Source organism: Saccharomonospora amisosensis (genome assembly GCF_011761185.1).
Taxonomy (GTDB): Bacteria; Actinomycetota; Actinomycetes; order Mycobacteriales; family Pseudonocardiaceae; genus Saccharomonospora_A; species Saccharomonospora_A amisosensis.
Map to the genome: position 1 here is coordinate 113,735 of NZ_JAAOYM010000002.1, position 57,671 is coordinate 171,405.

At 67.3% G+C, this 57,671-nt stretch carries 14 protein-coding genes (2 of these 14 running past the window's edge); 9 read left to right on the forward strand and 5 right to left on the reverse strand.

What is annotated here, in order from left to right; all coding sequences use genetic code 11:
* Positions 1-914, reverse strand: the 5' portion of a protein-coding gene (locus FHU38_RS23925) for a type VII secretion protein EccE (protein WP_243852756.1). 244 nt of this gene lie to the left of the window's left edge; only the first 914 of its 1,158 coding nucleotides appear in the window; the start codon lies at positions 912-914; its stop codon lies beyond the left edge, outside the window.
* A 314-nt stretch (positions 915-1,228) separates the two neighbouring features.
* Here FHU38_RS23925 and FHU38_RS23930 point away from each other — a divergent pair, with 314 nt between their 5' ends.
* Both FHU38_RS23930 and FHU38_RS23935 read left to right on the forward strand, forming a co-directional pair.
* Positions 1,229-3,169, forward strand: coding sequence for a vWA domain-containing protein (locus FHU38_RS23930; RefSeq protein WP_208416921.1), 1,941 nt, complete (start codon positions 1,229-1,231; stop codon positions 3,167-3,169).
* A gap of 127 nt (positions 3,170-3,296) precedes the next feature.
* Complete coding sequence (locus FHU38_RS23935) at positions 3,297-3,629, forward strand: hypothetical protein (RefSeq protein ID WP_167176463.1); 333 nt, start codon at positions 3,297-3,299, stop codon at positions 3,627-3,629.
* A 402-nt stretch (positions 3,630-4,031) separates the two neighbouring features.
* Here the strand turns inward: FHU38_RS23935 and FHU38_RS23940 are convergent, their stop codons facing one another.
* From FHU38_RS23940 to eccCa, 3 genes are all read right to left on the reverse strand, one after another.
* A complete protein-coding gene (locus FHU38_RS23940; RefSeq protein ID WP_167176646.1) occupies positions 4,032-6,056 on the reverse strand; it encodes a hypothetical protein in 2,025 nt (674 codons plus the stop codon).
* A 6-nt stretch (positions 6,057-6,062) separates the two neighbouring features.
* Positions 6,063-7,079, reverse strand: coding sequence for a hypothetical protein (locus FHU38_RS23945; protein WP_167176648.1), 1,017 nt, complete (start codon positions 7,077-7,079; stop codon positions 6,063-6,065).
* A gap of 148 nt (positions 7,080-7,227) precedes the next feature.
* Positions 7,228-11,196, reverse strand: coding sequence for a type VII secretion protein EccCa (gene eccCa, locus FHU38_RS23950; RefSeq protein WP_167176649.1), 3,969 nt, complete (start codon positions 11,194-11,196; stop codon positions 7,228-7,230).
* Positions 11,197-11,294: 98 nt separating this feature from the next.
* Between eccCa and eccD the strand changes: the two genes are divergently transcribed.
* From eccD to FHU38_RS23970, 4 genes are all read left to right on the forward strand, one after another.
* Positions 11,295-12,695, forward strand: a complete 1,401-nt coding sequence (gene eccD / locus FHU38_RS23955) for a type VII secretion integral membrane protein EccD (protein WP_167176651.1) — start codon at positions 11,295-11,297, stop codon at positions 12,693-12,695.
* A gap of 9 nt (positions 12,696-12,704) precedes the next feature.
* Positions 12,705-14,120 carry a type VII secretion protein EccB gene (gene eccB, locus FHU38_RS23960; protein WP_167176653.1) on the forward strand — a complete coding sequence of 472 codons (1,416 nt, stop codon included), beginning with the start codon at positions 12,705-12,707 and terminating at the stop codon, positions 14,118-14,120.
* A gap of 178 nt (positions 14,121-14,298) precedes the next feature.
* Positions 14,299-14,631, forward strand: a complete 333-nt coding sequence (locus FHU38_RS23965) for a hypothetical protein (protein WP_167176655.1) — start codon at positions 14,299-14,301, stop codon at positions 14,629-14,631.
* 42 nt (positions 14,632-14,673) lie between these two features.
* Positions 14,674-14,961 carry a hypothetical protein gene (locus tag FHU38_RS23970; RefSeq protein ID WP_167176657.1) on the forward strand — a complete coding sequence of 96 codons (288 nt, stop codon included), beginning with the start codon at positions 14,674-14,676 and terminating at the stop codon, positions 14,959-14,961.
* Between the two features lie 121 nt (positions 14,962-15,082).
* On the opposite strand, the gene FHU38_RS23975 is transcribed toward FHU38_RS23970, so the two are convergent.
* Entirely contained in the window at positions 15,083-16,369 is a 1,287-nt protein-coding gene (locus FHU38_RS23975; RefSeq protein ID WP_167176659.1) for a S8 family serine peptidase, read from the reverse strand.
* A gap of 88 nt (positions 16,370-16,457) precedes the next feature.
* On the opposite strand from FHU38_RS23975, the gene FHU38_RS23980 reads away from it, so the two are divergent.
* From FHU38_RS23980 to FHU38_RS23990, 3 genes are all read left to right on the forward strand, one after another.
* Positions 16,458-16,877 (forward strand): YbaB/EbfC family nucleoid-associated protein, encoded by a 420-nt coding sequence (locus FHU38_RS23980; RefSeq protein ID WP_167176661.1) that lies wholly within the window; start codon positions 16,458-16,460, stop codon positions 16,875-16,877.
* A complete protein-coding gene (locus FHU38_RS23985) occupies positions 16,874-17,212 on the forward strand; it encodes a hypothetical protein (RefSeq protein ID WP_167176662.1) in 339 nt (112 codons plus the stop codon). The genes FHU38_RS23980 and FHU38_RS23985 overlap by 4 nt, the downstream gene beginning before the upstream one ends.
* A 107-nt stretch (positions 17,213-17,319) precedes the next feature.
* Positions 17,320-57,671, forward strand: the 5' portion of a protein-coding gene (locus FHU38_RS23990; protein WP_167176663.1) for an EndoU domain-containing protein. It continues 4,021 nt past the right edge of the window; the window shows 40,352 of its 44,373 coding nt (coding positions 1-40,352); it begins with the start codon at positions 17,320-17,322; its stop codon lies beyond the right edge, outside the window.

A 57,671-nucleotide genomic window follows, 5' to 3' on the forward strand; every position in this document is an offset into this window, starting at 1 on the left:
AGCCGTACGTTGCGTTCCGGGTCCGGCCATGTCCGTAGCCAGTAGCAGCCGTGTGCCAGGCGTGTGGAGTGCCAGCAGTCCCAGTCCTCGCGGACCTGGGTGAGCTGGTTCGGCAGCAGGTCGCAGGAGCGGACGAGCGCATCGGTCAGTTCGTCGGCACGCAATGGCCTCGCCCGCAGGTCGTGCTTGTGCAGCAGCCGCTCGACCCGGTGCGTGAGTTCAGCGAGCACCACGGGGACGTCCACCTGGCTGCTGGGCTGGTCGATCACGGACTGGGCGACCGCGTTGGCGTCCAGCCGGACCGCGACCCACATCGCGTTGTCGCGCGCGGCGGTTCTGTGGGAAACGACCTGGATCACCACGCCTGCCTGTTCCGCTTCGTCGGCGATGGCCGCGAGCGGAGCCAGTGGCACCGGTGGCATCGGTCCGTCCTCGGTCAGGGCGATCTCCAGCACAGCGAACCAGCCCGCGCCGTCGCTTCCCATACCCAGCTCGCCGTCGCCAGAGTCGTCGATGTCCTCGATAACCAGCTCGGGCGTGAGTTCGCACAGCGCCGCGACCCGCGGGTCACCCGCCTGCGACCCCGACCTTCCCGCGCGCAGCTTGTAGCGCAGCCACAGTCCGAGGCTTTCGCTCCACCATCGACCGTTTGACCGGCCGAACATCGCGACGACGGCGAGCAGGCCGAGCGTCCCGCCAAGCAGCATGGCCCACAGTTCCTGGAGTACCACGAAGAAGACGGTGCCGAGGACTACTTCGAGTGCCAGCAGGCGTACCACACTGACCACGCCGAGCCGCCCTGGTTCCCGTCTCGGCTTGAACCACTGGCCTTGGGTGGTACGGGGACGTTGTTCTGCCGTCTGCGCGTCGGGCGGGTAGCCGTTCCCGCCGGATCGCGGCGGTCGGGTCGTCATCGAAGGCGAGGCGCTAACCACGTGCCAACGATAGCTCCGAGTGTCCGCGTGGCTGGTGTCAAAACCGCACCTCTTTGATCAAGTCCTGTTTTGCCCGTACTAGTTCGCTTCTTGCCGAATGTCGAGCCGCGCCACCAGTGCCTCACCCCTGCCACGGCATGGGGCGGTTGTCGGCGGGATCGCAGCCGCTTGCGCCAGTCTGCACGCTGTGACTTCTCCGGACCAGACTTCGCGTGTGGGAACCGTATGACCAATGTGACCATCCAAAGCCGAGTCGCCAGCGAAGGACGATCGGGGATGGAGTGGGTCGGACGGTGAAGCTGAACAGATCGGCGGGCGTACTGGTGTCGGCCCTGTTGTTGTGCTCGCTCGGGACACCGGTTGCCCTCGGGCAGCCGGCAGAGCCGGGTTCGCGGTACGCGCCCACGATGCTCGTGCTCGACGCGTCGGGCTCGATGGCCGAGGCTGACGCGGCTGGGGTTGTGAAGATGGACGCGGCCAAGCAAGCCGTGCATGCGGTGGTGGATGCGGCACCGGCCGGTTCCCGGGTTGGGCTCGCCGTATACGGCACGGCCACGGGCAACTCCGAAGCCGAGCGCACCAAGGGGTGCCAGGACGTGCTCGTCCTGCGTGAGCCGGAACCGATCGACAAGTCGGTGATGGCCGATGCGGTGGACGGGTTGACGCCACGCGGGTACACGCCGATCGGCAAGGCCCTGCGGGTGGCCGCCGAGCGATTGCCCGAGCAGGGGCCGCGCGCGATCGTGTTGGTCTCCGATGGGGAGGACACCTGCGCACCGCCGCAGCCCTGCGAAGTCGTCAAGGAACTGACCGCTGAAGGCATCGACCTGGTCGTGCACACGGTTGGGTTCGCCGTGGAACAGCAGGCTCGCTCCCAGTTGACGTGTGTGGCGCACACCACAGGTGGAACCTATACCGACGCTCCGGACGCGAGGACGTTGGAAGAGGTCCTGCCGAGGGTGACGGCGACCGCGCTTCGCAACTACGAGCCCGCGGGCGTGCCCATAGCGGGCTCGCACGCGTACGACTCCGCGCCGGTGGCAGGGCCAGGCCAGTACCTCGACACGATCGGGCAGCGGGAACGGCGGTTCTACGCGGTGGACGTGCCGGAAGGTGCCACGGCCTACTTCAGTGCCACGGTGTCGTTTCCCCGGCTGCGGGGCATCTCGGTGACCGAGGACTTCAGCTCGTTGCGGCTTCGCACCTACGGCACCGACGGCGAGGACTGTTACGAGTTCGAGACCGAGCAGGCGACCCGGTCAAGCGACGGTGTCGCCCTGACGGTGGCGACGACGTGGCGGGGTGCCGCCGAACCGGAGACCGGAAGCGAGCGGGGCGATCGCTGCAAGGGCGGTGGGCGTTATTACTTCGCCGTCGAGTGGTCCCGGGTGGCCTCGGGTGTCCCCGAGCGCCTGCCAATGGAACTGCTCGTCGGCGTGGAGCCCGCGGCGGCCGACACCGGTCCCACCGCGGTGCGACCGAAGGTGGAGTTCGTCGAGCCTTCCGGTCGCAGCGTTCCGGTGACCGGAGGTGGCTCGTTCAACGTCGCTGGTGTCCTAGCCGGGTCAGGAAGTTACACCGACACGGTGCAACGTGGCGAGTTCCTGTTCTACCGCGTCAAGCTCGACTGGGGGCAGGGCCTGGCCTACCGGGTGCGGTTCGGGCAGACACCGGGCCGGGGCTTGCCGAACCTGTCCAACATCTCCACGACGCTGTACGCACCGTCGCGCGAGCAGATCGACTGGGACGGCACCGCCTACACCGGCTCTGCCAACGCGCTGCCGACGCATGATCCTTCGATCGCCACGGTCCCTGTGCGGTACAACAACCGCACCGCCGACACGCGCAGCGCGCGCAGCCAGAGCGTCGCGGGTTGGTACTACATCGCGGTCAAGGTCAGCCCACCGCACGAGGACGACGGCACCGCGCATCCGGTGCCTGTCCACATCGAGCTGACAGTCGGCGGCGATCCGGAGCAAGGGCCCCGCTACAAATCAGACTCGCCGGACTCGGGTGGCGTCGGCCCGTTCGGCCACGGCGGCACACGGCTCGGCGGTGACGCCGGCAAGGCACGAGCTGGTGTGCTGACCAGCAGCCCGGCTCAGACTTCACCGTCGATGCTGGGTTGGGTCGTCGCAGGCGGGCTGGTGGGGGCCGCTGCCGCCGGGGCGGGGCTGTTCTTCCTACTGCGCCGCCGTGGCCGGCCGTCCGTACGCAGACAGCGGCTCCCGTAGTCGAACAGTAGCTTCCCCTCACCTCGCGGTTGTCGAGTGGATGAGCTGCGGGTTTGGGGTAAGGCAGACCACGCGCCGTGCTCTGTCTTCGTCAGCGAAGTCGGAAAGACTCAATCAAAGTGTGAACGTGGCAGGAGGGGGAGTACGGGATGAGCGAATACTCATGGTCAAGAAGCGAGACTGTTGCGACGTCTGCGGCGGAGCCGATGGCTGGGTTCTGGACACCGTTGTCGACCACGATTCCGGCCTGATCACTTCCGCCGAACGACCTTGCCAGGCGTGCGCGCAGCGCAGGTCGCAGGAGCTGGCGGTACCGCAGTTGGGCAGGCCGCGGACGCATTCCGCGAAACAGCGCGGCAGGAGCCGACGCAGGCTGTCGAAGCTCGCCGCCGGGTTGCAGCGCAGGCGTACTGACTCCGCCACGCCGGTCGCGAAGGACCACAAGCGACACGCGGCGTAACGAACGACGAGAAACCTACCCGCGGCTTGCCTTCGGATCGCTGCCGCTGCGGTGATGCCTCAGGTGCGCGCCAGTTCTAGAAGACTGCTCCTGGTAGCTGCCCGCCCGCCCCTCGGTAGGCGGGCGGGCAGCTACCACTTGGCGTGGCACGGAAGCTTTTGGACACTGCCTTTGCGTTCCTTGTGCCAATACGCTGCCCGGCCCTCGAGCCGGGCTTCTTTTGCGTAACAGTCCACTTCGCGCTGTGGTGACACCCCGTCGGTGCCCACCAACCATTCCTGGCGGCAAGTGAGCAATACCGTTTTGCCCGCACCATCGCCAACTGGCCAACGGTGCGGGCACACCCGAGCGACAGCTACCGAACGAACTCGCTGCCGATAGCCGTCGCTTGTCGACCGTCCGTCAGTGCCTGCCCTCGATGGCGGAAACCTGTTCCGGGCGGTACTTCGATTCCTTCGTGGCCGACGAGACCACCGGCCCACCGGGTGTACGCACCTCCCAGGTCGGCTTCGTCACCGCCGGACCCGTGTGCTCGCCCTGCACGACGGAGCGAGTCGTCCGGTCCGCGTACGCCTGCGGCCGAGCCTGGCGGTCGTGTTCTTCCGCCGCGGCAGCAGAGGCGCCACGCAGTTCGACGGGGACGTCGCCGGCAGGCTCCGCGGTTTCGACCCGTACAGGCCCGACCCTGCCCTCGAACACCGGCGAGGTGCCCTCGGCCACGCCCGTCTCGAACTCGGAGAGCTTTCGGTAGGACTTGCCGCGGCGTTGCGAGGTGCTGGGTGGCCGCACGCCTTCGGTTGACTGTTGCACTCGCGGATTCGCCAGCAGCGGGGGTACGGCACCAGGAGTGGTGCGGCTTGTCGCCGCCGCGGCTGCCGCATCGGTGCTGATCGCTTTGCTACGCCTGCGGTTGGCGACACGATTGTCCAGCACGGACGGTGTGGCGGGTGGCGGGGGGCGGAAGGCTTCTGGAATCTCAGGGTGCTGCACCGGCAGCGTCGGCGCGGCCGGTTCCTTGGCGCGATGCGCGGGTGTGCTGCCGGGCGGCGGGACGGGTGGAGTGGAACCAGCCAGCCCCGGTGTCGATGATCCGATGATCTTGCCTTGCTGCCGCTGCTGCGGTGGTTTGCCCGGAGGGGTGGTCGAGGGCGGTGGCGGGATCGTGCCCGGCGGGTAGCCGCCGTTACCCGGCATGGCGGGTATCCCGGGAGCTTGGCCGGGCGCGGCAGGTGGCGTCGCCGGGGCTCCCGGACCGCCAGGGGGCAGAACGGGGACTTTGGACGGTGTGCCAGGACCCAGACCCAGGCCGGGGGCGGTGCGCAGCGACCCCGGCGTTCTGGGCGCACCTGGGCCGAGTACCGGGGCCAACGGCACGCCAAACATGCCAGACCCACCCGCGCCCACTGGCGGCACCTGCGGGGGTGACGGTGGCACCGGTGCGTTCGGCACCGCTGGAGCGTTCGGTGCCGGGGGCGCCGTCGGTGCGCCCGGTGGTGAGCTCCCACCACCGGGAGTCGCGGGAGTGTCGCCGCTGAAGGCCGGTGCGTTCTGGGCGAATGTTCCTGGCGCGCCCGGAGCGCCCGGGGCGCCCGGGGCACCCGGGGCTCCGGGAGAGGCCGGAGGGAGCGGACCACCGTTCGCGCTGGGATGCAACACCGCGTTGAGCGGGTCGAGCATCTTCGCCCGACCCATCTGGAGCTTCTGGATTACCGGCGCGTAGGCGTTCGCGGTCTCGCTGGCCAGTTCGCGGGCCTTCTGGTTGTACTCGTCTTTCGTCCTGCCCACTTCGGTGAGATTGTCGAGCGTCTTGTAGTACTCGATCATCATCTTGCGCTGGTCGCCCTTCAGTCCCCTCATGGGGCCCGTGGCCAGGTGGGCTTCCGCGGATTCACCCAGCTCCCGGTGATACTCCGCCCACAGGTCGCGCATCTTGGACTGTGCGATTGTCATCTCGGCGGACAGGTTGTAAAGCGCCTCGGCGTTGGCCTCCGCCGCCTCACTCCAGACCTGCGCGTATGCCATTGTCTCACCGACCTGTCGCAGGAAGGCGTCCTTGGCCTCCGGTGACTCCCACTTGGCTTCCAGGTCGAGGGTCTGGTTGTAGAGCTCGTTCTTGACGTAGAACAGCATCGAGGCGATGTTCGACCACACACCGGCTCGTTCCAATGTGGTGCCCGGCTGCTCGCCCATGATCTGCATCTTGACCTGGTCGATCGTGATGCCGTCGGCGGCGTCGGATTTCGGATCGGGAGTCTCCGGAGGTGGGCCGGACTGGGGCTTCTTGCCGGTCTCTGCCTCTTGCTGCCGTTCCCACTCCGTCGTGTAGTACATGACCGCTGACGGCACGTACGGGACGTAGCCACCACCGTGCGACAGTTGGCGCAGGTAGGAGATGCCGTAGCCGAAGTAGAGATCGGATTCGCCCACGGTGGCTCACAGCCCCGTGCGCATGGTGGCGCGCTGCAACGCGTCGTCGGTCTGCCGCATCCAGTCGTCGGTCGTCACCGCGGGCGGTTGCCGGGGGATGTAGCGCTCGTCGGTGCGCTCCGTCGTCACCTTGCCGTCCTCGTCCTTCTTCTCCGTGAGGGTGTAGTACTCACGGCTTTCGGTGCCGTCCTCGTGTTTCGTGGTCACGATGTGGCGGGTCGTGGTGGTCTCGTTGCCGTTGGCGTCCACGGCCGTGGTCGTCACCTGCGAGTGAGTCGTGCCGCCCCTGATTACTTCCGTTGACTCCTTGGTGGTGGTGCTGACCTTCTCGCCTTCGTCGTCGTAGCTGGTGGTCACCGAGTCGCCGTTGAGATCCGTCGTGACCTCGTAGACGGTGTTGCCCTTCTTGTCGTAGCCCACCTCAGTTGTGCCACCAGGATGGTGCGTGACCTTCCGCGTTCCCCCGCTGGCCGTCCGGTACTCGTAGATCGTCACCGGGCCGTAGCTCTTCGTCGAGATGAGCACGTCGTCGTTCGGGTTGATGTCAGCCGCGCCGCTTTCCGACATCGCTTGCTCGATGGTCTTGCCTTCGGCGAGATACTGCGGAAGGTTCGCGGGTTTGTCGGCCCCCGGCACCGCGAAGGCCCAGTTCACCGCGTCCAGCGTCGCACCGCTGGCGTTGTCGGTGTTCTCGTACAGGTCGGCGAGGATGTGCGCGCACGAGGGGATGGCCGTCAGGTTCTGCCGCAGGTCCTGGATGAACGCCACTATCTCGCTCGCGTTGCGCGAGGTGAGCTGGTCGCAGTAGGAGCCTTCCGGGAAGCCGCCCGTGCTCAGTGAGACGTCCTTGCCGCCACCGTTCACGAGCATAACCGGGCCCATCATGTCGTCCTGCAGGTTGGTCCCGATCGCCGCGACATTGGTGGCATAACCCCGAAACGTGCTGGAATCCGCGTCGATCACGGCGTTGCCATCGTAGGTCCATGCCGCCGCGACAGGTCCCGAGTAGGGTGGCTCCCCCATGGCTTCCTCCGTCTGCACTGTGGACGTGTTCGACTGGACAGTTCGAGTGGACAGTTCGATGGACCAAGCCCCGGAAGGCAGCGGCGACGCTGCCCGCGTCATCCAGCTAACCACCACGGGTCAACCCCCCGGCTTGGTCGAACCTGCTTCACTCCTGTTGAGGTAGATGCGCGAACTGCACGAGCAGTTCCCCCTGGGAACGGGTAATGAGCCAGCCCCGGCCCGTCGGGAGCGGTCCCGGCCTCCGGTTGCCGATGAGCGGCCCCTCCTCACGGTTGCCGGACATCAGGATTCCCGGTGAGGCCAGATCGCGGATGCGCGAGACCACCGGATCGAACAACGCGCGGCCCGCGCCACCTGAGCGCCGGGTCACCACAAGGTGCAGGCCGATGTCGCGGCCTTGCGTCATGAACTCAAGCAGCGGTGCCAGCGGGTTGCTGTGCGAGTTCGGGGCCACCAGGTCGAGGTCGTCGACGAGGATGAACAGTTCCGGGCCACTCCACCAACTGCGGTTACGCAGTTGCTCGGGAGTGATGTCGCCTCCTGGCAGGCGTTTGGTCATCGCGTCGATCGTGACGTGGACCATCTCCTGCACGGTTTTCGTCGCCGTCGCGTATCCGATGAGGTACTCGTCGGGAATCAGCCCCAGCAGGCTGCGCCGGAAATCCACGACCGCGATCTGGGCCTGCTCCGGCGTGTAGCGCCCCATGATGCCGGTGGCGAGCGCGCGCAGGAAGTTGCTCTTGCCCGACTCCACATCGCCGAACAGCAGCAGATGAGGTTCCGCCTCGAAGTCGAGGTAGACGGGCTGCAGGTCGGTTTCGGCGATGCCGACCGGGATACCGGGGCCCTCGTCGGCGGGAGGAAGCTCGGAGTACGGCAGGTCGGTCGGCAGCAGCCGCACGCGTTGCGCGGCAGGACCGGTCCATCCGGCGTTGATCGAGTCGATCAACTGCTTGATGCCTTCCGAGAGCTCGGCATCGGTGCAGCGGCCGTCCACTCGCGGCACGCCGGCCAGGAACTGCGCGCCGTCCGGCGAAAGACCCCTGCCGGGTGCCTGCTCCGGCACGGCCGCCGCCTGCCGCCTGCCGAACACCGAGTCCACCGGATCACCGAGCCGCAGCTCCAGCTTGCTGCCGAACATGTCTCGCACGTTCATGCGCAGGTCCATCCACCGGTTCGCGGCCGCTATGACGTGCACGCCGAAGCCGAGGCCGCGGTTGACCAGTTCGGTGACGGTTGGCTCCAGTTGCTCGTACTCGGTACGCAGCGTGGCCCAACCGTCCACGACGAGGAACACGTCGCCGAAGTTGTCCTCCGGAAACTTGCCCTCCCGCAGCAGCTTGCGGTAGGTGGCCATGCTGTCGATTCCGTGCTCGGAGAACCGTTGCTCGCGTTCCAGCAGCAGGTTGTACGCCTCGGCGACGCTGCGCCGCACCTCGGTGGTGTCGCGCCGGGTCGAAACGCCACTGACATGGGCAAGTCCCCGCATCGAGGCCAGCCCGCCGCCACCGAAATCCAGGCAGAAGAACTGCACCTCGGCCGGGGTGTGGGTGAGCGCGAGGCTGCCCATGATCGTGCGGATCACCGTGCTCTTGCCGCTGTGCGGACCGCCGACGACGACCAGGTTCCCGCCCGCGCCGGACAGCTCAAGCCAGCACACGTCCCTACGCTGTTCGGCAGGCCGGTCGATGACACCCGCGGCCGCGGTCAGCGCCCCCCACAGGTTCGGGTCCTCGGTCGTCAGGCCGCGCTCGGAATCGGTCCGCAGCGCCGTCAGCAGTTGGTCCAGGGTCGGCGGCTCGGCCAGCGGGGGCAGCCACACCTGGTGTGCGGGCCTGCCGTTGCCCTCCATCCGCTCCACCAGCACGTCGAGCAGGGTCTCGCCAGCCTCGGCTTCGTCGTCGCGGCTCTGGGTCGGTTCGAGCTGTTCGGTGGTGCGGGGCCGCAGGTAGCGCGTCGAGTACTCCTGTACCGGGTCGATGTGCCTGCCCTGGTCGTCGGTGCGTACCGCGCTGGCGCCGCGCCGGTGGACGCCGGACACGTACGCCGCCCGGAACCTGACGAGATCCTCGGTTCCCGCGCGCAGAAAGCCGTTACCGGGCGCGCGGGGCAACTGGAAGGCGTCGGGGGCGCCGATCGCGGCCCTGCTCTCCATGGCGGAGAACGTCCGCAAACCGATCCGGTACGACAGGTGTGAATCCAGGCCGCGGAGCCTGCCCTCCTCCAGCCGTTGCGACGCCAGCAGCAGATGCACGCCCAGTGAGCGGCCCACCCGCCCGATCTGGACGAACATGTCGATGAAGTCGGGCCGAGCGGTGAGCAGTTCGGAGAACTCGTCAACGATCACCAGTAGCGCGGGTAGCGGTTCCAGCGGCGCGCCCGCGGTGCGGGCCTTTTCGTAGTCACGTTGGGAGCCGTAGTTGCCCGCCTTTCGCAACAGTTCCTGGCGACGCAGCAGCTCACCCTGGATGGCGTCGAGCATGCGGTCCACCAGGTGCAGCTCGTCGGCAAGGTTGGTGATCACCGCGCTGGTGTGCGGGATCCGGTCGAGCTTGGTGAAGGTGGCGCCGCCCTTGAAGTCCACCAGCACGAAGTTGAGGATCTCCGAGTCGTGCCTGATGGCGAGTGCCAGCACCAGGGTGCGCAGCAGCTCCGACTTTCCGGAACCGGTCGCGCCGACGAGCAGGCCGTGTGGCCCCATGCCGTCCTGTGCCGACTCCTTCAGGTCGAGTTCCATCGGCCTGCCGTCGGCGGTCACCCCGATCGGCACCCGCAACCGGTCCCGATTCGACCGCCTCGCCCAGCTTTCGGAGAGGTCGAACTCGTACGGGTCGCCGAGTCCGAGCAGGTCGGTCAGCTCCAGCGAAGTGGCCAGCGGTTGTTCCGCGGTGGTGGCCGAGGACAGCCGCAGCGGGGCGAGCGTGCGCGCGAGGCCGAGCATTCCGGCCGGGTCGAGCGAGTCGGCCTTGCCGACGGTGCTCTCTCCGTCCATCGTCCTGCTCCGCAGGGTCCCGTCGGCGGCGATGTCCAGCACGAGTGTCGTGGCGTCCAGCAGTCTTGGTGGTGTGCCGGACAGGTCGATCAGCGTGGTTCCCTCGACGCCGCCCTCGATCATGAGGTGTTCCGAGCCCGCCGTGTCACCCCCGTCGAGGACCACGACGACGTGTGTGGAACCGTCCGCGGGCGGGGTGGCGGGGTTGAACCTCGGCCGGTTGGCGAGCACGTCGTCGAGCATCGCCTCGATCGCGGTGATGCTGGGCGCGACGAGGCGGATGGGGCCCACCGCATCGTGCTTGTCGGGATGCAGCGCGTGCGGAATCCATTTCGCCCAGTCCCATGCCTGCCGATCCCTCGGGCCCACGCAGAACGCGGCCAGCACGTCGCCAGGAGCGTGGAAGGTGCCGAGTTGGGCGAGCATCGCCCTGGCGAGCCCGCGCCCCCGTTCGGTGTCGCCGGTGACATAGATGCGGGAGAACCCGCGAAGCGCCACCGCCACGGGCAGGTCGGGCACCGTGGAGTAGGTCGTCACGAACTTGCGCAACGCCATCGCGCAAAGCGGTTCCAGCTCGTCGACCGGTTTGGTCTCCGGCGGCACCAGCGGCGTTGCGAGTTCCTGGCTACCAAGTCCGATTCGGATGATCGTGAAGTCCCAGTCGCCCGGCCTGCGTTCCCACACTCGCGCGCTCTGCGCCGTTGACCAGAGGCGGTCGGGGTCGGGGTGGCGGTAGAACATGGCCTGACGCTGGCGCGAGATGGTGTCTCGAACCTGTGCGCGTAGCTGGCTCAGCTTGCGCATGTACTGCCGCCGGTTCTGGATCATCTCCTGCTTGCCAGGCCCCTGTCCGGCCTGGCTCATGATCTGGAACAGGATCATCCCGAGAACCGCGGCACCGTAAAGGCCGCCCGCTACGTACATGATCGGCCCCGGCGACCGCGCACCGATCAGCAGTCCCATACCGGCGGTGCCCGCCAGCATCGGCAGGATCATCAGGACCCTTGTCCAGTTCTTTCCGGTGACGGGCGGGTTCTCAGGTGGCGGGTCCAAAACCACTTCACCGGAAGGCAGTTCGGGCGCGGGCCTACGTATGGGCCGCTTGACTATGATCGTTGCCAAGGCCGAACCTCCCGAGAGCGGTTTATCGTGACCCACTGCCGTGGTGCACATTGTTACTCTGCCAGTCGAGGCGGGGTTCCCAGTTGGAGGTGTGCGGCATGACGTCGGCGATGGGCCTGAAACTGGCCAAGGTGACGATCTCCACGCCGAAACGTGGTATCGATGTCGCCTTGCCCGAAGACGTCACGCTCGCGGAACTGCTTCCCTACATTCTGCGGCACGCCGGTGACGAAACCGCGGACGCCGGCGAGCGGCACGGAGGCTGGGCGCTGAGCCGTCCGACAGGTGAACGGCTGGACCCGAGGCAGACCCTTGGCGCGCAGGGCGTCCGCGACGGCGAGGTACTGCACCTCGTTGCCGGGCAGGTCGAATGGCCGGAGATCGAGTACGACGATCTGATGGAGACGATCGCCAGCGGTGCCCGGCGTTACGGCCGCAGCTGGGGGCGCGCGGCGACGCGGCGCTGCGGACTCGCCGTGGTCGTGGGGATTCTCGCCTTGGCGACGCTGGTCACGTTCCTGTTCCGGCCACCTTGGCTGGTGCCCGGTCTGGTACTGCTCGGCGCGGCGACCGTGCTGATGGCGGCGGGCGTCGTCGTCGCGCGGACGGTTCCCGACGCGCTGGCTGGCGCCGCGCTCGCAGGTCCCGGGCTGGTCTACGCCTTTCTCGGCGGGCTGGTGCTCACCGCGCCGGATCACGCGAACCTGTTCAGCATGGGGGCACCGAGGCTGCTGCTCGGTTCGATCTCGCTGCTGGTGTTCGGGATCGTGGGTTACGTGGGCATCGCGGCTGTCGGCCGGGTGTTCATGGCCGCGATCACCATCGGACTGCTCGGCACACTCGGCGCGTTGTTCGGCAACCCGCTCAGTCCGGACGGCGCGGCGGCACTCGTACTGACCGTCGGAATCGCGTTGTTGCCTGGCTACCCGATGCTCGCGGTGCGGCTCGGTCGGGTTCCGCTGCCCGAACTTCCGCAGCGCTCCGCGGAGCTGCTCGAGGACGACAAGCCTGTGCCGACGCCCGCCGTCTTCGCCGCCGCGGCCCGCGCCGACGAGGTCCTGTCGGGGTTGCTGCTCGGGCTGTCGGTCGCGAGTGTGTTCGCCTCGCTGTACCTGCTCGGACACGGCGGCGGCGCCTGGCTGATCATGCTTGGCCTGGTGGCCGTCGCGCTGTTGCTGAGGGCGCGCATCTTCCCTGTGCCCCGCCAGCGCATACCGTTGCTTGTCGGCGGAATGCTGGTTTCGGCGCTGCTTGCCTACTGGCTGGCCACCCGCGCCGACGACAACGCGGGTGTGGGTGTGTTCCTGCTCGGCATCGGCCTGCTCGCGATGCTGGTCGCCTACGCCGGGTTGGTATACAGCAGGAAGAACCCGTCTCCGCAACTGGGCCGGATCGCCGACATCGTCGACGTCGTGGCTATTCTTGCGCTCATTCCGTTCGCCGCGTACATCACCGGATTCTTCAGTTATGTGCAGGGCCTGATGGCTTCGATCGGTTGAGGGTGACAGGTGCCAACTCGTCGAGATCAGCTCCAGGCCTACCAGTTCATGATGCGTCGGGTCACCTCGGCGCTCATCGTGCACGAAACCGACCCCGAGTTGGCCCCACTGCGCAGGGGTGTGGGCGCGGTGTTCGCCGGTGTGATGATCGCCGTGCTCATCGCAGCCGGGTTCGGGGTGTACGGAGTGTTCACCGGCATCGGGGGCACGTCGTGGCGGGCAGAAGGCTCGGTGATCGTGGAGAAGGAGACCGGCGCCACCTACGTTTACCTCGGCGACAGCCTGCAGCCGGTACTCAACATCACCTCCGGGCGGCTGCTCGGCAACATGTCCAATCCGGAACCGCACCGCGTGTCGGCCGCCGATCTGGAAGGTATTCCGCGCAACCCGATGGTCGGCATTCCTGGCGCTCCCGCCTCGCTGCCATTGGCCGAGCAGGCGGTAGGAGCACCGTGGACGATGTGCTCGGTGCTCGCCGAGAACGCCGCGGGGGTGCCGACCCCGAGCACCGCGCTGCTGGTCGGTGGCGAAATGCCGGGAGGTTCTCCGCTACGAGATCGCGGCCTGCTTGTCCGTGACATCGAGACCGGCACCAACTATCTCATCTGGAACAACCGGCACTACCGCATTGCCGGGGACCGACCGGAAACTGTGCTGCGATCGGTGTTCGGGGCCGGACTGGAGATCCTCGACGCCGGTACGGCGTGGCTGAACGGGCTCCCCGCGGGTCAGGACATCGGACCGATCGACATCGAGGGCAGGGGTCGGCCGTCCTCGATAGCGGACGGCCTCGCGGTGGGCGACGTCGTCTACCACGCGGCCGGGGCCGGTCGGCAGCATTACCTGGTTCGGACCGACGGGCTGGCCCCGCTTACCGAACTCCAGGTCCGAATCCTGCGCGGCCAGTACTCGGTGACGCCGAAGGAGATCTCTCCTTCGCTCGCCAACGAGGCACCTGCCAGCGGCACGTTGGGCCCGGCGAGTGGCGACGCGGCACCACCGGAATCGCCGCCGGAGCTGGCGACGGTTCCGGGCGAGGGGCGGGTCGCGTTGTGTTCGCGCACCGACAGCGCACGCTCGGGACCGGTGATCTCGATCGGAGGCGACGTCTCCGTACTCGATGCCGGAGTTCAGACCGGTGCCGAGACACCGGCGGGCACCAAGCTGGCCGACCAGGTACTTGTGCCGCCCGGCGGTGTGGCCGTGGTGCGTGCCCTGCCGTCCGACGGTAGCGGTCCCGGCGCGCTGAGCGTCGTCACCGATCTGGGCATCCGGTTTCCGGTGCCCTCACCCGACATACTCACCGCTTTGGGATATTCGGAGACAATGGCGGTCGATATGCCAGCAACGCTGGTGCAACGCATCCCCTCCGGGCCCGCGTTGAATCCGGCGGCCGCGCTACGACCGGCGCCGCAGTCCCCGTAGCGAAACCCGTACCTGCTCTGTGATCCGAGCCGCAGTGCGTGCTGAGCTGCGGCGTCGCGTCCTCGATGAGGTGCTGTCCTGACTGCCGGATGCCAGCGCGCGCTCTTACGTTGAACGCGAGGCCAATCCACACGCGTATGGGGTGACAGCGTTGGCGGTAAATCTTGACCCTGATCAGGTGCAACGACTGGAGGGCGCTATCGGCGACGCCGGCGAGCGGGCCGCCGAACTCCTCAACCGAATCAGGGAATCCTATCTAAGCGTGGTCGGTCCTTCCTGGAAGGGCGGTGGCGCGAATGCGGCGCTGGAAAAGCAGGAACAGTTCTACAACGTCTGGTTGAGACTGCGCCGGATTCTCGTCGACTTGCAGGAGGGGGTGACCGGCAGTAGCCGGCTCATCCTGGAAACAGACGCGGACGACGAGCTGCAACTCGGTGCCGTCAATCCCGAGGCCGCAGCCGCGGCCGAGGGTTACGGCGGCGGCATGGCCGCCAAGAGCGGCCGTCTCTGAGTTCGGCAAGGTCCACCAGCAAAACCACGGCGGAAGGTCAACATGGTTTACAGGATTACGCAGGCCGTCCATGAGACCGGCGCGGACGCGGTCAACTACGCCGACCTGCTCCGGCAGCTGTTCGATGATCTCAAGGCCAAGGCGCAGAGCATCTGCGGCAGTGAGTGGGAGGGTGCAGCGTCCGCGGAGTTCATCAAGGCGGAACACAAGTGGGACCTCGAGGCCACCGCGCTCGGCGACGCGCATACCAAGGTCGGGCAGCTCACTCAGACGGCAGTTGAGAATGGGTTCAACGCTGACCACAGAGGAGCGGCGTTGTTCTCCACGTAGCGCATCGCGCGCCAGTTCGAAACAGGGGGTTTCGGAGCCGGTTCTGGAGCAGGGGCTCCAGAACCGGCTTTCTCACGGGCAGGAGTTGATTAGGAAAGGTCGAACCGTGTGCGAACGAGGATCACCGGCCTGGCGATGGTCGCGCCGACCGGTCGCCGAAGAGTTCGACGGGTGGTTCCGGCAGTTCGTCCTCTGGCCGGTCCTGCGGGAGTTCGGCGAGGCCGCTGCGCCACCCGCGCCTGCGACCGCGTGGCCCGAACACCACCGCGATGGTCACCACGGCGGCGAGTGCGGCAGCCGCGCCCGCCAGGCCGAAGGCGAGTTGGTCGCTGTCGGCCTGCGCTTGTGCCCTCGCACGTTCCTCCTTGCTCATGGTGGTTCGCGACATCGCCGGCAGTTCGGCGGGATCGCCCGACACGAGGTTCTCGACCACCGCTTGGTAGGGGTTCACCAACCCCTCTCCGTAGTTCGTGCTTCCCGCACCCTCAGGTGCGGGCGCTGCCGTGGCACGCAATCGCCGCACTATCTCGGCGGCGGGAGAGTCCGGGTGATACGAGCGGGCGAGTGCGACGGTGCCCGCCACGTAGCCGGTGGCGAACGCGCTACCGGACATTTCGCCGAGCCCTCGCTGCGGAAACGTCGTGAGCACCTCGTAGCCAGGTGCCACCAGATCGACGTGGTCCGGTCGGGACGCGTTGGTGATCAGCCCGTCGCGGCCGATCCCGCTGACCCCGAGTACCCCGTCGTATGCGGCGGGGTACGGCGTGAGGCCGAACGGTGTGGTGCTCGTCAGTTCGCCGGTCGCGGCCACCAGCACGACGTCGCTGTCCATGGCCCGCCGCACGGCCTGCCGCAGCGCGGTGCTGTCCTCGTAGGTGATCGTGGGAACCGCGATCACCGTCGCGCCCTGATCGGTGGCCCACTCGATCGCGGAGGCGAGCAGATCCGGCGCAACCGACTCCCCCGCGCCGGTGGGAAACCGGTCACCGACCACTTTGGCCGAAAGCAACCTGGCATCCGGCGCCACTCCGTGAAACCCGACCGAATCAGTGGAGCGCGCGGCCACGATCCCTGCCACACCCGTGCCGGTTCCGAGGCAGTCAGCGGCGCCGCTGGAATCGCTTCGCTGATCGGCGGGTGCGAGGTCAATGGAGTCGGTGACCCGGCCTGCGAGCTGCGGGTGGGTCGCGATCCCGGTGCTGACAACCGCTACACGCTGGCCCGCACCCGTGGACATCGGCCACGCCCGGTCGGGCGAGAGCAGTTGCTGTGCCCAGGGCACCGGCGTGATCTCCGCCCCTGGCTGAACACATTGCTGCTGCGCCGCGACCGGATTCGGCGCGGCCAACAGAGTGATGCCGCCGATCGTCGCGGCGAGCGTCAGACGCAAGAAGTTCTTCAGCGGCACGCGGCGATGCTAGCGGAACCGGCGGCACGCCTGGAAAGTCCAAGGCGCACGGTGCGCTGCCGGTTGCGTCGAGATGAGGAGTTGGGCCATGGAGTTTCGTGAGGAATCGGTCGACCCGGTGTTCCAGGACGTGCTGGACCAGATTCAGCAGATGGCCGAGTCGGTTCCGGACACCCAGCGCCGAATGATGGAACTGACCGGGGTGGCGTGGTCGGACGACCGCATGGTGAAGGTCGTCGTCGGTCCGCGCGGGCAACTTGTTGATCTCCAAATTGACCCACGGGTGTTTCGGCGCCCGGACGCGAGCGAGTTGCAGGCCAAGATCCTCGCGACGGCGCACGCGGCGGTAGCGGACGTCACCGAGCAGCTCAAGGAGATCATGGAGAGCCAGTTCCCACCCGAGATCGCCGAGATCAGGCAGAAGTACACCCCGGAGTGGGAGGACAACTTCGTCGATCTGCTGCGCAGTGACGCGGAAATCTTCGCCGAACGGAAGGAGCAACGATGACCGGCTTCATCGACGTCAACACGAGCCTGTCGGCGATCATGGCGATGGGAAGCCAGTTCAAGGTGCGTGCCGACGAGTTCTCCGCGCTGGCGAAGCCAACGCAGGACAAAATTATCGAGCTGATCCAGGACCTCGGCACCTACGGTGACGACAAGCCGGGAGACACCATGCGAATCCAGCACCCGAAGGCGGACGACATCAAGGCGATCTACGCCAACCATGCCGGACTGTCCGAATCGGCCGCGCAGATCGGGGAGAACATCAGGCACGTTATGGCTCTCTACGAGGCCGAGGCGCGCAAGAGCAAGGAGGACATGGACGGCGTGGAGATCTGAGCGGGCTCCCGCTTACCAGGTTTTCGTTCCGGTTCATCGCGATGTGAAGGGTGGGTGCGTTGGGTTCGAATCCGTTGGATGGCCCGATCGGCGCATTCGCTCGTCAGATGGAGGAGTTCGCCGACAACATCGACGACTTCATCCGGGCCTGGAACAACTTCCTTGGCTTTCCCGTCGCCGTGCCGGTCACGCGAATGGCAATGCGGGGCGTTCTCGGTGACTACCCGAAGGCCGACGAGCTGAAGGTCGCCGAGCTTGTCCGGTTGCTGATCGACGACGCGGAAAATACCGCCGAGTTCATGCGCGACCTGGCCGCCAAAACCGAGAACGTGCAGTTGTCCTGGCAGAGCCAGGGCGCCGCGCAGAACTTCAGCCAGATCATGGCGAAGTTCACGGCTGCCGGGGGAGATCTCGCCAAGACCAAACTCAGCCTGACCACGGCCAACGCCGAGTTCTACAAGCAGACCATCCTGTCGAAGAACATGTACCAGGCGAACCTGGCGATGCTGGCTTTCGAACTGGGCAGGGCCGTGTTGTCGGCGCTTCCTTCGTTGGGAACCACGTTGGCCGGGATTCCGCTCTCGATGGCGGCGGCCGCGGCAGCGGCGAGAAGGATCGCGCAACAGACCCTCGCCGCCGTATCCCGTATCCGAACCCAGATCATGTTGCGGGAGGTCTTCGTCCCGACGGCTCTCGGTGTCGGACACGTGGTTCCTGTCATCGCACCGAAGATCGGTCGGGCAGCTCTGCAAGTCCCCAAAGGGGCGTGGAACCTGGGCTCGAAGGGTGTTCGGCGGATGGCGCCCTCGTCGATCGCCGGGCGCATCGGTGCTTCTCAGGTCCAGCGGCAGCTCCTCCGCGATGCGGTGCAGAACGGAGCCGAACGTGCGGCGGTCCGGCAGTTGGCATCTAGGGCCACACACCGGGAGATCGCCCGGCACCTGACAAGCCGGTTCCGCGGTACGCCCCGCGTGGCGGCAGGCGGTCTCGACGACGTTCTCGCGGCAGCGGCGCGGCAGGCCACCCAGGCGCAGATGGTTCGCAGAGGTCTGGTGGGACGACTTACCGCAGGCGCTTCGCGGTTGGATCGCGGCATGAGCACGTGGCGCGTGATCGGCCAGAAGCTCATGGGGTACGGCGTACGCAGCGCGTTCACCTTCGGCCTGATGTCCGACCTAGCAGGTCAGGGCATGACCATGTGGGAGACCAAGGGCCAAGGAGACCTGCTCAAGTACGAGTACAACGGGGCCTCCACCGTGGCGGCGGTGGTCGGCGCCGGGCTCGGCGGTGCCCCGCTTGGCTTCGCCACCACATTGCCCGGCTACCTGGTCACCGGCGCGGCGGGTGGTGTGGCGGCCTATTTCGGTGCCATGGGTGTGACCGCCGGTCTCGATCCGAACGTCGAGTTCCAGCTGCCTGGTAGGGCAACCGCTGGTGCTGACCCGAACGAGCTGAGCTGGTCCGAGGTGGGTCAGGCCGCGCTGGGCGGTGCGGTTGGCGGAGCCTGGGAAAAGCACATTGGTGACGCGTCCTTCAGGGAGATCCCGCACAACCTGGCCGACTCGCGGCACGCATTGCGTAACTTCAGCTTCAGTGCTCCGGAAATGGGCAGCAGCCTGGGAACCACTTTCTTCACCAGCGCTCCGCCCGCGAACGCAACTTCTGCCGCGGGGGCCGCGGCGGCACAGGCCGCTGCGGCAGCGACCCGAGACAACGCCACTACCGGTGGCACGGCGGTGAATCAGTCGAGTGGTTCCTCGACGAGAGCCGCAGGCGGGACCGGTGGCGGTTCGGCCGGTGGTGGTGGCTCGGCGGCTGGTGCGGGTGGTTCGGGCAGCGCCGGTTCCGCTGGTGGGGGTGCGAGCGCGGGTGCGGGTGGTTCGGGCAGCGCCGGTTCCGCTGGTGGGGGTGCGAGCGCGGGTGCGGGTTCGGCCAGTGGCGGTGCTTCCGGCGAAAGCGGGGGCAGTAGCAGCGGCTCGGGCGGCTCCGGCGGGACCGCCAGCGCAGGCGGCAACGCTTCTATGCCTGGTGACGGCTCAGGGACTGTGGCTCACAGCCAGCCGCCAGCCACGCAGCAGGCGGCAGCAGCGAGCACCCACACGAGCGGGACCGATACCGCGTCGTCGGAGGAGAACGTCGACGACCAGGAGAAGTCCACCAATGCCGGAGGCGAGAGCCAGGAACCGAGTTCGGAAGCCGGACAGGGTGGACACGGCGAGGTCTCGGATCGGGAAGGCGAACATTCGGGCGTCAAGATCACCGATCGGCGTTCGCATGTGGATGCCCTGGGCGAGCGGGATGTCTGGACTGAGCCCATCCGGCAGGAGGCCCCCGATGAGCAGGCCGCCGCGGGCGAGGGCGAACTCAAGATCACGGACACCAGAGCGGCGACCAGCGAGTTGCCCGCAGGCCAGGCCCCAGTCAGGGTTGGCGACATCGTGCAGGGTGAGCCTCGGCTGGTGGCCCCCAGTGAACCGCTGACCGAGACCGCCGACTGGCCTGACGCCCCGAGGATGTTCGCGGCACGAGAAATCCAGGCTCTTGAATCGAGCGGGCAGGCGTCGATCGATCACGAGACCGGCGTGGTCACCCTCACCTCACCCGATTCCGGTGTGGTGGCCAACGTGCGGATGTCGCTGGATTCGACGCTGCCACCCGGGCACGTGCAGTTCATCCCCGCCCAGTTCGCGCTGACTTCCGCGGGTTACGTGGAGAAGGTGCCGGCGGAGTTCCGGTTCTCACCGGAGGTGGACGCATCGTTCACCGCGATGAGCAAGCAGATCAGGGCCCAGACCAGGGAGCTGGTCGAACTGGCGCTGGCCGACACCAGGGTGCTGAAACCCGGCAACGTCCGGCCGGACCAGGGTTCGGCAGCGGTTCGCGACGAATCCTCCCGCGACGGTGATGTGCGCAGGGGCCTGCCCCGCCTGCTGCACGCATTGAAGGGCGGCGCCATAGCCGCCGGCGTCGAGGCTTCCGAGGAGACCCTGCGGGGAGCCATCGCCGCGTTGCAGGCGGGCACGTTCACCGACGAGGTCGCCGCCAACTCCGTCCGGGGACATGTGGTCGCTATCGTGGGCGACCCCGCCGAGGGCACGCTGGTCGCGTACTACCGCGATGGCACGGTGGTGCCGTTCGAGGTCGGTGTGAGCACGGAGGTGGAGCCGGGGCAGGTGCGCGGCACGCCGCCGGAATGGCAGCGAGTGGACGGAGTCTGGCGGACGAACAGCGTCGGCACGTTGGAGGTGTCCACCGCCGACACCGTGGAGCAGATGCGCGCGCTGCTGCGGGAGGGGCTGCGTGCCCTGCACGACAGTGTGCCCGGTAACGGAAACGTCGCGATCGGCGAGCCGACGCAGGGGTTCAACCTGCACGACTTGGAGCGGGCGCTGTCGGCGGAGGAGGTGACCGGCAAGGTCGAATCGGCCCTGCCGACCAGCGAGCGTCTCGCCGACATGACGCGCCACTACCAGCAGCAGCTGGCCGAATTGACGACCCACGACGACTCCGGGCTACCGGAATCGGTCGAGTTCGTCGCTCCGTCGGTCGCGCGTATCCAGTTCCAGGACGCGACCGTGGACACCTTCGTCGCGGTGCGGCCGGATATTCCGCCCAACACCTATCGCGTCATCCCCGCGAAACTTGACGTCGTCGACGGTGCCCTGGTGCAGATCAGCCCGGCGATGCTGGCCTTTTCCGCGCACGGCCCCGAAGCAGACGTGTCGCAGCGACTGCTGGCCAACCTGACTCTGCGGCGCGCGGCTGCCGAGCTGGGCCGGATGGTCGAAGGACTGGGGTCGATCGCCAATGGTTCGGTGCCGGTAGCGCTCAACCCGGCGACGATGCCGCTGGTGCGGGCCATTGCCTCGGTGCGGCCGGTGCTCAATCCTGAGCTGTCGACGCACCGGCCGGACGACATATCCCTCGCCGACAGTGCCACCGTGCTGCCGGACCCGCTCGCCGAGGCGCCAGGCGCCGGTTCCGCCGAGGAAAGCTACTCGGTGCGGATTCCGGATCAGGCCAGTTTCGCCGAGCACGCGACCGCGATCCTGGAAAGCGTCGCCGAGCTGGGCTACCGGTTGCGCGGTATCGAGAACGGCTGGCGCCACGGCGACCCCGGCATCGTGGCGGCCTGGCACGATCCCGCCACCGGCCGGTCGATCCGGCTGCGGCTGGAGACCCCCGACGCCAACACCGCTCGCCGCAAAGCGGCCGAACTGGACAGGTCAGCCGAAGACCAGGCGCAGCGGCATCCATTGCGACAGCACTGGATCGCCGACCAGCGCGCGCAGATCCTCACGGGTGTGGCCGAACCGGCCGACGCGGACCAACTGCTGGCCTTCGACCCCGAACCCAAGCGGCCCAACGCCTGGGACACCGCGCCGGCAACGCAGACGCCTCGGCTCGGCACTATCGCGGTCAGCGATGCCGCGATGGAGGAGATTCTGGCGAACTTCGGGCCGGACGCCACTTCTCCCGGACTTCCGAGGATCGACCCTCGGTTCTTCGCGAGTGATGAGAACGCGCGGGCTGTCGTTCGCGCCATCGTGTCCGACATCGCAAGGCGACCGGACATCGTCGTCGGAAGGGACAGTGTCGGTTCCTGGGTGGTGCGCGGAGAGCGCCACGGGCTCACCCTCGAGGTAGTCGTCAAGGTCGACGGAGAGGTCGTGGGCGCCGAACCGCTGCCTAGCCCCCACGTGCTGGAGGGTGAGCGGGCAGCGCAAGCACCGGCCGCGCGGCCCGATGAGTCCGCCGGTGAGCGGGTGAGCGCGCTGCTGGACGCGGTTCGCACGGTTGACAACGCGATGCTGTTGCCTGGACTGGTCCAATCGCCCGCGCAACTGGGTTCGGACAGCCCGGCGCGGTTCGGGGTGCGGCTGCCGGACGGCACCCGGTTCACCGACGATGTGCAGGCCGTGACCGACAAGCTCACCGAACACGGCTACGCGGTCGTCGGCACGCTCGACAACGGTGATTCGGAAACCGGCCAGGGTTTGCTCCTCGCCTTACGGGAACCAGGCACCGACCGGCTGGTGTCCGTGCAGTTCAACGCCGAAGCGGTGACCGAGCCCTCAGCCGAACCCGAGTTCGTCTCCCGATCCGCCACCTCGTTCACACTGCTCGACATCACTTCCGCGATCGACGGCGCGCGGGTGCTTGTCGATACCGGCCACGGGGTGCGGCAGGGCCCGGACACCGCACTGCGGATGGCCGTGCAGGTGCCCGCCGACAGCTACGTGCGTGACGCGGAGTCGGTGCAAGATCAGTTGGCCGAACGCGGCTACCGGCTGGTATCGGCGGACATCGCGTGGGGCGACGGCGTCGGTTGGGTCACCACATGGACGGAGCCGGGTACGGGCGCGACCGTGATCCTGCGGATCATCACCGAAGAGGCCGAGCCGTTCAGCCGTGATCTCGCCGAACTCGACCGGCGGCTGGAGCAGACACCGGCGCGCAACGTGCTGGAACGTCGTTTTATCCGGCAGCGCAGGCAGGAACTGCTGCGACGGATGCCGGTGCCTGCTGGGGCCGACCGGCTAAGACTGCCCGCTCTGCCCGCTCTGCCCGCGAGTGTTTCGGATGGCGGTGCGACTTCCGCCGCGACGGGCGGTGACTCGACGGGGGCCACCCCGGACGACGCGAGCACCACGTCGGGTGGTGAGCGGCCACCCATCTCGGTGCGACGGCAGCCCGACCGGGCATTCACCGTCGTTGTCCACCGGAACCCCTCGGTGTCGCCCCTGGAAGCGGCACAGCAGGTGGCGCAGGAGATGCGGTCGGGATTCGACGCCTGGTCCTCTGAAGAGGTTGTCGTAACGGTGCCGCCCGGCGCGAACCCGGTAGCACTCGATTTCGATCTGCGGGCTTTCGCCAAGGCACTGGCGAACGAACTGGAAATCCCCGGTGTACGGGGGCTGGCTCCGGCGGATTGGCAGACGCCGCAGTATCCGATTCACTCGATCACGCTGTCCGACGTCGCGCTCGACATCGCGGTCGCAACCATCGGTCCGGATGTCCGCGCGCCAGGTGCCGTCGTGCTCAGCCGCCAGTGGTTCGGTGCTGACGATGTGCCCGCCAGGCTGCGTGCGGCGATCGAGGCGATCGCCAGCAGACCCGGCAGGGTCTATGCCGAGGGCGACACGCTGCTGCGGGCATGGCAGGTGGAGGGAACCTACGCCGGTGTCACGTTCCGGTTCACCACCCGGCTCGACGGTTCCATCGAACAGATTGAACTGGTCGACGACGGCAGCCGGCACCTCAACCGCATCGCGCCGCTGAAGCAGCACGGCGCGAACAACTTCGAACCTCCACGCGAGGAAGTCGCGGTGGAGCAGACCGGCCACGGACAGGCCCGCCCCGAAGCGGTAGCTCCCGCGCCGGTGAGCACGGTCGCCGGCGGCGAGGTGATGCCGCCGCTGCCGGTGGGCCTTCGTGACCCCGACCAGGCCGCTGACCTGTCGCGGGACGAGGTGGAAGATGGGGTCGGTGCGGCGTTCTCCGTGCTGCGGGGCGACATCGAGGCGGTCGAGCTCGAAGCGGAGTCGGGTGGTCGGCGATGGCTGATCGGACGACCCGACGGGCTGCGGTGGGAGCTGCGTGTCGCACCCCAGTCCGGTGTGTCCCGGCTGTCGCTGCCGGAGCTTGAGTTGGTAGATGGCAGGTGGGTGCAGAACGCACCGGTCGAGTGGGTGGTGCCCGGGCTGCCTGCCGACCGCGCACAGCAGGTGGCGATGCTGCGGCAACTGCTGCCCAGCGTGTTGCGCGCCGCGGAGGGCGGTCTGCACGACCTGATCAGGAACGCGCAGGCCGAGACTTCCATGCCATTGCCGCCGCTTGGCGATATCGTGTCGCCTGCGCCCGCGAGCCCCTCGACCCCGGCGCCTCTGCCCGAAACGCCCGCGCCGCTCAACCGCGCGAGGCTTGGCGGCCGGCGATCGATCGAGGACGCCATTCACGCGCAACTTCCTGGCCACCGACTCACCGTGACGACGAGCCAGGGAGACCCGGGTGAGTTGCGGTTGCTGATCCGGTACGGGAAATCCGAATCCTTCACCGCAACCGTGCCCGAAAGCGAGCTACGGCGGTTCGGTGAGTTCGTACCCGCGTTGGTCGCGGAGCGGGTTGAGCGCATCGTGCTGTCGCGGCTGCGCGACAACGCGATGTCGCCCGATGTCGCACCGGGCGACCGCCGGATGGCCGAACCGCCGGGCTTGCGAATCGTCGAGGCCGCCGCGACGGAACTGCGCAAGCAGCTGGGAACCTCGGTCCGCGAGGTGCGGGTCGTCGAACACGGCAACCCGTACCGGCTGTGGCTTGGGGTCACCGACTCGGACGGGTACCAGTTCCGGGTGCGGATAGCCGCCCGGCACGGGCTTTCCGCGCCGCGGCTGGTGCTGTCGGTGTCGGACCCCAACACCTACCGGCTCGAAGTACCTGCAGGGTTGGGCGAAGCAGACCAGCGCCGGGCGATCGTCACCGAGTTGCCCGCCGTGGTGGCTTTCCGGGCACACGCGCAGAACCTGGGTTCGAGGCCGCCCAGTGGTTTCGAACGCACGCTGGGGCAGATACTGACCGATCCGGACCTTGTGCAGCGCTTGCTGGACCACGCCGAAGTGGACGTGCGGGAGGTGCACCAGCGGTTCGGCGACGACACACCGCTTGCGATGCGGGTCGCGGCGGTACACGGCGTCGAGTACCTGCAAAGCCTCTACGAGCTGTCGGCGCGACGCCCGTGGGAAGAACCGAGCGCCGGTCCGGCGTGGGAAGAACCGAGCGCCGGTCCGGCGGTCGATCCCGCAGTTTCCGGCGCGCTTTCCGATTCACTGAATATCGCACTGGACAACGTCTGGTCCCAGCCGCCACCCCGCGATGTAGCGCAGGCGGCGTCCTGGTTCGGGTTCGACCGCGCCGATCACGCCGAGGTCAGCCGCTTCACGGAGCTGCTGGATGCAGAAGGGCTTTCCGCCGATCCCACGGCTGACGAACTGATGACCCTGCGCCACGTCGCGGCCGAGTTGGCGTCGATGCACCGGCTGCTGACACCCGCGCAGCGGCAGGCATTCCTCGAACAGCACCCCGGCTGGCTCGGTGAGGCCGTCAGGATGCGGCCCGAGGGGCTGGAGCCGCTGGCCTTCGTCGCGCACTCGGACACCGACGTGGTGCCTGACGCGGTAGCCGCCATCCAGCGGCTCGAAACCAAGGACCAGGAGATCCTGGCGCGCGCGGCGGAGTTGGTGGTGCGGCAGTGGGGCCCCGACACGGTTAACCCCGAGACCTTGCGCCGCGTCGGTGCCGTCATCTACCTGCACGGGCTCGGCACGGGAGCCTGGGTGGCGGCACAGCTGCCGGGCGCACCCGTCACCGTGGGCATAGCCGAACGCGATGTCGCGACGGAGATCGGTATCAAATCGGTCGCCCACCACATCCCGTCGGCCACCGGCGAGCGGGTGGTGCGCCCGACCCGGTCCATGACGGAGTTGCTTGCTCGGGTTCCGGACCCGGACGCGGACTCCGGACCGCTGACCATAGACACCCTGGTTGCGGACTACGTTCGCGCACGGGAGGCCGTCGACCAGCGGCTCACCTGGGTCAAGTGGTTCGCAGAGCGGTTGACGCACCTGTCAGGGCAGACCTCGGCCGAAGCGGTCGTCGCCCAGGTCGCTCACGCACTCGAACTGCAGGAAGAACTCGTCACCAGCATCGTGCTGGAGGAGCAGCGGGTCATCGACCCGGTGCCCGCCATCGCAGCGCAGCTCGTCCGGGCCAACGCGGACGAGTTGGTGGTGCTGTTCGCCGAACACTACGCGCTGCTGCAGAGCAGGCTGGAAACCGCGTACACCGCCCTGGCGGAGGCGATCACCGACGCGCGAGACGGCGCGGACGCGGAGGTGGTCAATGATCTGCTCGCGGATCTGCTTCCCGACGCGGAGGATTTCCAGGCTGATCCGCTGTTCGCCGACCCGCCGTCGAAAGCCGAGATCGACGAGGCAAAGCAGACGCAGGATCAGGTCAGGGCGAGGTCGCTGGAGGCGGCCGCCGAGGCGAGGACATCTTCCGACATCGGACAGCGCCCCGACCCGATCAGCGAACCTCCCGCTCCAAGGCGACGCCAGTTGTCGGAGCTGCTCGGCGGCAGGCGCATCCTCTACAACCGGGTAAGGGAGCTGGAGCCCGCACGACGCGAGGCGGAGGCCGAGTACGTCGAGAAGCTTTCCGCCGTGCGCGAGGCCAGGGCGAAGCTGATCGGCACAAGGACCAGCCTGGCGCCGCTGCTCAGCTACCTGTTCAACGGTCAGGGACAGGACGCGTCCTGGCATGTCGCACTCAACCTGCATGTGCCGGTTCGGTATGTGGCGATGCGCGACTTCTCGGTGAGTGCGCCCGGCTCTGCGGTGCCGCAGCGGGCAGTGAAGCTCGCCGAGCAGGCAACGGGGCTGGACCTTTCCGGGTCAGCGACGGAGGTGTTGTCCCGGGTGGCCGAACACATCCGCGGACTGCGGGACGACCTGACCGACGCGACCCGCGAGCTGAGCGCCGCTCGGCAGGCGCGCGACAGCGCGCACCGGCAGTACCTCGGTGGCCTGCGGGATGCCATGATCGCGGCCAGCGATCGCGGTGTCACGATCAACGAGATCGCGTTGCGCACGAGGGTCAGTCACGTCGACGTCAGCGCGGTGACGCGGCGAGTGGTCAGCCCAGGCCGCAACGAGATCATTCCCGAACACCAGATCCCGTTCGTGGACACCAAGGTCGTCCCGGTGGCACAGGCTCTGGAACGCGCCTGGCAACCGGCATGGGACCGGCTGTTGCGCCGCGAGAAGCTGCCGTTCCACGAGGGCGCCGAGGCGTTCGCCAAGCTGCGGCCCGACGATCCCGAACTCGCCGACAAGCTCGTGGCGCGAAGCGTCTACCCGCCGCTGGCGGAGCTACTCGGATCACCAGGCGCCCCCTACGTGGGAAGCGACGTGCACCGCCACGTGAAGGACTACGCCAACGGCGGCTTGAACCCGGCGCTGTTTGGCTACCTGCGGGAGACGGGGCACGACGGCCGAGAGCTGATCAATGGCATCCGGGAACGCGGCTTTGGGCTCGCCACCGCGAGCGGTGCCTTCTACTACGGCCTCGCCAACGTGGTCTACCTGGGCATCACCGAGCAGATCCCGATGCTGGAGCTGCAGGGAAAGCTCCTTGACCTGCAGATCATCCAGTTCGTCGAGAACCTGCCGCCGGAACATCGCTGGCGTGCACTGGTCGGACCGGTCGGAACCAGGTGGGACCTACCGGGTGCGCTGGGCTACGACCTCGCGATGAAGATGCTCTACGGCACCCACGTGAACGCCGAGCAGACCGGGTTGAAGGAAATGGTCGCCCAAATGCTCGGGCGAGAAGAGAACAAGATCTACAACCCGGAGTGGACCGAGGCCGTCGGCAAGCTGCTCGCGGCGGCGAAGCAGATCCGCGACCACCTTGCCGAGGGCAAGCTGCCGCGGGCCAGGGTCGAGGAAGCCGCGGCCGATCTGCTGCCGGTGTTCTACCGGGACGGATCGCTGCGCTCGGGGGAGCACGTCAGCGGCACCGAGGCCGCGGACCTGCTTGACAAGTTGGTCGAGAACCGGGACGGGCTGCACACGCTGCTTCTGGACGCTGGCCACGACCGCAAGGCAACGGGCCTGCCGGACTTCTCCAACGGTGTGCCGGACATGTTCAACCCGCACTTCCTCGAGAAGATGTGGGCCGACAAGATCACCGGCAACATGTCTGTGCTGCACCAGGACTCCAGTGCGGCGCGAATCATGAACAACGGGCTGTACAAGGTCGGTCCCCCCGACCACCGTGGTCTCGTCCCGCTGCTGGCGCTGTACCAGCAGCATCCGGAGTTCCGCGACAACCTGCTCACCTGGGCACACATGGGCCTCGGCAACTGGACCTCGATCTCGGTCGAACACGTTCGGTGGATGCGCAGGTTGCTGGACCTCGCGCCTGGCCTCGCCTTCGACATCTCGTGGAACCCGGTGGCACAGCACCTGTTCGCCAACCCAGGCGCCGAGCGGGCACTGCTGGAGCTGGTGCGGGACTACCCCGACCGGTTCGTCTACGGATCGGACGCGATCCTTCCTATGCCAGGGGAACACTCCTTCCGCCACTGGTCGGAATTGCAGACCTTCCTGAACAAAGTGCGGCGGTTGCCCGACGGCGAGCGAATCTACTGGATGCTCGCCCGCCACAACCTCGACCGGCGGGTCGATCTGGCAGAGCAACGCGGAAACCAGCGCCTCCTCGACGAGTACTTCTCCGGAACATGGGACGAGGTGTACGAACTCGTCCCCGAATATGTTCGGGACCAGGTGCGCGCCAGGATCAGGCGACTCCTTGCCGCAGGCTGGGTGCCCAATCCGGACAATGCCGTGGGTCCCGAGGCGTACCGGTTGGGGCTGCGCTCGCCCGCTCCCGGCCGCGAGGCGTCGCAGGCGTGGCGGGACAACCCGCAACTCACCTCTTTGATCGTCGCGCACGATCTGCTGGAAGGCGCGCCGAACCGGCTGGCAAAGGCTGGGACGGCGGCCTTCCGGGACATCGTGCGCAAGTCGGTCGCCCGGGTCGCCGAGGTCAGGCATGACTTCCGTGACCGCAGAGCCCTCCCGCCCATCAAGACCACCGACGAGTTGGGTATGGGTACCACCGAGGCCGTGGTGGCCGCATCGTTCGCCAGGACCGGAACCGAAGGCCTCACCTCCGAGCAGGAGCGGCGCGAGGCGATCGACTCGGTGCACCGCAGGGTGAACGAGGTGGAGCTGAACCAGCTCAACTCCCGGCAGATCCTGGACCGGATGAACAGGCACCGGCGGGCCAGAAGGTGGTTCGCCTGGGCCGTGGTCGCCCCTGCGACCGTAGGGGTGGCCGCCGCTGGGGCGACGATGGGTGCGGCTGGTGCCGCTTCGGTCGCCGCTGTCGCCGGGATCAACGCCGTGGGCTTCGGGTTGCGCGGTCTGCTGACGCTCGGCAAGACCATGCACACCACCAAGATCCGCGTGTACAAGGAGTTGCTTGTCGAGCGGGTGGGCCTGAACGAGCAGGCAGCCATGGCGCTGGCCAGGTACATCTTGCTCAACAAGAACTTCGACATCGCCCGTGGTGGCCGCAAGTTCCGTGAGCTTTTCGAGAGGCAACTGCGCGAATCACACAAGGAGTTCGTCCGGGCGACGCGGGAGTTCGGTGCGTCACTGGAAGCCATTCGTTCGCTGCCGCTCGGCGATGGCGAGACCCGCCTCGACCGAGCTCAGCACGCCGCCACGGCACTGTCGCGCTACCTGGACTTCCTCAACCGCGGTGCGCTCGGCATGACTTCCGACGGGCTGAACTCGCTGAACCCGCACGCGGGCTGGCGGGGCAAGACCTTCAACGGGCTGCTCACCGGAACCTGGCTGCTGAACCTTTACGGCCACTCCTACCAGGTCAGCTCCACGACCGGGTTCGAACAGTTGATCGCCTACGGCTACCTGTCGGTTGACTCGATCTTCCTCTTCGGTACCCAGCTTTCGAACACGATCGGCGGCTGGCTCGGCTACGACAACATCATGCGACCCGGTTACCGGATGCTGCAGAACCTTGTCGCGTTCCCGTGGCTCACGGCTGTGAACGCGGGGTTGGCGGTGCAGCAGTTCAGCGAGGCCGCCATGACCGGGTCGATGACCAACCTCGTGATGGGGATCGCCGCCACCACGTTGACCGCGGCCACCGGCCTGGTGTCGAAGATCGGTATGCAGATCGAGTTCAAGACCGGTCGCACCGCGCCGTGGAAGGGGCCTGCCGCGGCTGCCACGATGGGCAGCACGCTGGTCTCCTTCGGCATTCTTGGCCTGAGCCAGTCACCACTCGCGCTCGGCGCGGCGCTGGCGATAACGCTGTCCAGCCCGGTTCTGCTGGCCCGCAGGTGGTTCGCGAACAAGCACAAACCCGAGACACCGTTCCGGTACGAGCCGGTGAAGCAATATCCGGAGGGCAGTGCCCCGCACGTCCGGCGCATCAACCCCACCAGCCCCGGCCACCATTCACCGAGGCTCGCGCAGGGTATGCGTGAACTGGCGCCGTTCATGCGGGAGGCGATCGGCCGCCAGATCCCGCGCGAGGGCGCTGCCGGGATGTCCGAGGACGGCACTACGGTCCAGTGGCTGACAGCAGGCGAGGACGGAACCAGAAAGGCGATCGCCGACTTCGCCAAACAGCATGCGGACGTCGTCGCGCGGGCGCTCAACCTCGATGAACACGTGGTGCTCCACCGGATCGACCAGTCAATGGAATCCGCCTTCGTGCTCAGCGAGGAAGGCCTTACGGAGGCCTTCCCCTACCGGGAGGGTTTTGACCTCGGCAAGACAGCCGAGGCGAGGCGGCGGCTGCGGCCGTATCTGGACTCCTACGGCGTGTTCGACTGGGACACCCGCCGGGTCGGGCTGCGGATGGGTGAACCGGTCGCGATCGTCGCCACCTCGCTGATGAAGGAAGTCATCACCTCGCTGCGGACGTCCCCGGCCGACGCGGCGGCGGCGATCGACGGGCCGGATATCGAGGCGCGCGGGCAGGCGTTGCGCGAGCTGATGGTGCGCCGGGAGATCGAGGACCACGCGGCACTACTGACCTGGCTGGAGGCGTTCGAGGAACCGCTGCCGGACCCACGGTTGGCCGAGGTGGCGCGCTGGGGTCGGCAACAACTCGCCGATGTCGTGCGGCTTCGTTACCAGGACTCCGAGCAGGGCAGCAGGCACGCCGAGAACTGGGTCAACTCGTTGCTGCGCGGTCGCTACGCGATCGAGCCGGGATTTGGACCCGACTCCGGCGACCGGCAGCTTCCAGAGCCCGACCCACCCACGGCTGCGCCGGAGGGCGCCGAGGTGGTGCGTGCCCGAGGGTCGTGGCCGACCATTTCGGACTCGACAATCGATGAGGGCGTTACCAACGCGGTGCGGGACTGGACCGCGCGTTGGCTGACCAGCCACGGAGCCGCCGCCGTGGAGTCGGATGCCGGTACCACCCTGCCCGGACTCTGGGAACTGCCCGGCGGCAACAGGGTGAGGCTCGAACTGCGCCTTGACGCCGAGCAAGCCACCCCGTTCGTCAGTGTGAGAACCGACCGTTCACCGGCCGAGGCGGAGATCGTGCTGCCCGCCGTGCCACCGGAGGGGCCACGGCGCGACCTGCTTGTCGGTGCGGCCTTGCGGGAGCTGGTGCTGACCGAACTGCCGCCGATGCTGGCGGAGGAATCAGCGCCTGCTGAGCCGAATCACCAGCCTGACCAGCCGCCCCAGGAAACCGAGGCTGGGAGTCGCGCGACCGACGGGTCACCCGAGCACGCCGTGTCTCCCCCGCGTTTCGAAACCAGCGGCGCTGCCCTTGCTGCCGGGGTGGGCGTTGACATCGACCAGGCTGGCGCGTACGCCCGTGAGTCGGACCGGCCGGTCGACAAGGTGCTCCGCGAGCTGGCCGAGCAACGCCGCCAGGAACTGGCCGTCAACGTTCCCGACTACCCACTGGTGCTGTCCCGCATCGGCGATCTACTGGAGCACGATCCCGAGCGGGATCTTCCGGTGTGGTACCAGCGCTTCGGAGTCGCCTTGCCAGACGCCATCCGGGTGGCGGCGCGCTACGGGGTCGAGTACCTGAAGGAGTTGTACGAGCGCTGGTCAGGGCGATCCTGGTGGGACAAGGCGCTGCCCGCGGAGCGCGACGCCAGGAATCTCTCCCTGATGCTGGCGACCGAACGCAACAACTTGGGGCCGGACCAGTCGGTTTGGGCGCCACCGGAGATTTCCGAGGCCGCCGCCGCGTGGGGCTTCGACGACTCAGCCGACTTCACGGCCCTACTGCGGGCAGCGGGCTACAGTGGCCAGTTCTCGCGTCCCGACCTGCAGGCGCTGTGGCGAATGGCCGCCGAGGCGGCGGCGCGCGGAGCGCTGTTCGAACCCTGGCAGTTGAACCAGTTCCTGCGCCACCGCGCGGCGCTGGTGGTGGCCGGATTGGACATGCGGCCCGTCGATCTCGACGAGTTCGGTGCCGTCCCCGGCTCGGACACCTACTTCGTGCCGGACGCGCTCGCCGAGATCCAACACCACGACGCCGCCCAGCGCGCCTGGTTGGACGAAGCCGCTGACGCCGTACTTGCGCGCTACTACGCCGCCGACCCGGCAACGGCCTCGCCAGGGGAACGACCACACAATCTGATCAAGGCGGCTGTCGAACGGTACGGACTGCGGTACGCGGCGTGGCTGGCGGCATGGGTGTCCGACGCCGAGGTTCCGGCAGGCGCCATCAGCCGGGACGTCGCGGCGGAGTTGGGGCTGGGACCACGGCCGGGTCCTGAGGTGCCGCCAATGCCTGCGCACAAGCCGGAGGTGTGGCTGCCGCCCGAACCGGACTCAGCGGAGTCGCCCGAGGCCCAGGCGCTACGTGACCTCTCCACCCTCGCCGAGGCCGCTGGTCTCGATCTGCGGGAAGGCCACCGGGTAGGGGAGCTACCGCAGCTGCTGACGGAGATCGACCAGCAGGCCGCCCAGGTGCGAGACGAACTGCTGAATGTCGTGGACGCACTCCAACGGCTCGACTCGCGCGAGTCCGAGCAGGCCGAGACGTCGACCACGGACCCCGAACTCGACCAGCTCGTCGGTGAGCTGGAACGGCTACTGGCCGTCCCGAGGCGTGCGCAGGAGATCCAGAACGCGCTGTCGTACCTGGCCGCAAGAGCCGAATCGCTTACCGAGGGATTGGGTGCGCGAGCCCAGGAGTTGGCCGGTCGACTTCGCGAGCACCGGTTCGGTTCCGACTACGACAGGGTGGTCGCCGAACTGGACCACCTCGCCAACTCGCGTGAGGCATTGCGCGACGCGCTCGGGCAGGCGCGGGACGCGATGGCCGAGGCCGCCCAGCGGCCGCTGTTGCTGCTCGCCGAGAACCTGGAGCAACTTGCCTCGGCCGAGAGCGAGACCGAGACGCAGGCCGCTCTGGCGCGGGTCAGGGATTCTCTCGGCGCGGAACGTGCCGAGGCGCTGGCTAGGGCCGTCGCCGCCTTCGAGCGGGCCGGGCAGCTGGATGCCGCCGTGGCGGCGACACAGGGTCGCCTCAAGGCCGCGGTGGATGAGGTGCTCGCAAGGCGGGTGCCGCAGGTGGGCGAGGCCGCGCTGGTCCCACCAAGTAGGGAAGGAACCGTGGAGGGGCGGGAGGTCTTCGCGCCCCGGCTGCGGCAGCCTTCCTGGGGCGGGATGCGCAGCCTTTCGGCAGGAGACCGGGAGGTGCTGGGACGGCTGGTCGGGCTGCTCAACGCGCGCCGGGGGGTGCTCGACCGGTTGCGCGCCGAGGGCCATCAGCCGCCGAAGTCCGGGCCGTGGCGCGCGAAGCACTCCCCGGATCCGGAACTGGCGCGCATCGAGGAGGCCCTTCGGCGAGTGGTGAACCTGGGCCTGAGCCTGGCCGAGCATTTGCCTGACAGCGACGCTCGATTCGCGGCGATGCTGCGGTCGGTGCGAGGGCTTTCAGTGGACGACAAGCGCCTCATCGAGCGGCTTCGACTGCTCGATGAACATCCGACTCCGGAGGTCGCTTACGCTCACAGTGCCCTACAGGACCAGGGGGAGAAGACGCCGTCGTGGCGAAGTGCCACCGGCGAGCTCGTCGTAGCGTTGCGTACCAGGTGGTCGGACCTGTATCCGATCAAGAGGCAGACCTTGCGGCCCGCGGAGTACGTGGACACGCTGCCTCGGGCAGCGGACGCCAAGGTCGAGCAATCTCGCGGCATCTACGAGCTCTGGGCGAAGCGCAAACAAGAGGGCGATCGCCGTCCGGCCACGTCATCGCCCATGTTCACGGTACAGATCGCTTTCACCGGCCGCACCGAGGGCGAACCGGTGAACCGCGAGTGGCTCGGGCCCTACCGGCTCGAACTCAACATACGTAAAGGCGCGAGCCGGGAGCAGGTGGATGAGGCGATCGAGCGGGTTCTGAAGGAGGAGACCGCTCAATGGGTGCCGCAGCACATCAACTCGAAGGTCGAGCTCGCTCTGACACGGGTGTCGGAGGGAAGTGCCCTGATCGGCACCCTCGTTGGGGCCGCATTCTCAAGTGTATTGGGTCTGCCTCCGAACTCGCTCTACTTCTTCGCGCAGACGTTGGGGAACCTGACCTCCTTCTTGACATTCCCAACGTTGATGCAGAACTCGAAGGCCCGCTTCGTCCATGCGACCAATGAAGCGAAGTCGTTCACCGCCGCCTTCGGCGGAGGGATTGGCCCGACACGTGAGTCGCTGGCTGATGACGCCCGTGCCCTGCGGCTAAAGCTGGCCCCTGTGGTGGCGCGCTTCGGCATCACGCTGCCGGAGCCGCCGGTAGTGTCGAAGCCGCTGCCGTTGACTGATCAGCAGTGGGAGCGGTTCCGGCAAGCGGGCCAAGAGGTCGCCCAGCGCATGGTCAGGTGGTTGAACGACGGAGCGCAAGGGCGCGACGGTGACACCACTGGCAGCGGGATCCAGGATCGTCACATACCCAGCGAGGAGATCCGCGAACACATTCGCGGCATTCGAGACGCGACCTTCACACCCACCAACGACGGCCTTGCCCCGAAACAGGAGCGTGCCAGGGCGGAACTTGGCGCACTGACCATGACGCTCGCCACGGGCGAGAACCTACGTGTCCTCATCACGGCGGAGGTGAGGAACAAACCGCACGTGGCGCTCGTGGGCGGCGATCCGAACAGCCTCCGGCAGACGTACCGGATCGCAGTCCCGACCAACATTCTGCGAAGCGATCAGTCACTGTCCGAGGAGCTGTCGAACCGGCTGTCGGCGGAGCTGGCTCACGTCGTTTTCGAAGCAGCCAAGCTGTGGCGGCTGCCGAGCGTGGCCCGACTCGGGAAGCAACATGTCGGCCCGCTGAGTCTGGAAAGCCCAATCGCCGTCTCGATGGCCTACGTTCTGGGCGCGTTCGACATCATCGGCGTGAAACTGGGTGGCAGTCTGGGCACCGCACTGGGGCGTATCAAGCTCGATCTCACATTGGGCCGCCATGGCGGATTCCTGGCCGAACTGGCACGACACAGCCGACGTGAAAAGACTGGGTACCAGAAGCCGGAGAGCATAGAGGAAAAGGCCGAGTTGGCCAGTCTGGCTACCGAGTCCGGTGATGCCGTGCGGGATGCCGCGAATGCGGTGGCGGATGAGGCCGCACGGCGACGCGGAGCGGACAGCCTCGGGGAATCTGCCGCGCTGATGCCCACCGACCGGCTGGAGTTGCTGGACCTGGCGGCCGAGGAAGTGCGGCAGGTCATGGAGGCACGCGGTGACGTGGACGTCACCGTAAACCGCGACGACGAGGGCAATCCCGAGTTGGTGATCTCCCCACGACGGGGCAGCCCTATCAAGGATCAGCTGCGCCTACGGGTGGACCTGAGCGAGGGCTTGCGCAGGCCAACCACCACCCAGCGTGGCTACGACCGGGTTGCCCGCAAGGTGTTGAAGCTCGAGGTCCCGTCGATTGCGAGTCGGGAGGGGAAGCGAACCTGGACGTTGCCGCTGCGTGAGCAGAAGGAACGGCGGTTCAGCATGCTCCTGCCGGAGCACTGGCTGGGCAACGAACAAACGGGACAGGCACTTGCGGCCGTGCATAGGCACGCGGACGCGCTCGGCCGCCAGATATTCGGGCCTCGCTCGGTGGGGCAGCTGGCGCTGGCCGCGTGGCTGGCAGGGCTGGGCGGCGGCGCCATCAGCGGTTTCACGGCGGTGATGAACAAGAACGCGGTCCTCGCGGCGCAACAGCTCGCCAACTGGCTGACAACGCTCGTCGGTGGTGCGTTGCGAATCCCAACCATCCGGCACAACGCCGAACTGACCGCTTCCAGGAGTCTTGGCAAGCTCGGTGAGACCGAGCCGAAGGCACATGATCTGGATGAGCAAGTTCGCGACGTCCAGTTGGCGATGACTGATGCCGCTGCCGAATCCGTGGCATGGCTGCAGGATGTCCTCGCCGACCACCCGGAACTACGTGAGAAGCTGGAGCCCTACCTGAAGGACTGGCGGCGGTTGATGGGCAGCGCGGACTCGCTGGTCTTCGACATCGACGCACTGCTTCGAAGCGGCGAGCTGCCTGGTCTCATTTCTCCGAACGTCGAGTGGATCAAGCGGATCGGTGACGGCACCTATCTGGTCAGGATCAAGATGCGGCGCGACCGGGACAACCCGTTCCCGCACCCGAAGGACAGGATCGTTGCTGTACAGCCGAGCCCGCCGGGATGGCCAGCCACGTGGATGAAGGGCGCAGGCGACGCGCATGTGATCATTTCCGGTGGTGATGTTCACGAGCTCATTGAGCTGTTGCGAAGCTGGGTTGAGACCGAACACCACGGTCCGATCGGTGTTCCCGGTGTTCCCGGTTTCCTCCGGACGAATCTTCCTGCTCAACAGCGGACGACGGTCACCCAGAAGACCCTGATCTTGGGTGACAACCCGACGCTTCTCAAGGCGTTGACCCAACTCGGGTCGCAGGTCCTGGCGGCGGCGACCACAATCCTGTCCGGGCAGTGGTTCAGTCGTGGTGAGTTCCTCACGGCCGAGCAGTTGCGCATGGTCCTTTCGTACATGGGTGCCCAACTCTCGCCGTATCGAGTGCAGTTGGCCATGGCGATGTGGGGCCATTACGCCGATGCGCTGGCGCGGCTCAGCGAGCAACAGGACGAGGTCAGCGAGATTGTCGCGGCCCACGAGGCTCGCCACGCCGACCCTGGGACATCACGTTCGGCGCAATCGCCGACATCGTCGGCCGCTACACCACCGACAACGGTGGAACCGGTCCGTCGTGACCAGTTCGACCGGCTACAGCCACAGCGGCAGCACCCGTTGGATGCTGTTGCGGGTCGAAGTGACCCAGACCCGGGAATCTCCCCGGTGTCGGAGCTCCGGGCCCGTCCCGGCGAGGCTCCGTTCGTTATCGCCAGGCATGACCCCACCGCGCCGGACGGGGAATACGGGAGCGATGGCGGTGCTGCTGCGCGGAGGTCTGCTTCATCAGGCCTGCACCAGTCCGAACCACGGCTGACCGTCAGTACCGGCACGGCACGGGACCTGTCGGCCACGGGTGCCGGGAAGATCTACTCCGAGATCGTGTTCGAGCGGCTGGAAAGGGACGAGTTCACCGGTAGCTTCGCCCCGCTTGTAGCAGCAGCACGGGACCTGCTGACCTCCGACGGCAGGTTGGTCGTGCACGTCGCGAACGAATCCGCCGAAAGCGTCAGCGAGATCGAGCGTTCGCTTCGGTCGTGGTTCGACCAGGTGAACACCTCGACGGATGCCGACGGCGGGCACGAGGTCGTCGCCAGACTGCCGAGGACTCACGCCAACGACACCGACGCCGTCGACGGGCCGGTACTGGTGGTCGGTGGCGGCCGTGCTCCAGGGTCGACGCCACTGCGGCCGGGCGAGATATCACTCAACAACGACCCCGAAGCCCAGCCGGAGGTCGTCGGTGAGCTGACCGCCGGAATGTTTGGAGAAGGGCAGTTCGCCGGGGTCCGCTTCGTTGACGTTTCCGAAGACACGATCCTCGGCGCGGGCAACGACGCCCTCGCGGGCGCGATGGCCGTGCTGCGAGACGGCGGAATCCTGACCATCAGCGCCGACGGCGAGTTCAGTGCCCGCGTTCCCGAACTGGTGCGCAGGCTCGCCGAGTTGGGCGCCATCGACATCGCGCTCGACGGTTCCCTGGGTATCACGCTCACCGCGCGCAAACCCGGCACGGCCGACGAGGCGCGGCCGCTGAAGGTGAGCCTCGGTCATTGGGACCGCCGCTGGATCACCGGCACGAGAAGCTATCTGCTCAACAAGTTGGCCGATGCCCTGCCCACCGGTTCACTGCTCGACATCAGCACCGGCGAGACCGCGCCGATAGACGAGATCGCCCACACCCTGACCGCGCAGGGTGTGACCGTCGTCGAAGCCGTTCTGGGGGAGGTGGTGACGGTTACTGGTGTGAGGGGTGGTGTTGGTGGTGGGGGTGTTTCGTTGGGTGAGGGTGGTCCGGGAGTGGGGGTGCGTGCTTTTGTGCCTGGTGATGGTTATGTTGCTGTGCCTGGTCGGTATCGCGAGGCGGCTGAGAGTGCTCGGGTGCGTGTTGAGGCTGGGCAGCCGGTGCCCTATTTGATTGAGGATGTCACGGATTCTCGCAGGATGTTTGGGGTGGAGATCGAGTTCGCCGGTCGTATGGATCGCATTGTGTTTTTGCGGACTCGGGTGGCTGAGGAGTTGCATCGTGAGGGTTTGGTTCGTTCGGCGGAACCGGAGCAGCCGGGTGCGTTGAAGGAACTGGGTTATTCGATGGAACGTGATGGGGGGCTTGTTGAGGTTGAGACCGCTGCTGATACCACGTTTGGTGAGGTTATTACTCGGATACTTGATCCGCGGGCAGCGCTGAGTTGGCAGGATTTGCGGACCTATGTGCAGGTCATCCCGGAGATGGGTGGGCAGGCGACGAAGAATACTGGTCTGCATATTCATGTGGATGCGGGCGATGTTGATGAGGTGGCGGCGGGGGTGCTGAAAGGGATTGTTCGCAGGTTTGAGAATGTGCTTGCTCGGCTTGGTGCTAATCCTGATTTGGAGGTGCCTCGGCCGCTTGAGGCTCGTGTGCCGCTCAGCATGCCTGTTGGTGAGGTTGAACGGTTCCGTTTTGTTGCGGGTAGGCATCTGAGTTCGTCGACGGCTGGCACTATCGAGTTCCGGTTCCCTGATGCGATTTATGATCCCGGCTCGGTTCAGGTGTTGGTCAAGTTGGCGTTGGGCATGGTGGATGCGGCCAAACGTATCGCCGCATCCGGGCAGCCGTTGCCTTCGGATTTCGCTGATGGTGAGTCGTTTGGTTCTAGTGTGTGGGGTCAGGGGTTGCCGGGGCATCCGGACAGCGACGATCGGGCGGACAGTTTCCGTGAACTCGTTGATCTGGTTTTCACCAGGGATAGTGATAAGGAGCAGGCCACCGATCTTTATGTGCGCAAGGTGTGGTTGGACCGGCTCGCGCGTCCGATTCCTCCTGAGGCGTTGGTTCAGCGATCGTTGGGTTCTCCGACAGATGTTGCGCTGAACGCGGCCGAGCCCAGCGGGCCGCTTCTGCCTACTGCGGTTGAGAAGAGTGCTGAGCAGGCGGTGGCTGCGCTGTCTGGTCTTCGTTTCAAACTCGCGGATGAACGCGCTGGTTGGGATGACAGGAGGCTGGTCGACGAGCTGAAGCTTGCTGTTGGGGAGTTGAGCCGTGATGCGGTCTACGTTGACTATCTGTTCCGCGGGTTCGGTGCCAGCTTTGTTGAAAAGCGGTTGACCGATGTTAGCGAAGCGATCCGGGCGATCACGCGGCGAGCCCGTGAGTTGCCGTCCTGGTTCTTGAATTCCAAGGACGCGGAGCCGTTGCATGCGTTGGAGCGGTTGGATCCGTTCGGTCCTGAGGTGGTCACTAACCATTCGGTCGTCACCGACCGAGACGGCAGGTTGGACGTGTTTAGCCAGGTCCAGTTGCATGGGTGGTTGGGTCGGATGGTGGCCGCTGGGGCGTTGCCGGAGCGTGTACTGGGCTGGACGGACCGGTTGAACAACGTGTCGGTTACGGGTCTGCGGGAGGTTGAGGACGACCCGGTTGCTGAGGCGTTCCGGTTCCTCACGCGGGTAGTTGAGGATCCGTCGGCGACGGGCCGGGACAGGCCTGGTTTTCTCGTGGTCGAGGGAATCTCGTTGTTGGACGCGCTCGGTATCGTCGTTCACCAACTTTCCTGGCTGGTTGATCGGACGGCTGCCGAGAGGTTCCTGGGATCAGCGGGTCAACCAACCGACTTTGACCGTGCCTACCGGGCGTTGCGTATGGAGCAGGCGGCCGTCCGGTTTGTCGCGTCGGAGTTGGAGGTGGTGGCGCGGCAGCGGGTGGTCGGGCCGGAGCCGGGGCTGCCGATCCGGCTGCGGTATGCCCTGACCGGCGCGCACTGGTTGCTGGACGCGACGCCCGCGGACCTCGCCGAATACCTGCACCGCGTGCACGGGCTGGGCGACGGCGTGGCCCCCGCCGGGCAGGACGACGCCGATGCGTCGGTGGCGACCGGTGAGGCTGGTCGGGTTGTGTCGCGGTTGGATGGGACGGCGAAACGCGAGATCGGTAGGTTCGCCAAGCGCGGTGTGCGGGGGCTTGCCGATCATTTGAGGGGTGTGGGGCTGGCGTCGGTGACTCCGGAGTCGCTGGAGGCGCTGATAGACGAGGTGCTTGCCGGTGCCTTCGAGTTGAGTCCGCGTGGGATCGCTGAGGCGTTCCCGTTCGGTAGTGGTGAGCAGGCGCAGGCGGCCAGGTTGCGGTTGCGGCCGTATCTGGGTGTGTCGGGTCTTGTTGACTGGGGTTCCGGGCGGGTGGGGTTGCGGGTGGGTGATGAGGCCGGTGTCGTGGCGGCGACGCTGGTCAAGGAACTGGCGACGTTGTTGTCCGGGTCGTTCGCCGATGCTGTGGAGGCGTTGGATTGGTCGTCGGAGGATTCGTGGCCGGACGCGGTACGCCGCGTGATGTTGGAGCGGGAGAAGGCACATCACCATGCGGTGTTGGCCTGGGCGGCTGGACTGGATGGGCCGCTTCCGGCCGTGCTGGCTGACCTGGTTCGCGAGTTTCGGTCGCAGCCGTCGGAGTTGGACGCGCTGGTTGAGTGGCGCTACCCGTTGACTGGGGAAACGGCGTGGCATTCGAAGACCGTTGTCGAGGAGTTGTTCGAGAACCGCCCGGTCGTCGAGCCGAGCATGGGCCCGGACCGACACCAGCTGAACCGGTCGACGGCCAGGTCCGGCCACATCAGAAAGGTTCCAGCCGACATCAGCATGCCGCTGGACACCGACGAGCTCGCCACCGCCACAGACCTCGTCCACAACGCGGCACGAACCGCGGTCGCTCTCGCGCACGGTGTGTCTTCGGCCGAGGCAACCGACCTGCCTGGCGACGTTGTCGCGGAGATGTCGCTGGCGGGCGAGCTCGCCGTACTGGAGTACGTCCGGCGGCTGGATCAGGCCACTCTTGCGAACCTGACGAAGCTCGACGTCGCCTACGCCCGCGATCGCGAGGGCGCTGAGCGGGCCGCCGCCTCGTCGATCGCCGAACTGCGGGCGAGCGTGCCGGACCGGATCACGTCGAGCGTCGACGTCATCCTGGTCCTGGCGCGGCAGGCCGCCAACGTCGAACTCGCCGAGGCGAACCTGCGCGACGCATTGCGGCAGGAGTCGCGGACGGATCCGCTCGGCGATACGGCCGTCACCGAGCAGACCAAGCTACGGGTAGCCGAAGCGAGGCGGACGGCCGGCAAGGCGTATCTGGACTACGAATGGGCCAAACGGACGGCCGAAGCGAACATCCGTTGGATCGAGACCGACCAACGCGTCAACGACGCGATTACCAGGGCACGTAGGGCAGCCCAGCTCAGCGATCCGCTACCGAGCACCGCTCATGAATGGGCGGGGCCGCGCCCGCGGCAGCAGCACCGCGCGGCTTGGCACGCGTGGCACGCGGTGGACTCGCTCGAAGTGATGTGGCGCAGGGTCGAGCAGGCGTCCGCCACGGACGAAAGGTGGACCGACGCCGGACAGCTCGCGCGGCGAATGCGCGAAGCGGTGGTGAGTACCGGCAGACAGGTGGGGGAATACGCACAGGCCGCGGCCGCTTTGGGATCAGCGGCCGATGTGGTCGATGCCGCGGCGAAGCTCACCGAGTTGAGTGCCGCTTTTCGACGATACAACTCGCAACTGCGCGGTGAACTCGACGGCAATGATCGGCTCGAGGGCATGTTGGCGGAGCTGCGGCCGGATCAGCCACTCGCCTGGCCCGAAGGTTCACCGGAAGCCACACGCGAGCTGGCGGATGGGTTCACCTGGAAGCCGGATTGGTCTAACGAACGCGCATTACGCAGTCCGTCGGCGCCGGTCTTGTTTGATCCGCTGGGCCCCAACTACGCAGCCTTGTTCGAGATCGGGGTGTGGTGGGACCGCGGCCGGGCGTTCTTCGACGATCAGTCGCAGTTGTTGCTGGCGGCGGCATATCGAGCACTCCACGAGACAACCGGTCTTGCCGGGGAGGAGTTGACCGGGGAGACAGCGGGATATGTCGACTTCCTGCGAGCGAACGTCCTGGAGCAACCTCCGAGGACGCTGCTCGACGCTGTCGGGCTGAACCTGTTCATCGGCCTCGACCTGGCCAGGGAAGAGGCAGAAGCAGCGCGGGCCGGTGGGCAACTGGTCGAGCCAGCGGACTTCCGGGAGAATCTGGCTTTCCTGCGCGGGTTCTACGGTGACGCTCTTGTTGTCGGGTCCAACCCCGGCCCCTTGACCTACCTGCACGTGCGTGTGCTCGCTGGGCTGCCCGAATGGGTGCATCGGCGAAACGCACCACGGCTGAATGGCGTCGGTGGGCGCATCCACATCGGAAATGGGTCCGTCCAGTATATTGGCTCGGGCAGGCGAGCGAGCTTCGCCTCGCTGCACAAGGGATACGAGCAAACCTGGACTCCGGAGGCGACGGGCGTCGCGGATTCTGCCCGTAGGGAAATCGCCATCGGGTTTACCGGGCGTGCCCCATTTTCTTCGGAAGGTGATTTCGCGGCACTCAGCTACTCCTGGGATGTGAGTGACGCACATTACCAGCGCGGCTATCTGCAAAATCCGCGGACATCCATACTGCTCAGCAATACAGCCTACGATTTCCTGACTCCCGCGCACGAACTCGCGCACGGATTGAGCTGGCTGAGGGTGCCTACGACAGAGCTGGCGAAATTGAGCGATACCCCGGCCTGGGTTCGGTTGCACGAGAAGATCGGAGGCTTGCCCTATCACAATCTCAGGCCGTATGTGCTGAACAGCCGGGAGGAACTGCTCGCCGACCTCGCAGCGATGTACGCGATCGAGCACGGCAGCGGTGCCGAAGCGGAGCGTCCAACCGGTGTCAATCTTGCTTCGGCCTTGGGGGTGGACAAGCCGGTCGACCCGCCTCAGGTGGTGGTCGACAGGGAGAAGTCGCTGATCGTGACGGCCGCCGGCGGATCCGCGCGGGGTTCTCGCGTGCACATCGGCCGGGATGGTTCCGTTTCGATAACCGAACCGGACGGCACTCAGCGATACTCGCAAACTAGCCCGCAATCCTTCACCCTGGCCGATTTCGGTGAGGGGCTGCGTACCGGCGAGGGCGCCACCGGTACGCGGATCACGGTAGACGCGGAGACGATGAGCGTTCGGCTGGCCGACGGCTTGACCGAGGTTGTGGTCGATCGCGCGACGGGCCAGGTCACAGTACGAGCGGACGGCGACGACCGCGCGAAGATCACTCCCGAAGGTGCCCTGGCGCCGATCCTTGGCCGGCCCGGTGGTTATCCGGTCGCGGAGCCACGAGTCGAGTTCGACAATTCAACCGGTACCGCACGGTTGCGTGACACCGGGTTTGCCGTAGAAGTGGGTCCGGACGGCGCGACGACTATTACGTTCGTTCCCAACCGCACGCAGAACGCGGACTCGGCATTCGAGCTGCTGGCAGAAGTCAACGCGTTCTTCGAGCAGTACCTGGTTCACCCGATGGCTAAGGGCACGTCCGTTGACTTCTGGCTCAAGTCGCTGTCGGCGGTGCGACGCGGTCTGCTTCTTCTTCCTTACAGGGCGAGAAACGAGCTTGCAGAGAGCTCGCAAGACTGGCTGAAGCGTCTTCGCGAGGATCGACCCCTTGCCGAGCTTGTTGAGGTGGCACACGACCTCATCCAGCGCATCGATGCAAACATGGATAGCTGGCGGCAGAGGATCTCGGAGCTGCCACCGCAGAGTCGATTCGCCGAGGAGGTCGAGTTCCTCCAAGCGGCGGATCAGCGGCGTAGGTGGATATACCTGGGCGAGCCGGGTGGTCCGCTCACCGAGCATTTCCTGGCCGAGGTACAGCATGATCAGCGAGCCGGCCAGGCGCTACTGGAGGCGGCACTGTCGTACCGGGGCCTTCCCAGCTCGGTCGGGGCTGCGCTGGCGGAGACCTTCGTCGAGGCGGATGGGGTCGCCGTCGGCCAAATCGTCGACCTCATCGCGCGGGCTCACGGAGAGCCCGGTTCGGAGTACGCGGCTCTGCCGCAGCGAGTAACCGCACGGCTGGGGCTGCTCGCGACGTACGTGCGAGGGCAGGCCGGGATGCCCGACGCGGACCGTCAGATCCGACTGGATTACCTCGAACAGGCGGGCGTGGCAGCGGGGCACCTGGAACAAGCGGTTGAGCGGCACGACCTCGCCACGGTCGTAGGTGAGCTCGGCCGGTTGCGGCACAACCTCTCCGCGCTGCGTGGCCTTGGCCTCGACGTGCTACCCGTGAGCCACCAGCAGCACCCGGCGGATACTCCACCATCGCGCAGCCGACCCGGCACGTCCGAGACGACTTCCTCGGCAACCCCGGACGGCCCACCAGCTGTTGGCGGCGAGCGACTGGCTGCCTTCGAGGAAGCTGTACGCAACAGGCTTGCCGCCCACCCGGTGTCCGTTGAGGCCAGACCGGTCGGGTTCGGGCGAGTGCGGGTCGACATCAGCTACGGAACCGGGTCGCAGGCCGATCAGTTCTCGGTGCTTGTCCGTGCCGACGGCCAGCCATGGCAGTACTTCGATGACCTTCGTGCGCGCCGCTCGGTCACCAGCGAGGAGGCATTCCAGCCATACGAAGGCGGCTACGAGCTGTCGGTGCCCGCTCCGTCGCACGGCTTCATGACCAACCCGATGCTGGCGCCAATCATCGCCGACCAGGTCCACGCGATCACCCTCGCGCGCTTGCGCTCCGGCCTGACAACCTCGCACGGGCGCGAGATCCCGGACCTGCGCATCGACGCGGACCCGGTGATGCGGAGTCACCTTGAGCGCGCGGTTTCGCAACGGCTGGGCGCTTCGATACGGCAGGTCCGAACAGCGGTGGGACCGGACGGCCTCGAACTGCGGATCGTCGATTCCTCCGGCCGGCCGTTCCGGCTACTGATAAGTCGGCAGGATGAGCTCGGCGGTCCCAGTCTCGCACTACTCAACTCGCGCGATCCCGATCTGCACCGGCTGCGACTGCCATCCCTCGCGTGGACCCCGGAGTCCGGCGTGGTCGAGTTGGTCGCCGAGCAGGCCGCCAGAACGGTTCTGTACCGGCACATCGTGCTGAACACGGGATCGATGCCCCCTGTCGCCGTCGCGAGTGGGAATGCGGCAGCAACGGCCAGTGCGCAGCCGGGGCACGGCCCCAGCGGTGGCGAGTCGGTGTCCACGTCATCAGGTCTCACCGGCCAACCCTCTCCTGCCGTCGAAATGGATTCCCTGCTCGCCTCGGCGAGGCATGCTCTCACCGGCCCCTCGGGTACGCGTCCGGACTTCGAGCAGGCCAATCTCGCCGCATTCGCTGCCGCGCTTCCGGAAGTCTCCGGTGACTTGGCTCAATTCGTCGCCAAGCGCACGGGCATTCCAGCCACAGGTCTCTCGTTGCGGCCACTCGACACCGACGGTACTTACATGCTGTCCAGGCACGACGCCGAAGACCTGGCCGTGGTGAGCGTTCTGCCGACTGCCGAGAACCTCGCCCAGCGCATGTGGGCTTTCGAGTGGCTGGCACGCCAGGACTTCGAGGAGTTCTTCGACGTGCCACGCCCGTATGCTGCGGCAGTCCTGAACGGGGAGGGCGAGCCCCGGTATGTCCTGGTCGAGTCCGTTGTACAGGGTCAGACCACCAGAGAACTTGCCAATGAGGTTCTCCAGGCAACCACCGAGGCGGATCGTGAACAGCGCACGGCAGACCTGCGACTGTCGCTGGCACAGGCGGCGAGGGCCTTCGCGGCATTCCACGTGCGCACACGTGCCACGCAGGGTCCGGAACCGGGCGCACCGCGTTTGCTGCAAATAGCGGCGGAACTGACACGTGAAGTTCGGCAGAGCGCTGTTGCTCGCGGCCAGGACGGGCTGGTTCCCGCGATATCGGTGCTGGCACTCGAACGGCTGGCGGCCGAGGCGCAACGGGCTCCCAGCGGATGGATTGCCGCGTTGCATGGCGATGCGCACGGGGAGAAAATCCGCTTCCGCAAGCGGGGGGAACCGGCGGGCAGGTTGGGTCTGTTCGACTGGGAAAGCCTGTACCTTTCGCTGGATGCCGACCACCGGCCGATCGGAACGGCGTCAACCGCCGTCGAGGTCAACAACTTCGCTTTCAAGCTCGCGACGGACCTTGCCGACCTCGGCGGGCTCGCACCAGAACTCGTCCAACTCTTCCGGGATTCCTACGACGCCGCCGTATTCGAGTTGGCCGAACGCGAGGGACTGCCCAGCTACGAATTGTTCGACACAGCCCGACGATTGACGGACGCATACGACAGCGGCGCGGAGCGGGAATCCGACGTTGTCGAGCTCGCGGGAACTCTGCGTGAACTTGCGAGTCGATACGAGCTCACTATGCCGCAGGAATCCGATCCCGTGAGGCAGTGGCTTGAGCTGGCAGTGGAGACGGAAAGTCCCCTGCTCCAGGTTACGCACCCCGAGGCCGGGCGTGTTCGGCAAGCATGGAACTCGGTGCGTGCGGCGCTCGTTGAGGCCGAGTCAATCCAGGAGTTGGCCAGAGTCCTGGTTGAGGCGGACAGGGTGGCTCAGGAAACGGCCGTCGTGTTGGACAACTGGGCACGGGAAACGGCGCGGTTGCCTGCCGAGGAGCGGAGGGCCGTCGAGGCCGAGTTGGAGCGGATTCGAACGCATTCCGACTGGGCAGCATTGTGGGCGAGCGACGGCCCACTGTCGGAGGCGCTGCTTGATCAAGTGCGGTACAGCGATGACGAGCTGACGCAGGCGTTGCTGACTGCCGCGCTGCAAAAGCGGGGCGTAGAAGCGGTGGACCCGGCTGGTGTCGAGGCGAGCGAGTCGGACGCTTCGCTTGGTGACATGGTGAGGTCCGCCGTGCTGGCTGACGGCGTATTCTTTGCAGGCCCGCAAGCTGTTTCCCCTGGTGAACCCGACGCGGGGAAGTCTCCGCCCCCGCCAGACCCAGGTTCGATAACCCTTTCCGATGAGCGTCGCACGCACATCCTCGACGGTGACGCGACCGGTGGTGGGCACCGCCCCGGTACGGGCAAACCGGGGAAGACCGAGTTCCCGGCGAGTTGGTCCGACGACCGGATCGTCGCCGAGATTCTCGATGTCGCCCGCCGACCTGACCAGGTCGACTTCGAGGAGGCTCCCTTCGAGGGCGCGCAGCGGCGCTGGATACTCACCGGTGTCCGGGAGGGCGTCACGATCACCGTGGTGGTGGGACCGGACGGCGGGATCATCTCCGCATTCCCCGAAAGCGGCCCGGGCGTGGTGCGTAACCCGATTCCGGACCCTGCCCCCGAGCAGGTCGTGCTGACCGACAAGGTGGCCCGCCGGATCCTTAACGGAATCGGTGCGCGTAGCAGGCGGCCGGGCGTGGCGAAGCTGCCACAGGGGTGGTCGGTCGATGTGGCCACGATGTCGACCTTGATCACAGAGGCGGGTGAGGCGGCACTACGTCGCGGCGATTCGCTGAGCCGGGTAGAGGGTGATGCGCAGCTGTGGCTGCTGCACACGGTTCACGATGGAGTCGAGCTCACGATCAAACTCCGCTCCAGCGGTAGGGTTGTGACGGTTTGGGTGGGGTCCCCTTCGGACGAAGCCGGTCAACCCGCACGGGAGGAAGGCAGCAATGGCCCTCGACGAGGTAGGGATCGCGCGCCGGATGGCGACGCTGCCGGAGCGGCTCGCCGACCGGCTGGGCGCGGCGAACCTGGCGGAGGCGACCCGGTATCGGAACGCGGGCGAGTGGCTGCTGGCCGTGGAGAGTCTGCTGCGGGGACTTCGGAGCCAGCCGCACCCGGTGACGACGCGGGAACGGGCGCAGCTGGCCGAGCTGCTGGAGACCTTCGCGGCGAGCGGAGCGGGCGAGCGGGTGATGGGTCTGCGGCAGCTGCTGTCGAACCTGCCGGAGGTGTCGAGCCTGACGGAGGCCGAGCTGGACGAGACGGCCGAGAGCCTGCCGGAGCTGCTGCGGGGCCGGGTGCCGGACCGGGAGCTGCGACCGCTGGAGGCGGCGGCGGAGATCGGGGACTGGGAGGAACTGGTGTCGGCGACCCTGGGCCTGCTGCTGCGCGAGGAGATTCCGGTGACGCCGGGGCAGCGGCGGACACTGTGGCTGGTGCTGGACGCACTGGAACTTCCGACGGTGGAACTGCCGAAGCTGTAAGCGCCCGGGTATCCGGAGCCGAGACCACGGCTCCGGAGCCACCGGAGCAGCTGCTGGACGCGCTGGCCACCCTGGACGCCGACACGGTGTACCGGTGGCTCGCATCCGAAGCGGACATCGATGTGGCGCAGCTGTACCACCACTTCGGCCAGGACCTGGCGCTGGCGCTGGCCGTCCAGCTCACGCATGGGGCGCAACGGCTGCGCGGACTGTACGAGCAGTGGTCCGGACTTGCCTGGTCCGACCCGCCCGAGGTGGCCACGCGTGGCGAGACCGTTCGTGACCGTCTGCGGTCGGCACTGACCGAGCCGAATGCCCCTGCCGCGCCACGCCAGGTCGAGGAGGCGGCCCACTGGTTCGGGTTCATCACCGGCGAGTTCACCAGCCTGCTCGGACGGCTCGGGCTTCCGGTTCAGCCAGGCCCTGCCGAACTGCTGCGGCTGCGGCAGATCGCAGCGGACCTGCTCCTGCGGGGAATGTGGGCGGCCGAGGAACGGCGCCGATTCGTGGAGTCGGACCCGGCATGGCTGGCCGACGCTTTCCACGTGCGCCCGCCAGAGGTCGCGCCCTCGGCGCTGATACCGGGCTCGGCAGCAGACTTCGTGCCTGGCGCGCTGGCCGAGATCGAGCGGTTGGGGGAAGCGGAGCAGATCCGCTTGACGCGAACCGCGCGGTTGCTGATCGAGCGCTACTACTACGGTCTTCCCGCTGGACAGCCGTCGCCGGAACCCATCCCGACCGACGCGGTGCAGCATGTCGCGGCGGCCGTCCACACGCATGGTCCGCGTTTCGCGGCGTGGCTTGTGGGCCAGTTGCCCGGCGCGGTGGTCACCAGCGGATTCGCCGAACGCGACGTGTTGACCGAGCTGGCGCTCGAACCAGTGCCGCACCAGCCACCCGCGCCATCCCAACCGGCCATGCCCGGGCAACCTCCGGCCCCTGCCGGGCAGCCGGACGAAAGACCATCCACGCCTGGTCAGGTCGCGGCCGAGCGGCGGCAAATGGAGGAGATCCGTGAAGTAGCAGTCCTCCTGGAAGCGCAGCGACGCGGCTGGCTCCAACTCGCCGAGGCGACGACGCTGCTCAGGGACGCGACAGCGCGCGCTGAGGAGGAACAGCTTAACGAAGCGCTGCTGCGGGCAGCCGAACTGGCCGGTCCGGTCGCGGGGTTGTTCGACGTGCTCGGTCCCCGCGTCACGGGATTGGCAGATCAATTGCGGCAGCGTGCTGACGAGCATCTACAGCCCATGAGTGAGGGCCTTGCCCCCGTACAGACCGCGCTCGCCGAGGGCTACCGCCGTCTCGCCGAGGTCACCGACGAACTCCTTGAGCACTACCAGCAGCGCAAGGACGCACTGGACGATGCCGAGGCGGCCATCGCCGGTAGCGAACAGGAAAGCGTGAAGAGGCAATCCGTCGAGGCGGCGCTGGCCCGAGCCGAAGAACTGCGGGCACCGTTCGACGCCTCCGCCGCACAGTTCCTTGACCAGGCGGAGGCGCTGGCGGAGGTCAACGCACGCTTCCTTTTCCTCGCAGGGGACGCCGAATCGGCCGATCCCGCTGCGGACGCCCCCCGGCTGTTTCGTGGCGTCCCCGATCCCGGTGGCTTGCCTGCGCTCGACAAGCTGGCCGAGCGGGACCTTGCCATCATCGAGCGGGCACTCGAGTTGGCCGACGAGCACGCCCGGTTGGCCGATGAGTTGAGAACGGCCGGATACTCCGGACGACGTTCGGGCGATTTCGCCCACCTGCGCTCTGCCCCCGGCGTACCTGCGCGGATTCGCCGGCTCGCCACCGAATTGCACCAGGTCGACTCGAAGCTGCGTGAACTCATCCATGGCGACGGTTCCGCCGACAACCAGGGCGCTGGGCTCAGCGTGGTCCTCGAAGGAAGCGACACCCGGTTCAAGCAGTTCGAGGATGTGTTGCTCCGTCACAAGCAATTCCGTCGTCGGCCGGGGATCTGGCCTGCGCTGCGCCTGCTCGCCGTACTGCGGGAGGCCGGCGAGCATCCTGCCGAAGGGCTCGCCTACGCATTGCAGTCGTTGCGGGCAGGTGACTACGGTGACGGGTCGTTCACCGATGTGTACGGCAAGGTCGTGCAGCGGATTCGCACCGAGCAGCTGACCGAGTTCCCGATCACGGAGTTGTCGTTCAACGTCCCCGACTACCGGCTTCCCGATCCGGTAGCGGCCAGCGAACCGGAATTCCACAACATCGTCCGGGTCGGCTGGTGGTCGGGTCGGCTCTATCGACCCGGGTTCACCATCCGGCTCGTAGTGACCGACGCTGCCGACGCGCCCGCCGTGCGCAGGTCGGAGGCATTCCCCGGCGGTTGGGTAGAGGGTGGTCAACTCGTCGTCGAGGTGCGTCGGCACGCGAGCCCGGACGAGGTGGACGCCGCGCTGCGGGAGATCGTGCGCGCCGAGGTGGCCAGGTACCGGCCGCAACTGCCGGGTATCGGGGCATATGCCCGTAACGTATGGATGAGCGAGGGCGGCGGGTTCACGGGCCTCGCGGGGGGCGCCACCGGGTCCTGGCTGGGGGCTCTCGGCGTGAACGAGGTGTTCTTGGTCGGCCGAGTCGTGTACCACGCGTGGTCCAGCTTGGTTTCGCCGTTCACCTGGTACCGCGGCGCCGCGTACCAGATCGAGGCAGCCAACGAGATGCGCCGGCTGCGCGCGACGTGGCGCGGGGGAATCGGACCGACGATCGAACTGCTCACCACGGGAGCCAACAAGGCTGTTCGGTCGCTGTCGCCAGCGGCGGAGGTCTTCCACACCGAGCTGCCGGACGCTGCGCCCTACGAGTCGCGCGCCGAACTCGATGACACCGAACTGAGCAGGTTCGGCGCCGCCGTGGAGTCACACGGACGGCGGCTCGCGGACCTGCTGAACAGCAAGTCGTTTCCGCAGTCCTATATCCAGAACCAGGAGCAGGCAAGAACGATCGAAGGAATCCGCCGCGCCGCGTGGGAGCCGGCCGGCGGCGCGCAGCAGGATGCCGCCGGCGCGGAGGTCACCGAGTACGGCTCGCTGGTCATCGAACTCGACAGCGGCGAGACTCTGCGAGCGGCAGTGGTCCTCGGCATGACGCCGCATTCCTACCAGCTACTCAAGGGCGGCAGAGTCGAAGGCTCCGAGCTGCGTTACTGGATCGGGCTCGCTCCGAACCTGCAACGGACTACCGATCCGGAGGTCGCGATCTGGGATGCGCTCGCCACGCAGATCGTCAACGTGATCGCCAAGGGACCCACGGTTTGGCTGCAACCAAGCTTCTCGAAGTACATGAGGGAAAACCTCACCATGTGGCCCGTGGAGGCCACCATGGCCGGTGCGTTCGGAATGCTGGCAGGCACGCCCGAAATGATCACGCCGTTGGCCACCGCGAGTCTTGGCTCTCGGGCGGGTCGGATGACGGCGCGGTACATCAACTTCAAGCACCTCGCGCTGGCCTACGCGCTCTGGACGGAGGCGATTCGAGAGCGCCAGATGTTCGCGACGCTGCTCGATCCCGCCGCCCTGCTGGACATGGCCGACCGGTCGCTGCGGATTCTGGGCGCATCCGTGCGCAGTCAGGATGCGCTCGACGCGGAACTGAACGGGCACCGGCCGAGCCCGGCGACGACACCCGAATTCGTTCCCCCGGATGCCACCGAACTGCGTCGAGTCGCCGCCGAACAGCTGGCCAAGCGAGCCGCCAACCGGGACGAGGTGCGGGCCGTCGAGATCGACGACACCGACGGCAAACCCGTCGTGGTCATCAGTGCGAAGCCGAAGCGCGGCAGGCCGAAGCTACCTGACGAAGTGCGGATCGCGGTCGAGGTGGATGCCGACCTGCCGGGGACGATCTCGCCCATGGTCACGCACGCCGCGGTGACGACGCACGGCCGACTCGACGTCCGCAAGTTCACGATGCTGCTGCCCAGCCAGTGGATCGACAACGAGCCGCGGCTGCCTGCCGATGAGATGCGCCAGCTCCTGGTCACCAAACTGGACGACATTCTTGACCGTGAAGCGCACCTGCACCCCAGAGAGATGAGTCAGCTGGCGGTCCAGGCTTTCGGAACAGCGATGGGTAGCGGCGCCGTGAACTTCGGGGTCAACGTCGACAACCCCGCCGCGGCCGGACCGGAAGCGGTCGGGGTAGCCACGGCCACCGGGGACGGCGCGATGCAGGTCGTCACCACTCGCGCGACGGCCGAGCGAAAGTCACAGGCGTTGCAGAAGCAACTGAACCCGCGTGCGGCCACCGCGAGCGCCATGGACGACTGGGTTCGGCACGGCATACGGCGGCTGCACCAGACGGATCGGACCCTGCTCGAGCTGATAGACCAGCATGTCGGCGACCCCGCGCAGGCCGAGCGGCTCCGGAGCCTGCTTGCCGACCCAGCTGCCGAACCGGAACGCATGATCGATGCGTTCGAGCGGCGGCTCGCTGACGGCACACTGGTGGACGACATTCCGCATCTGTCCAAAGTAGAAAAGCTCGGGCCCGGCGAGTACGTCCTCTACATCGACAAGGTGCCCACCGCTGGTCCGTGGGAGATCGGTGCGAAGGTGCAGGGCGCACACCAACAGCAGCTGATTCTGCGGTTGCTGCCCGGCATACCGGGAGAGTCGACTCGGCTGTGGCCCAACTCGGTCGATTCGGCGGCGATCGGCATCGGTGACGACGTGGAATCCCTGCTGCGACAGGTGAGTGTCCTGGTTGCCGTGTACTACAACGGCTCGACGGGGGTGCCGGGGCGGTCGCAGTTGCTCATCATGGATGTGGGGGCGGGCAATATCGGTGGGCTTGCCAGCCGGAGTGCCACGGAGATCGTCAGGGGTGCCGGTGCCACCGGTTTCGGGGTGCAGGCCGCGGGCGCGGGCGTTTCGATGGCTGTCAACGCGACCTCGCGAACCTGGTTCGGGCGCGGCAACTTCCTTGCCGGCGAACGGGTCCGCCTGCGCCTGTCCTACGACTCCGCTCCGCTGTCGCCCGATCGTGACCAGTACGCGCAGTTCCTCGCGACCCAGCTGGACGGATACATTCGGAAGCAGGCGCTGGTCTACCTGGAGATCGCCCAGGTCGCCGGGTGGCATCAGCCCGAGACGATTCGGATACTGCGTGAGCGGTTCACCGATGAGCAACCTCGGCCGCTGGCCGAGGTGCTCGCCGACTTCGGGTTGGACCTGCATCGGTTGCCGGACCACTGGACCTGGGCCGATCTGGACCAGGTCGTGTTGGCTGCTCGCGCGGACGGCGCGCCACCGGATTCCATGCGCGAGAGCCTGTTCGGGGCTTCGCTCGGGTTGGAGTCCGCCGGACCAGGGGGCATGGGCAGCGAGGCCGTGTTCCAGGTGTTGTGGGCGGTCGCCGGCGCACAGCCCGACCTGGTGCGGGCCGTCGACGCGGGCCCTCCCGACACCTCAGGAGCGCAGCCGGTTCGGCTGTATGTGGCGGAGGTGGCCGAGGGCGAGGCTGGTGCTCGCCCGGTGGGCAGGACGACCGTCACCGTGAACCCCGCGCTGCCTGCCCTGGAAACCGAAGGCGCACCGGCCCCCCGATGGATGCGGGTGATCGAGCAGGCGCTGGCGCACCGAGACATTCAGGATGCGGGCACGCTCGCCGGGTTGCTCACGGAGGTGTCCGGCAGCCGGACGGTTGTGAGTCGGCCCGAGTCGGCGTCGGGCCTGGAGGCATTGCTGCGGCGGCTCGCGGACGCCGAGTTACCGCTGCTGGTGCGAACGGACACCGGAGAGATAACGGGACTGGTGCCGCGGGTCGACGACCAGGGCGGGCTCGGCTTGCGGTCCCCAGGTGGGGTCATCGGGATCGAGTCGCTGCCGCGTGATCTGTGGCGCCCGGGAGATGCGGTCGTTCACCCCGTGCTGCCCGACGCACGGCCCGATCAGCCCGGTGCCGACGCGGAGTCACCCGCACCCGACATTGTGGACCCGGGACGCTGGAGCCGTCTCGACGGTGGGTCCGCCCCCAAGGCCTCAGCGCGGTCCAGTACGGATACGAATGGAAAAGGCGGGCGAACGCCGCGGGGGTCACCGCAGCGACCGAACAACAAGGATCCAAGTGATACCGGAACATCACCGGCGCGAGATCCCGCGCCGACGGGGAGAACTCTAGCGCGCCCGCACGAACCCCGGGCTCATCCTCGCGCCACGCAGGGTGATGTTTCGCCGCCCGAGCCGGAGATCCCTCCGGGAAGGCGAAAACGAAGATCCGATCATCCTGTCGACGACGGTCACGTTCCGCGGCGTGACGCTGACGATTCCGCGGGCATGCGATCGCATGACACACGCACGTCGATGAGCGAGCTTTTCCGTGTGCGCTTGGGAAGTTTCGACGGCTGCGGTTCCGACGGCCAGGCAAGCTCGCACGCCACGACGGCTGAGCCATCGACCGGTGCAAGTGTTCACGGCGTCGAAATCCCTTCTGTCCAGCCAAGTTCTTCAGAAGTTTACCACGATGACCACCGGCATGCACCCGTGAATTCCCTCGGCGACGGGAGTTCTCCAGCCTCCGGTAACCCGTTCTTCACCGAAGGCGGGCCACCCGGGAACGTGGCGATCACGGTGGAGGAACCCAGCGCGCCCGGACTGGCGGCTTCGGTACCGGCCAGCGACGAACTCCCGCACCTGAGAACGCTCGCCGCCGAACTCAACCCGGTGCTGAACAGGCACGGGTTGCCGAACGTGACGGCAGCCGAGCTCAGCGAGTTACTGTTTCCCTGGTTCGCGAAGCTGTTCCGCACCGGCGGGCACCGCTTGGTGTTCGGGCCGGTCGAGGTCGACCTGGCGTTCCACATGCGGTCAGCCTCGCGCGTGCATACCCCAGTCGTGCTGGATCGGATGAGCGAATCGCAGGTCCAGTTGCCGGAAACCGCCGCCACCAGCGGCTCCCACGGCGAGCACGTCTACATCGGACAGATTCCGGTCACGCTCGCGGTCGCCGGTCACGACGTCGGGTTGGACCCACTCGTGCGTGTCAACAGGCAGAGCGACGTGGCGACCAGCGTGGTGTCGCCCACGACGAGGTCCGGGCAGGGGCACGAACTTCGGGGAGATGTGTCCATGTACGACATCGAGATCGAAGCCGAGGCGCGAATCGGGGTGGCGGCGGGCGCTCGGGAAGCGGTAGCGCTCGGCAACGAGCGGTTTCCCGTCTGGGTACTGGACGCCTACCAGCGGCCGCTGACCGACCCCGTGGTGTTCCGGACAGGGCGCCGCGACGAAACCGAGCTACGCAAAGAGAGTCGAGTGTCCAGTCTCGACAGAGTCACTCACCTGATCGATGCCGTGCTGGAGGCACTGCCGGTGCGGGCGAGAACGGACCCCGACATCCGGGCACAGGTGGTGCGTCAGGTGCACGGCATGTTCGCGGGTATGCGGGACGCGCTTGACCCGGCCGAAGGCTACCCCGTCGAGATCCGTGACTCCCGCGGCCGGTTGATCCACCGGCCGGTCGTGCGGATCCAACTCGACTGGGCTCGCGCGCGGCCGACACACGAGGCAGCCAAGTGGATCAACTACGGCCACGTTTCGAGCATGTTCGGCCACGTGCGCGTAACCCATCGGCACGGGCTCGGTCGCGCGTGGGGAATGGCCGGTGGCCTTGCCGTCACCGGCGAGTACCTGCGCGGCCGGGTTTCCACGCGCGCCGTGGGATTCGACAACGGGTTCTACGTCTTCTCCGAGGAGCTGGCTTTCCGGCCCAAGCACACCTACGACGTTCCCGCGTCGATCACCGTAACGCACGGCGAGCGGGAGGCAGCCGAGGTTCGCACGGCGATTCGGCTCGACAGCGCGGCGTACGTACAGGTACCCGCCGAGGTGGCCGCGGCGAACGGGCTGGCGATCGGTCGCGCCGAGTTCGTGACCGACCAAAATGGTGCACCGCTGACGAGAATAGAGCGCTTACCCGTGCTGGACGTTCACCGGGTGGTGCGTGTGGACGAACGCGGTGAGCGGCTGTGGGACACGCGCGTGGTACCCGTGTTGCACGGCGGGCTGACGCCACCGGGGCAGGAACGAACAGGCCAGGCCGAATCGTTGCGGCACGGGCCGGGCCTGCTGGACAAGGTTCACGCGGTCACCGGCCTGCACTCGCTGCGGCAGGCGGTACGTACGCTGCTCGCGCAGCACGGTGCCACGCCGGAACAGGCCCACGCCACCGCCGAAGGCTTCACGGAGGACACAGCGGGGCTGTGGCTTGCGGAGGCGGCACAGGGTATGCGCATCCCGTTCCGGGCAACCGGACAGCGGGGCGAGGGGCGGGTCGCGGAGCTGCTTGTCGAATCGAGTATGGACGGTGCTGATCGGATCGTGCTCGGGCATCGCGAGCGCGGACACTCGGTCGCCTCGGTGATGGCCAGCGCGCGAGTGAGCAACCGAGCGGAGTCGGCCAGGACCCGCCGACTCGGGATCGCCTACCTCTCGGGCAGGGCCCGCCGTGAGGTCACCAGCGGGGTCCGCGGGGCCGACACCACCTGGCAGTTCGGCGGGTCTCGCGTGAAGTACGCCGGTGGCACCACCGAACTGCTGGCGCTGGTCAGCTTCCGCGTCGCCGTAGTCGAGTCCTCCGCCCCGCCCGTCGAGATTCGCGACCAGTACGCACATCTGTCCACTCCGGACTTGCGTGTCGCGGAACTCGGCGGGGCAGCGGTTGCTACGCCGGATGGTGTGCCGCTTGAGCTGCTGGCCGGCGGCAGTCCCGTCCGGTTCGACACCGACGGCCTGCTGGAGCAAGTGCAAGCGGTGCTGGGCGACCCGGCGCGCCCGGGCGGAGACAGCCGTGCCGCCGTGACGACCGCGCTGGGCAAACACAACCTGCTCGCGCGGGTCCCGGCGATGTTGTCCGACGGTGTTCCGGTGGGCACCGCTGAACTCACGGGAGCGGTGAAGCGCATCCGTGCGGTTCGGACGCTGGACAAGGTCGAGAGCGGTTCCCAGGCATTTCGCCTCAGCGGGCGGCAGTCCGAGGTGGTCGCGCGCAGGAAGCTCTTCGGGGAGGCCGGTTCCGGCCCCGGGCTCGCCGGGGGCGAGACGACGGCGACGACGATCGACGTCGAGTCCGATCCGAGCGGCGAGCTGGAGTCCGACTGGGCGATTCCGGTCTCGGCCGTGCTGCTGGAGGCAGAGCTGGAAATCCGGGTCAGCGGCCCGGTTGCCGGGGGGCGTACCGCGAAGGCGACCTACCAGTGGGT

Excerpts from the sequence above, each read along its gene's own strand:
- FHU38_RS23945 (WP_167176648.1), bottom strand. The coding sequence starts at position 7,079 with ATGGGGGAGCCACCCTACTCGGGACCTGTCGCGGCGGCATGGACCTAC.
- eccD (WP_167176651.1), top strand. The coding sequence starts at position 11,295 with ATGACGTCGGCGATGGGCCTGAAACTGGCCAAGGTGACGATCTCCACG.
- FHU38_RS23970 (WP_167176657.1), top strand. The coding sequence starts at position 14,674 with ATGGTTTACAGGATTACGCAGGCCGTCCATGAGACCGGCGCGGACGCG.
- FHU38_RS23980 (WP_167176661.1), top strand. The coding sequence starts at position 16,458 with ATGGAGTTTCGTGAGGAATCGGTCGACCCGGTGTTCCAGGACGTGCTG.
- FHU38_RS23985 (WP_167176662.1), top strand. The coding sequence starts at position 16,874 with ATGACCGGCTTCATCGACGTCAACACGAGCCTGTCGGCGATCATGGCG.